General features: G+C 60.3%; 39 protein-coding genes and 5 pseudogenes (1 of these 44 running past the window's edge). 19 read left to right on the forward strand and 25 right to left on the reverse strand.

The features are described from left to right. The coding region (locus VK92_RS43500; protein WP_442854669.1) for a hypothetical protein at nt 1–444 on the reverse strand (444 nt) is incomplete at its 3' end. A gap of 97 nt (nt 445–541) precedes the next feature. Between VK92_RS43500 and VK92_RS40015 the strand changes: the two are divergent. Together VK92_RS40015 and VK92_RS41765 are read left to right on the forward strand one after the other, a co-directional pair. Next, nucleotides 542–5,884 (forward strand): annotated as a pseudogene (locus tag VK92_RS40015) (YadA-like family protein); the annotation flags it as partial. A 124-nt stretch (nt 5,885–6,008) separates the two neighbouring features. Then, nucleotides 6,009–6,422: pseudogene (locus tag VK92_RS41765) on the forward strand (OmpA family protein); the annotation flags it as partial. Nucleotides 6,423–6,863: 441 nt separating this feature from the next. Here VK92_RS41765 and VK92_RS41770 read toward each other — a convergent pair. Further along, nucleotides 6,864–7,283: pseudogene (locus tag VK92_RS41770) on the reverse strand (c-type cytochrome); the annotation flags it as partial. 337 nt (nt 7,284–7,620) lie between these two features. Between VK92_RS41770 and VK92_RS15090 the strand changes: the two are divergent. The 4 genes from VK92_RS15090 (at nt 7,621) to aspA (ending at nt 12,961) form a co-directional block, all read left to right on the forward strand. After that, on the forward strand, nt 7,621–8,535 hold the full coding sequence (locus VK92_RS15090) for a LysR substrate-binding domain-containing protein (protein ID WP_048027974.1): 915 nt from the start codon (nt 7,621–7,623) through the stop codon (nt 8,533–8,535). A gap of 178 nt (nt 8,536–8,713) precedes the next feature. Continuing rightward, a complete protein-coding gene (locus tag VK92_RS15095) occupies nt 8,714–9,988 on the forward strand; it encodes a dicarboxylate/amino acid:cation symporter (protein ID WP_048028206.1) in 1,275 nt (424 codons plus the stop codon). Between the two features lie 14 nt (nt 9,989–10,002). Next, entirely contained in the window at nt 10,003–11,445 is a 1,443-nt protein-coding gene (locus tag VK92_RS15100) for an aspartate/glutamate racemase family protein (RefSeq protein WP_048028208.1), read from the forward strand. Between the two features lie 97 nt (nt 11,446–11,542). Further along, entirely contained in the window at nt 11,543–12,961 is a 1,419-nt protein-coding gene (aspA, locus tag VK92_RS15105; protein WP_048027976.1) for an aspartate ammonia-lyase, read from the forward strand. Nucleotides 12,962–13,025: 64 nt separating this feature from the next. On the opposite strand, the gene VK92_RS15110 is transcribed toward aspA, so the two are convergent. The 4 genes from VK92_RS15110 to VK92_RS15125 form a co-directional block, all read right to left on the reverse strand. Beyond that, on the reverse strand, nt 13,026–13,970 hold the full coding sequence (locus VK92_RS15110) for a serine hydrolase (protein ID WP_048027977.1): 945 nt from the start codon (nt 13,968–13,970) through the stop codon (nt 13,026–13,028). Nucleotides 13,971–14,181: 211 nt separating this feature from the next. Next, entirely contained in the window at nt 14,182–14,559 is a 378-nt protein-coding gene (locus VK92_RS15115; protein WP_048027979.1) for a VOC family protein, read from the reverse strand. A gap of 91 nt (nt 14,560–14,650) precedes the next feature. Next, nucleotides 14,651–15,394, reverse strand: coding sequence for an SDR family NAD(P)-dependent oxidoreductase (locus VK92_RS15120; protein WP_048027981.1), 744 nt, complete (start codon nt 15,392–15,394; stop codon nt 14,651–14,653). An 11-nt stretch (nt 15,395–15,405) separates the two neighbouring features. Next, nucleotides 15,406–15,813 (reverse strand): DoxX family protein, encoded by a 408-nt coding sequence (locus VK92_RS15125; RefSeq protein ID WP_048027982.1) that lies wholly within the window; start codon nt 15,811–15,813, stop codon nt 15,406–15,408. Nucleotides 15,814–15,917: 104 nt separating this feature from the next. Here VK92_RS15125 and VK92_RS40020 point away from each other — a divergent pair, with 104 nt between their 5' ends. Together VK92_RS40020 and VK92_RS43505 are read left to right on the forward strand one after the other, a co-directional pair. Next, the gene (locus VK92_RS40020; protein WP_423064346.1) at nt 15,918–16,301 is read left to right on the forward strand and encodes a winged helix-turn-helix transcriptional regulator; all 384 of its coding nucleotides are present in this window, start codon (nt 15,918–15,920) and stop codon (nt 16,299–16,301) included. 1,163 nt (nt 16,302–17,464) lie between these two features. Continuing rightward, entirely contained in the window at nt 17,465–17,725 is a 261-nt protein-coding gene (locus VK92_RS43505) for a hypothetical protein (RefSeq protein ID WP_131723241.1), read from the forward strand. An 18-nt stretch (nt 17,726–17,743) separates the two neighbouring features. On the opposite strand, the gene tssJ is transcribed toward VK92_RS43505, so the two are convergent. The 15 genes from tssJ to tssB form a co-directional block, all read right to left on the reverse strand. Beyond that, nucleotides 17,744–18,274 (reverse strand): type VI secretion system lipoprotein TssJ, encoded by a 531-nt coding sequence (gene tssJ, locus VK92_RS15130; RefSeq protein WP_048027987.1) that lies wholly within the window; start codon nt 18,272–18,274, stop codon nt 17,744–17,746. A gap of 53 nt (nt 18,275–18,327) precedes the next feature. Beyond that, the gene (locus VK92_RS15135; protein WP_048028209.1) at nt 18,328–18,942 is read right to left on the reverse strand and encodes a LemA family protein; all 615 of its coding nucleotides are present in this window, start codon (nt 18,940–18,942) and stop codon (nt 18,328–18,330) included. Between the two features lie 75 nt (nt 18,943–19,017). Further along, nucleotides 19,018–20,061 (reverse strand): TPM domain-containing protein, encoded by a 1,044-nt coding sequence (locus VK92_RS38995; protein ID WP_053077856.1) that lies wholly within the window; start codon nt 20,059–20,061, stop codon nt 19,018–19,020. A 304-nt stretch (nt 20,062–20,365) separates the two neighbouring features. After that, a complete protein-coding gene (gene tssG, locus VK92_RS15145; protein WP_423064347.1) occupies nt 20,366–21,463 on the reverse strand; it encodes a type VI secretion system baseplate subunit TssG in 1,098 nt (365 codons plus the stop codon). Next, the gene (gene tssF, locus VK92_RS15150) at nt 21,460–23,274 is read right to left on the reverse strand and encodes a type VI secretion system baseplate subunit TssF (RefSeq protein WP_048027990.1); all 1,815 of its coding nucleotides are present in this window, start codon (nt 23,272–23,274) and stop codon (nt 21,460–21,462) included. Before tssF ends, tssG begins: the two co-directional genes overlap by 4 nt. Nucleotides 23,275–23,286: 12 nt before the next feature. After that, a complete protein-coding gene (tssA, locus tag VK92_RS15155; protein ID WP_048027991.1) occupies nt 23,287–24,870 on the reverse strand; it encodes a type VI secretion system protein TssA in 1,584 nt (527 codons plus the stop codon). Further along, nucleotides 24,867–28,415: an ImcF-related family protein gene (locus tag VK92_RS15160; protein ID WP_048027993.1), complete on the reverse strand. Its 3,549-nt coding sequence runs from the start codon at nt 28,413–28,415 to the stop codon at nt 24,867–24,869. The genes tssA and VK92_RS15160 overlap by 4 nt, the downstream gene beginning before the upstream one ends. Then, nucleotides 28,412–29,650, reverse strand: a complete 1,239-nt coding sequence (locus tag VK92_RS15165; RefSeq protein ID WP_048027995.1) for a hypothetical protein — start codon at nt 29,648–29,650, stop codon at nt 28,412–28,414. Before VK92_RS15165 ends, VK92_RS15160 begins: the two co-directional genes overlap by 4 nt. Before the next feature lie 3 nt (nt 29,651–29,653). Next, nucleotides 29,654–29,911, reverse strand: a complete 258-nt coding sequence (locus tag VK92_RS15170; RefSeq protein ID WP_048027997.1) for a PAAR domain-containing protein — start codon at nt 29,909–29,911, stop codon at nt 29,654–29,656. Nucleotides 29,912–30,055: 144 nt separating this feature from the next. Then, complete coding sequence (locus VK92_RS41780; RefSeq protein WP_131723242.1) at nt 30,056–30,835, reverse strand: hypothetical protein; 780 nt, start codon at nt 30,833–30,835, stop codon at nt 30,056–30,058. Between the two features lie 53 nt (nt 30,836–30,888). Beyond that, nucleotides 30,889–31,812, reverse strand: coding sequence for a hypothetical protein (locus VK92_RS41785; RefSeq protein ID WP_131723243.1), 924 nt, complete (start codon nt 31,810–31,812; stop codon nt 30,889–30,891). 8 nt (nt 31,813–31,820) lie between these two features. Next, nucleotides 31,821–34,616 carry a hypothetical protein gene (locus VK92_RS15175; protein ID WP_231616444.1) on the reverse strand — a complete coding sequence of 932 codons (2,796 nt, stop codon included), beginning with the start codon at nt 34,614–34,616 and terminating at the stop codon, nt 31,821–31,823. 9 nt (nt 34,617–34,625) lie between these two features. Further along, nucleotides 34,626–36,965, reverse strand: coding sequence for a type VI secretion system Vgr family protein (locus VK92_RS15180; RefSeq protein ID WP_048027998.1), 2,340 nt, complete (start codon nt 36,963–36,965; stop codon nt 34,626–34,628). A gap of 82 nt (nt 36,966–37,047) precedes the next feature. Next, nucleotides 37,048–38,580, reverse strand: a complete 1,533-nt coding sequence (gene tssC / locus VK92_RS15185) for a type VI secretion system contractile sheath large subunit (protein WP_048028000.1) — start codon at nt 38,578–38,580, stop codon at nt 37,048–37,050. 73 nt (nt 38,581–38,653) lie between these two features. Further along, the gene (gene tssB, locus VK92_RS15190) at nt 38,654–39,166 is read right to left on the reverse strand and encodes a type VI secretion system contractile sheath small subunit (RefSeq protein ID WP_048028002.1); all 513 of its coding nucleotides are present in this window, start codon (nt 39,164–39,166) and stop codon (nt 38,654–38,656) included. A gap of 530 nt (nt 39,167–39,696) precedes the next feature. On the opposite strand from tssB, the gene tssK reads away from it, so the two are divergent. The 9 genes and pseudogenes from tssK to VK92_RS15230 all read left to right on the forward strand — a co-directional run bounded on the left by tssK (nt 39,697) and on the right by VK92_RS15230 (nt 50,305). Beyond that, a complete protein-coding gene (gene tssK / locus VK92_RS15195) occupies nt 39,697–41,049 on the forward strand; it encodes a type VI secretion system baseplate subunit TssK (protein WP_048028003.1) in 1,353 nt (450 codons plus the stop codon). Next, the gene (locus tag VK92_RS15200) at nt 41,046–41,771 is read left to right on the forward strand and encodes a DotU family type IV/VI secretion system protein (protein WP_048028005.1); all 726 of its coding nucleotides are present in this window, start codon (nt 41,046–41,048) and stop codon (nt 41,769–41,771) included. Before tssK ends, VK92_RS15200 begins: the two co-directional genes overlap by 4 nt. After that, nucleotides 41,768–43,489, forward strand: coding sequence for an OmpA family protein (locus VK92_RS15205; RefSeq protein ID WP_048028007.1), 1,722 nt, complete (start codon nt 41,768–41,770; stop codon nt 43,487–43,489). The genes VK92_RS15200 and VK92_RS15205 overlap by 4 nt, the downstream gene beginning before the upstream one ends. A gap of 95 nt (nt 43,490–43,584) precedes the next feature. Beyond that, nucleotides 43,585–44,070, forward strand: coding sequence for an Hcp family type VI secretion system effector (locus VK92_RS15210; RefSeq protein WP_014726096.1), 486 nt, complete (start codon nt 43,585–43,587; stop codon nt 44,068–44,070). 138 nt (nt 44,071–44,208) lie between these two features. Continuing rightward, nucleotides 44,209–46,929 carry a type VI secretion system ATPase TssH gene (tssH, locus tag VK92_RS15215; RefSeq protein WP_048028010.1) on the forward strand — a complete coding sequence of 907 codons (2,721 nt, stop codon included), beginning with the start codon at nt 44,209–44,211 and terminating at the stop codon, nt 46,927–46,929. Nucleotides 46,930–46,941: 12 nt separating this feature from the next. Further along, nucleotides 46,942–47,364, forward strand: a complete 423-nt coding sequence (gene tssE, locus VK92_RS15220) for a type VI secretion system baseplate subunit TssE (protein ID WP_048028012.1) — start codon at nt 46,942–46,944, stop codon at nt 47,362–47,364. An 810-nt stretch (nt 47,365–48,174) separates the two neighbouring features. Next, nucleotides 48,175–48,780 (forward strand): hypothetical protein, encoded by a 606-nt coding sequence (locus VK92_RS15225; RefSeq protein WP_131723244.1) that lies wholly within the window; start codon nt 48,175–48,177, stop codon nt 48,778–48,780. Between the two features lie 74 nt (nt 48,781–48,854). Beyond that, nucleotides 48,855–48,983: pseudogene (locus VK92_RS40025) on the forward strand (transposase domain-containing protein); the annotation flags it as partial. 137 nt (nt 48,984–49,120) lie between these two features. Beyond that, the gene (locus tag VK92_RS15230) at nt 49,121–50,305 is read left to right on the forward strand and encodes an ankyrin repeat domain-containing protein (RefSeq protein WP_122982899.1); all 1,185 of its coding nucleotides are present in this window, start codon (nt 49,121–49,123) and stop codon (nt 50,303–50,305) included. A 611-nt stretch (nt 50,306–50,916) separates the two neighbouring features. On the opposite strand, the gene VK92_RS41790 is transcribed toward VK92_RS15230, so the two are convergent. From VK92_RS41790 to VK92_RS42470, 3 genes are all read right to left on the reverse strand, one after another. Further along, nucleotides 50,917–51,171, reverse strand: a complete 255-nt coding sequence (locus tag VK92_RS41790) for a hypothetical protein (protein ID WP_231616445.1) — start codon at nt 51,169–51,171, stop codon at nt 50,917–50,919. Nucleotides 51,172–51,253: 82 nt separating this feature from the next. Then, entirely contained in the window at nt 51,254–51,616 is a 363-nt protein-coding gene (locus tag VK92_RS15235; protein ID WP_048028018.1) for a hypothetical protein, read from the reverse strand. Between the two features lie 12 nt (nt 51,617–51,628). Continuing rightward, nucleotides 51,629–52,729 carry a hypothetical protein gene (locus VK92_RS42470; protein ID WP_053077858.1) on the reverse strand — a complete coding sequence of 367 codons (1,101 nt, stop codon included), beginning with the start codon at nt 52,727–52,729 and terminating at the stop codon, nt 51,629–51,631. 144 nt (nt 52,730–52,873) lie between these two features. On the opposite strand from VK92_RS42470, the pseudogene VK92_RS15245 reads away from it, so the two are divergent. Continuing rightward, nucleotides 52,874–53,417: pseudogene (locus VK92_RS15245) on the forward strand (integrase core domain-containing protein); the annotation flags it as partial. Between the two features lie 237 nt (nt 53,418–53,654). Here VK92_RS15245 and VK92_RS15250 read toward each other — a convergent pair. After that, a complete protein-coding gene (locus tag VK92_RS15250) occupies nt 53,655–57,254 on the reverse strand; it encodes an indolepyruvate ferredoxin oxidoreductase family protein (RefSeq protein ID WP_048028019.1) in 3,600 nt (1,199 codons plus the stop codon). A 103-nt stretch (nt 57,255–57,357) separates the two neighbouring features. On the opposite strand from VK92_RS15250, the gene VK92_RS15255 reads away from it, so the two are divergent. Further along, a protein-coding gene (locus VK92_RS15255) for a LysR family transcriptional regulator (protein WP_048028021.1) crosses the window boundary here: on the forward strand, nt 57,358–57,671 show its 5' end (the start). It continues 592 nt past the right edge of the window; the window shows 314 of its 906 coding nt (coding positions 1–314); its start codon is at nt 57,358–57,360; its stop codon lies beyond the right edge, outside the window.

The raw sequence follows: 57,671 nt of genomic DNA on the forward strand, positions 1-57,671 counted from the left end.
CAGCTCGATCACGTCGTTGTCCACGTCGACCTCGACGGGCCTGTCGTCGGCGAATAGCTCGATCTCGTCGCTGTCCACGTCGACCTCGACTGGCCTCTCGTCGGCTAACAGCTCGATCACGTCGCTGTCGACTTCCACGTCGACCGGCCTGTCGTCGGCTAACAGCTCGATTACCTCGCTGTCCACCTCGACCTCGACGGGGCTGTCGTCGGCTAACAGCTCGATCACTTCGCTGTCCACCTCGACCTCAACGGGCTTATCGTCGGCGAACAGCTCGATCACGTCGTTGTCGACTTCGACCTCGACCGGCCTGTCGTCGGCCAACAGCTCGATCACGTCGCTGTCCACGTCGACGTCGACCGGCATCAGCTCACTGTCGACCGGCCTGAGTTCGACCAACAGCTCGGTGACATCGCTGTCGACGTCGACCTCGACCGCGATCAACGCTGCGAAGACGCACTATTACAGCGTCAACGACAACGGTCCGCAGCAAGGCAATTACAACAACGACGGCGCCACGGGCATCAATGCACTCGCCGCTGGCACGAATGCAAGTGCATCGGGTGCGAGCAGCGTTGCGGTCGGCGATGGCTCGCACGCGTCGTCGGACGGCGCGGTCGCGATCGGCCAGAACGCATCGGCAACGGGTGGCAAGGCCGTGTCGATCGGCGTCGCGAACACGGCGAGCGGCGACGGTGCGGTCGCAATCGGCGATCCGAGCGTCGCGACGGGCACGGGCGCGGTCGCGATGGGCGCGAACAACACGGCGACCGGTAACGGCGCAGTGGCGCTGGGCAACGCGAATACGGCAATCGGCGACGGCTCGCTCGCGTTGGGCAACGCGTCGACGGCAGGCGCCGCCGGTTCGCTGGCCTTCGGTGCGAACGCGATTGCGAAGGGTGCCAACGATGTCGCACTCGGTTCGGGCTCGGTCACCGCGGCGCCGAATCCGACCAGTAGCGTCACAATCGGCACGACGACGTTTGGCAACTTTGCCGGAACTACGCCAGCGAGTGTGGCGAGTGTCGGTGCGCCAGGCGCGGAGCGTCAGGTTACCAATGTCGCAGCTGGCCAAGTCACGTCGTCCAGTACGGACGCGATCAACGGCAGTCAGCTTTATTCGGTCGCGAGCACGACCAATTCAAGCATTACGTCGCTGTCGACCTCGACGTCGACGGGTATCAGTTCGCTTTCTACAGGGCTGTCGAGCACGAATAGCACGGTGACGTCACTGTCCTCGACACTTTCGTCGTCCACTAGCGCGATCAATTCGCTGTCGACGGGCTTGTCGTCGACCGACAGTTCGGTCACGTCGCTGTCGACCTCGACCTCGACGGGGCTGTCGTCGGCGAATAGCTCGATCGACTCGTTGTCCACCTCGACCTCGACCGGTCTGTCGTCGGCCAACAGCTCGATCACCTCGCTGTCCACCTCGACCTCGACCGGTCTGTCGTCGGCTAACAGTTCGATCACGTCGCTGTCGACCTCGACTTCGACCGGCATCAACTCGCTGTCCACGGGCCTCAGCTCGACCGATAGCTCGGTGACTTCGCTGTCGACTTCCACGTCGACCGGCATCTCGTCGGCCACGAGCTCGATTGCTTCACTCTCGACGTCGACCTCGACGGGCATCAGCTCGCTGTCAACTGGCCTCAGCACGACCGACAGCTCCGTCGCGTCCCTGTCGACTTCCGCGTCGACCGGCATCAGCACCGCGCAAAGCGGTGTCAACTCGCTGTCGACCGGCCTGAGCTCAACCAACAGTTCCGTCGCTTCGCTGTCGACTTCCACGTCGACCGGCATCTCGTCGGCCACGAGCTCGATTGCTTCACTCTCGACGTCGACCTCGACGGGTATCAGCTCGCTGTCAACTGGCCTCAGCACGACCGACAGCTCCGTCGCGTCCCTGTCGACTTCCGCGTCGACCGGCATCAGCACCGCGCAAAGTGGTGTCAACTCGCTGTCGACCGGCCTGAGCTCAACCAACAGTTCCGTCGCTTCGCTGTCGACTTCTACGTCGACCGGCATCTCGTCGACCACAAGCTCGATTGCTTTCCTCTCGACGTCGACCTCGACGAGCATCAGCTCGCTGTCGACTGGCTTGAGCTCGACCGACAGCTCGGTTGCTTCGCTGTCGACTTCCACGTCGACTGGCATCAGTACTGCGCAAAGTGGCGTCAACTCGCTGTCGACCGGCCTCAGCTCGACCAATAGCTCCGTCGCTTCGCTGTCCACGTCGACTTCGACCGGTATCAGCACCGCACAAAGCGGTGTCAATTCGCTATCCACTGGCCTCAGCTCGACCAACAGCACCGTCGTATCGCTGTCCACGTCGACGTCGACCAGCATCGGCTCTCTGTCCACCGGCCTGAGTACGGTGACGACCAACACCAACAATCTCGGCAACAGCACTGCCGCGGCACTCGGCGGTGGTTCGACGTACAACCCCGCGACCGGCACGGTGTCGGCGCCGTCGTACACGACGTACAACGCGAACGGCACGACGACCACCGCCAACAACGTCGGCTCCGCGATCGACAACATCAACGGCCAGGGCATCAAGTACTTCCACGCGAATTCGACTGCGCCTGACAGCAAGGCTTTCGGCACAAACTCGGTCGCGATCGGCCCGAACGCTATCGCTAACAATGCCGGCGATATCGCACTCGGGTCCGGCTCCGTGACGGCAGCCGCAAATCCGACCAGCAGCGCAACCATCGGCTCGACGACGTACGGCAACTTCGCCGGCGCCACGGCATCGAGCGTTGTGAGCGTTGGCAGCGCAGGGGTGGAGCGTCAGATCACCAACGTGGCAGCCGGCCGGATCACGTCGTCCAGCACGGACGCAATCAACGGCAGCCAGCTCTACGCGGTCGCGAGCACGACCGATTCGAGCATCACGTCGCTGTCCACGTCGACTTCGACGGGCATCGGCTCGCTGTCCACCGGCCTGTCGAGCACGAACAGTACCGTCGCATCGCTGTCTTCGACACTGTCGTCGTCTGACAGCACGATTGCATCGCTGTCGACCGGGCTCTCGACGACGGCTAGCAGCGTGACCTCGCTGTCGACGTCCACGTCGACGGGCATTTCGTCGGCCAACAGCTCGATTGCTTCGCTCTCCACGTCGACATCGACCGGTATCAGCTCGCTGTCGACCTCCACGTCGACGGGTATCTCGTCGGCCAACAGCTCGGTCGCGTCGCTCTCGACGTCGACCTCGACCGGGATCAGCTCGCTGTCCACCGGCCTGAGCTCGACCGATAGCTCGGTTGCGTCGCTGTCGACCTCCACGTCGACGGGCATCTCGTCAGCCGCCAGCTCGATCGCGTCCCTGTCCACGTCCACCTCGACCGGTATCAGCTCACTGTCGACCGGCCTGAGCTCGACCGACAGCTCCGTCGCCTCGCTGTCGACCTCCACGTCGACCGGTATCTCGACGGCCACCAGCTCGATTGCCTCGCTGTCGACCTCCACATCGACGGGTATCTCGACGGCCACCAGCTCGATCGCGTCGCTCTCGACATCGACCTCGACCGGCATCAGCTCCCTGTCGACCGGCATCTCGACGGCCACCAGCTCGATTGCCTCGCTGTCCACGTCCACCTCGACGGGCATCAGCTCGCTGTCGACGGGCCTGAGTTCGACCGACAGCTCCGTCGCGTCCCTGTCGACCTCCACGTCGACCGGTATCTCGACGGCCACCAGCTCGATTGCCTCGCTGTCAACGTCCACCTCGACGGGCATCAGCTCTCTGTCCACTGGCCTGAGCACGACCAACAGCTCGGTTGCATCGCTCTCGACGTCGACTTCGACGAGCATCAACTCGCTGTCGACGGGCCTGAGTTCGACCGACAGCTCCGTCGCGTCCCTGTCGACCTCCACGTCGACCGGTATCTCGACGGCCACCAGCTCGATTGCCTCGCTGTCAACGTCGACCTCGACCGGTATCAGTTCGCTGTCGACTGGCCTCAGCTCGACCAACAGCTCGGTTACATCGCTCTCGACGTCGACTTCGACCGGTATCAGTTCGCTGTCCACCGGCCTCAGCTCGACCGATAGCTCCGTCGCTTCGCTGTCGACCTCCACATCGACGGGTATCTCGACGGCCACCAGCTCGATCGCGTCGCTCTCGACATCGACCTCGACCGGCATCAGCTCCCTGTCGACCGGCATCTCGACGGCCACCAGCTCGATTGCCTCGCTGTCCACCTCGACTTCGACCGGTATCAGCTCCCTGTCGACCGGCATCAGCTCGGCCAACAGCACGGTCACCTCGCTCTCGACCTCGACCTCGACCGGCATCAGCTCGCTGTCCACCGGCCTGAGCTCGACCAACAGCACGATCACCTCGCTCTCGACCTCAACCTCGACCGGCATCAGCTCGCTGTCCACCGGCCTGAGCTCGACCGACAGCACCGTCGCTTCGCTGTCGACCTCCACATCGACCGGCCTGTCGACGGCGACCAGCTCGATCACGTCGCTGTCCACGTCGACGTCGACCGCGATCCAGGCCGCGAAGACGCACTACTACAGCGCCAACGACAACGGCACGCAGCAGGCCAACTACAACAACGACGGCGCGACCGGCGTCAACGCGCTCGCCGCCGGCACCAACGCCTCCGCCTCGGGCGCGAGCAGCGTCGCGGTCGGCGACCGTGCGAACGCGTCGTCCAACGGCGCGGTCGCCATCGGCCAGAACGCTTCGGCAACCGGCAGCAAGGCCGTCTCCATCGGCGTCGCCAACGCCGCCAGCGGCGACGGCGCCCTGGCCATCGGCAACGCCAACACCGCCACCGGCAACGGCTCCCTCGCCCTCGGCAATACGTCGACGGCCGCCGCCACCGGCTCGCTCGCCTTCGGCTCGAACGCGGTCGCGAACAACATCAACGACGTCGCGCTCGGCACCGGTTCGGTCACGGCCGCCGCCAACCCGACGTCCAGCGCGACGATCGGCGGCGTCACCTACTTCTTCGCGGGCAGCACGCCGACGAGCGTCGTGAGCGTCGGCGCGCCGGGCGCGGAACGCCAGATCACCAACGTCGCCGCGGGCCGCATCTCGGCCACCAGCACCGACGCGATCAACGGCAGCCAGCTCAACGCGACGAACCAAGCCGTCAACAGCCTGTCGACGTCGACCGCGTCGAACATCTCGTCGCTGTCCACCGGTATCAGCTCGCTGTCCACCGGCCTGTCGTCGACCAACAGCAACCTCGCATCGCTGTCGACGTCGACGTCCACCGGCCTCACGTCGCTATCGACGGGCCTCAGCTCGACGAACAGCACGGTGGCGTCGCTGTCGACCGGCGTGACGAACATCAACACACAGTTGAACCAGTTGTCGACGACGCTGAACAACAACACGACGCGCACGGCGAACAACAACGGCGTCGCGGCAGACATGAACGGCACCGGCAACGACCGCCCTATCGTCACGGCGGGCTCGAACTCGGTGGCGATCGGCGCCGCGTCGAACGACAGCAACCGCTCGAACGTGGTCTCGGTCGGCAACGACACCCAGCAGCGGCAGATCATCAACGTCGCGCCGGGTACGCAAGGCACCGATGCAGTCAACGTGAACCAGCTGTCGACGGCGCTGTCGGGCCAGCAGGCGCAGATAAACAGCCTCGATTCGCAACTGCAGCAGACCGACCAGATGGCGAAGCAGGGTATCGCGGCCGTCGGCGCGATGGCGTCGATCCCGCAGCTCGACCGCGACGCCAACTTCGGGATGGGTGTCGGCACGTCGACGTTCCTCGGCCAGAAGGCAATGGCGGTCAACATGCAGGCGCGGATCACCGAGAACCTGAAGGCATCGATCAACGGCGGCTTCAGCGGGAGTCAGAAGGTAATCGGCGCCGGCATGCTGTACCAGTGGAAGTAACGCGTCGCGCTGCCCGTCCGCCTGGCTCGCCAGCCGGACGGCACGCGGCGGCCCTGACGGCACGACTAGCCAGCCGAGCAACCTTCGACCGGTCTCGGTCAACCCAAGCTTTGAGGACGTCACCTTGAACAAACTCGCTCTTGCGCTCGCACTTTCCGAAATGGCCCTCGCCGCGTGCTCGACAGCATCCGGCCTGACCTACAGCGCCTCCGAGTTGCAGTCGCGCGACGGCGTGCGTACGTTCGAGGTGGACTGCCACGGCCTGCTGTCCGGCCCGCAGACCTGCATGAAGGCCGCCAGCAAGATCTGCCGCGACCGGCCGGTGCGCGCCGTCGATTCGGCCCGCGCGCTGCGCGAAAAATCCGATCCAGCGACGCTCGTCTTCCAGTGCGGCATCGCGCCGGCTGAACCGGCGTCGGCGGCCGAGCCGGCGGCGGCGGCCGTCGAACACGTGAACCTGTAGGGCGACGCGCTGTTCGCCACCGACCACGCGACGCTCGCACCGACCGCGTGCGAGTCGCGCGACCAGTTGCTGAGCACCGTCTCGAGGACATGACAGAAAGTTGCCGGAGTGATGCCCTGTTCCTTTCGCGACATCCTCGGCCTCGCAGACACCATCAAAGGTTCCGGCCAAGAGCGGACGATAGCTCGTGCCGCATTCCTTGCGAACCATCCCGCCACCACGAATCTGAGCGTTGAAGTATATGGTGCGGACTCATCTGATCGATGGAGCGGGTTGATGGAATCGTTCGGCTGGAGTATCGAAGCTTAGTGTCTTTTCAAGATCGTTCATCGCCCCGCTCTCTCCCGAACCGTTTGCGCAGCCTGATCCGACAAACGATCGCAGATCACGTCATAGCGCGAACGTCCGGCACCGCCCGATTTTCGTTGGCGCAATGGTTTCGCGAGCTCGCCGCGCCCCTGTTGCCAATCACTGACTCGTTGCCTGCATGAGCTTCACAACATCCGCCACCTGAACCTATGGTGCGCCGTTATTCCAGCCTGCCCGCATGAACGTCAGCACATCGGCGATCTGGCGGTCGCTCAGTAGGTTCGCAAACTCCCGCGTCGGATACGACGCGGGCAAACCATCAATGACGAGATCAGCCGTGCCATTCAACGTTACGTTTATCAACGACGCGGAACTTGCCTCCAACATATACGGGATGCCCGCGAGCGGTGCGAGCAGCGGTGCAAATGCCTTTCCGTCGGCGCCATGGCAGTGCATGCGGTAGGCATGCGTACACCTTGGCACAGGAAGCGCTCCTAGGTCGCGCAAGCAGCGCCAGCGTTGCCTTGGAATCGTGCCGAAACGACGGCGCGCTATTGCCGCCGGCGCAGGTAATGACTTCTGGTAACGCTCGACGGCACCAAGGTCGCTGGCCGTCGGCCGCTGCGTGACCACGCGTGTCGGCACTTGCGTACCCAGCCAGATCCGCAACCGTACGCCACGTACACCCGATGAAGCTCGGCGAGCCACGTCTTGCAGCTCAGAAATTTCGCAACCAAGCGAAAGTCGGTGTTTTGTTTTCCGGCGAAACGGTGGCTAGCCACGGTACGAAGAAAGACACCTGTGCCGTTTGACGCCCCGCCCCCTTGACCCGTAAGCTCTTCTTCCGAGCCGCACCCCACAACAGTGGAAGAAGGCGACATTTCATAAGCATTCGCTCGATGCGATTGTTTGCCTCCTGCCAGATGACGGCAGATCAGTTCAGCAGCGGACCTCCAAGGCAAATATGGAAATCAAATGGATTGAGGACTTCCTCGCCCTCGCTCAATACCAAAGCTTTTCCCGGGCAGCAGAATTCCGCAACGTCACTCAATCGGGCTTCAGTCGCCGAATCCAGTCTCTCGAGCAGTGGATCGGCGCCGAGCTAATTGATCGCAGCAGCTTCCCACCTGTTCTGACGCCAGCCGGGCGACTATTTCGTGAGACGGCGGAAGATCTGCTCAACCGATTGTTCGACACACGCGCAATCATCCGCACGGAGCAACGAATCGCCGGCAAAAGCCTGCAGATAGCGGCCGGTCATACGATCGCACTGAGCTTCCTGCCGGGCTGGCTCAAAGCGCTTGCATCGCATTTCGGCGAAGTGCGAGCGCGCGTCATTCCAACGAACGTCCATGACTCGATCCTGATGCTCGTCAATGGAAACTGCGAGCTCATGTTTGCCTATCATCATCCCGAACTCCCGTTGCATCTCGACCCTGTTAGGTATGAACACGTGACTGTTGGTATCGACACTCTGATGCCGACTTGCAAGCCCAATCGGCGATCGGCACCCACTTTCCGCCTGCCGGGAACAAAGCAGAACCCATTGCCGCTCATTTCGTATACCGAAACCAGCTACTTCGGACGTTGTCTTGCGCTGCTGCTCACTCGGGCACCCGATACGCCGGCGTTGCAACTGCACTACGAGTCCGACATGGCCGAAGTGTTGAAAAAACTCGTGCTAGAAGGCGACGGCGTGGCGTGGTTGCCCAAGAGCGCTATCACCGCCGAACTGGCCACGGGCGACCTTGTGCCGGCCGGCCCGCCAGCGTGGAATCTCGAAGTCGAGCTGCGCGTCTACCGCGACGCATCCAATCGCAGCGAGTTTCTCGATAGTCTTTGGCAACACCTTCGCGCTGCATCATCTCAGCTCAGCTAGGGTTTTCCCATGTTATGCGGAACTCGCATACGATCATGATGCACTAGCATCACGGTTTTATTGACGCTCCCTACCATTCGTTCCAACGGCAAATGTGACGCCCGGCCAGCGTCACTTGGGCCTATTCTCCGTGCTCGGCAGCCTTCGGCAGCCCGGCGCCACCCAAGGACGAATGGATATGAAAAATCGCCTTACTCTCAGCATCGCTGTTGGCATGATCCTCGGTGTCATTGCCGGCTACGCGTGTCACAAAAGCATCGCCGACCCAGGTACGCTTAAGGCGGTCGCCGGCTATTTCTCGATCGTAACGGACATTTTTCTGCGGCTGATCAAGATGATCATTGCGCCGCTGGTCTTCGCCACACTCGTCTCCGGATTGGCCGGGATGGACAGCGGCGAAGACGTCGGCCGTATTGGCCTTCGCTCGGTCGCCTGGTTCATCTGCGCATCGCTGATTTCGTTGGGCCTGGGGCTCGTCATGGCCAATGCGCTGGAGCCAGGAGCCGGCCTGCATCTCACGGACACCGCCGGTGAGGTGAACACGGGGTTGAATACGGCCGCACTGAACGCGCGGGACGTGATCACGCACGCATTCCCGACCAGCCTGCTCGATGCGATGGCGCGCAACGACATCCTGCAGATTCTCGTATTTTCGGTGTTCCTCGGCATCGCGCTGAGTGCGCTGAAGAAAGATCCGCGAGTCGGCATCGTTATCCAGGCGATTGACGGTATGGTGCCGGTGATGTTGCGCCTCACGAACTACGTGATGCGCGCGGCGCCGCTCGGTGTGTTCGGCGCAATCGCTTCCGCGGTCACGCTTCGCGGCCTGGATGTGATTTATACGTATGGCAAGCTGATCGGCTCATTCTATCTCGGGTTGTTCATCCTTTGGGCGATCCTGATGGGTGTCGGATATGCGTTTCTCGGGCGACGCGTCGTCAGTCTGCTGAAAGCCGTGCGCGAACCCGCATTGATCGCCTTCTCCACCGCTAGCAGCGAGGCGGCCTACCCGCGCCTGACCGAGCAGTTGGAGAAGTTCGGCGTCGACAAGAAGGTAGTCGGGTTCACGCTTCCATTGGGTTATGCGTTCAACCTCGATGGTTCGATGATGTATCAGGCGTTCGCAGCGATTTTCATCGCGCAGGCCTTCGGCGTGCACATGCCGTTATCGCAACAGATCTTCATGTTGTTGATTCTCATGCTTAGCAGCAAGGGCATGGCAAGCGTGCCGCGCGGATCGGTAGTTGTCGTCGCTGCCGTGGCCCCGATGTTCCATCTGCCGGCTGCGGGCGTCGCAATGGTGCTCGCGATCGATCAAATTCTCGATATGGGACGCACGATGACGAACGTCATCGGCAACAGCGTCGCGACTGCCGTAATCGCGAAGTGGGAAGGAAAGCGTTCGGCAAAGTCGAGCAACGACGTATTCGACCAACCGGAGCTGAACGCGTGAACCAGCCTGAAACCATGAAAATTCGGCAGAAATTCGGCGTCGTCGGCGGCCTTGGGCCGCTCGGGAGCGCCGACGTCTTCTTCAAGCTGGTGAAGGCGACCTCCGTGTCGTCCGACGACGAGCATGTCGACCTGATCTTCGAGCAGCACGCGTTCAGCGGCTCAGGATCAAGCAGTGCGGCGACAACCGAGCGCAAGCTTTATGTTTTCGACATGATCCGTGCATTCGAGAAGCGCGGCGTGACGACAGTAGTGCTTCCATGTTTTCTCAGCCACACGTTTATCGATGAGCTGAAGGCGAACACGCGGCTGCCGATCGTCAACATCGTCGAAGCAGTTCGCAGTTACGTGCAGCGAAAGTTCCCCGGCGCTACCCGTATTGGCGTGATGGCTTCGGACTATGTGCGTGACAAGAAATTGTTCGAGACGTACTTCCCGTCACCGCAGTTTGAAATCGTGTATCCGCAGATGCACGGCGATATCGATCTCGTGACCGACGCGATCTATGGGCCGGACGGAATTAAGCGCGGCAACTTTCGTGGGCGGCCGGTCGAACTGCTGCGCGCGGCGTGCGAGGATCTGGTGGATCAAGGGGCGCAGGTCATTGTCCCGGCGCTAACAGAGATCGCGCTTGTCGCAGGCGAACTCGGCCCGCAGCGCGTGCCGCTGATCGATTCCAATCTGGTGTATGCGCAGTACGCCGTTTCGGCGCCAGGCGGTTCACGCGCACCGACGTTCAAGGTCGGTGTCGTGGGTGGCGTCGGGCCGGCTGCGACAGTCGACTTTTTGAACAAGGTCGTTCGAAACACACCGGCGTCGCGCGATCAGGACCACATCAAGCTACTTGTCGAACAGAATCCGCAAATTCCAGACCGGACGGAAAACCTCGTCGGCACCGGTACGGACCCGACGATTTCGTTGTATGCGACATGCAAGAAGCTTGAGGACGGAGACGCGGACATCATTGCGATTCCATGCAACACCGCCCATGCGTTTGTCGAGCGGATTCAACCCTATCTCGGTATCCCGATCGTCAACATGCTGACGGTCACTGTCGCTTACCTACGCGAGACCTACCCTGCACTGCGAGAGGTCGGTGTGCTGGCAACGTCCGGCACGATCGAAAGCGGCGTCTATAAGAAGGCGCTTGAGGCGCACGGACTCACGCAGGTAGCGCCAGGGCCCGCGCTGCAGGCGCGCGTGATGGAAGCGATCTACGGCAAGAACGGCGTCAAGGCAGGTTTCTCGACGGGGCGATGCGAAGAAGACATCAACGCCGCTGTCGACGGATTGATTGCCAACGGTGTCGAAGTGATTGTCCTCGGATGTACTGAGCTGCCGATTCTGCTGCCAAGCGGGGAGTACGTCTCACGAAACGGCGCTCGAGCAACACTCATCGACCCGACGGAAGTACTGGCGCGCAGATGTATCGCATATGCAACCGCCGCCGGTGATTGAGCAGTACAGGACCTTTCAACCATTCAGACAGCCGGCGCGCAGCTAGTCGCATATGGCGCCGGGTCATCGCATCGTCTAATATTCCGTGAGCACCAGTATGATAAATCTCGCCACACGTATCGAGCACGATCTTCTCGGCGATCGCGCAGTGCCCAACGACGCCTATTACGGCGTCCACACACTACGGGCCCTCGAAAACTTCCCAATTTCTGGCGTCCCGATTTCGACCTATCCGGCGCTGGTCAACGCTCTGGCATGCGTGAAAGAGGCGGCCGCGTTGGCGAACCACGATTTGGGCCTGCTTTCGGAGCACAAGATGCGGGCCATCGTGCACGCATGTCAAAAGATTCGCGGTGGCGGTGCACACGAGCAGTTCGTGGTGGATGTCATCCAAGGAGGGGCTGGCACGTCCACGAACATGAACGCGAATGAGGTAATTGCCAACCTGGCCCTGGAGTATCTCGGCCATGAACGAGGCGATTACGCGATGTTGCACCCTAACGAAGATGTCAACATGGGACAGAGCACAAATGACGTTTACCCGACGGCGCTGAAGATTGCCGCCTACATGGGGATTGTGCAGCTTGTCCATTCGATGGGTGTCCTCCGTGCGTCGTTCGAACGCAAGGCGGTAGAGTTCCGCAACGACCTGAAGATGGGACGGACGCAGTTGCAAGATGCTGTTCCGATGACCCTCGGTCAAGAGTTCAGCACGTTTGCAGTAATGCTCGGAGAGGACGAGGATCGCCTCCGGGAAGCATCCAAACTGATTTGTGAAATCAATCTCGGGGCAACGGCAATCGGTACCGGTATCAACACGTCACCGGAGTACGCGCCGCTCGTGTGCCGTCATCTTGCTTCCATCACGGGAATACCAGTAATCACGTCACCGAACCTTGTCGAGGCAACTCAGGACGTCGGATCGTTCGTCCAGTTGTCGGGCGTGTTGAAACGCGTGGCCGTCAAACTTTCCAAGACGTGCAATGACCTTCGGCTTCTGTCGAGCGGGCCGCGCGCGGGCCTAGGTGAGATCAATCTGCCGGCGGTTCAGGCCGGGTCGAGCATCATGCCCGGCAAGGTCAATCCAGTCATCCCCGAAGTTGTCAACCAGATCGCCTTTGAAGTTATCGGCAATGACGTGACGATCACGTTTGCCGCCGAAGCAGGTCAGTTGCAATTGAATGCATTTGAGCCAGTAATTGCTTACAGTCTTTTCAAAAGCGTCGCTCATCTGCGCGCAGGTTGTCTCACACTGGCGTCGAAATGTGTCGACGGGATCACTGCGAATCGAGAAAGACTTCAGTCGCTCGTCGAACATTCGATCGGGATCGTGACAGCGCTCAATCCGTATATCGGCTATACCAACGCCACCGACGTTGCACAGCAAGCGCTGGAATCTGGCAAAGGCGTCGCCGAGATCGTGATCGAAAGAGGCTTACTGACACGTGCGCAACTCGACGAAATTCTCCAGCCGACGATGCTGACGCTGCCGAGGAAGCCCCTCGCTTTCAACTGACGATACGTCAAGTCCGAGGCGCCTGAGCGCGCCTCGGAGCCAAAAACGTTCTCTTTTGCGTCACTCAGCTCGGCTCAAGCGCGCGCGTGACGAAACGGTGTCCGGACTCGCGGGATGCCGGGTAGTCTTTGTACGACGAAAAAGCATAGTTCAGTAGCGTACCTGCGCTCGATATTCGAGTGGCGGCTGTAGGCGCGCCAAGGACTATTGCAAAGACACGTCGTTCCATCGCAGGCGCCACCTGCGGTCGTCTCGCGGTCGCGACGATACAATATCCTGCGGCCTTGGTGTGCCCTGTCTTCAGGCCATCCACGGACGGATCCATTCCCAGCAGCCAGTTCTTGTTCCGTTTTGCAAATTTCCCGTACGCGAAATGCTGTTCAGAAGAGTATTCGTAGTATTCCGGGAAGTCTCTAGTGAGGCGCAGCGCCAGCGTGGACAGATCCCGGGCGGTCGAATAGTTCCCGGGGGTCGTGATGCCCGACGGTGTCGAGAAATGGGTGTGCTGCATCCCGAGTTGCCGGGCCGTGTCGTTCATCAACTGCTCAAAGCCGGAAAGCGAACCGCCGACGCGTTCGGCGAGAACCATGGCAGCGTCATTCGCTGACGCGACAATCAGACCCTGGACCAGATCCTTGATGGGAACGAGTTGTCCGGGAGCCAGATACATTTTTGCTTCATCACCGCCAACCTCTCCAACGTCTGAAGTGCTGACTCTCACCTTCTCATCCCAACGCAAGGTTCCGTTTCGGAGCGCGCGAAGAACGATGTACGCGGTCATGAGCTTGGTGAGCGATGCAGGTTGACGTTCTGCATCCGCATTGTGTTCTGCCAATATCTGTTCGGACTCGCCGTCGATGAGCATCCATGACACCGCTTGGACGTTTGGCGGTTCGTGTGCCGCGGCACTGCCAGCCACGCCTGCCAGACAGGATGTAGCGCCGGCCAGCAAGAGGGGGAGTTGAAGAAGTGAGTGCAATCGTCGCATTGACGAACTTAAAACCTGCATGGAGATATGAGTTGTTGCTGGAGGAGCGGCTCGGGGCCAGCGCGTCGGCCAATGAAGCCGGCGTCTGGTTGAGCAGAGCCAACGGGACGAGTTCGTGAGATGACTCGCAGTCGTCGATCGTAAACGATCGGACCGGATGCGTGATTCCTCGTCGGCATAGCATGATGCCTGGGCGGCATACCCGACAGGTCGGAATTCCTGCTCGCCAGGTTCAAGTCTTCGACAGTTCGTGAAACACCGCTTCGATGTTATGCCCGTTTGGGTCGAGAACAAAGGCGCCGTAATAACCGGCGTGATACTGCCTGTAGCCTGGACCACCGTTGTCCACGCCACCTGCAGCAAGGGCTTCACGATGAAACGCGTCGACTTCCTCGCGACTTGCCGCGGCAAATGCGAGATGTAGTTTGCCAATTGCGGAATCGCCCTCGACGATCCAAAGCGCTGGCAGCACGTCACCGTACCCTGCCCTTCGTGTCGGGGCTGAATCAATCTCGAACAACCTCTTGATGCCGAGCGGTTGCAGCGCTCGGTCATAAAATCCGACGGTCTGGGCGTAATCCGATACGCAGAACGAAATATGGTCGAACATCAAAGTTGAATCCCTTTTTCGACTTCGAGTAAGGCAGGCATAGAGAGGCGCCGACACAAAGCTGATGGATGCCGCCTCTCCTTGATCGTCTTTAACGTGCGCTGTCGATGATTGAACCGCCGTCGGGGGTGAGACTGTAGCCCGTCAGGAACTGCGCATCTTTGCTGGCCAGGAACAACACGACCGGAGCAATGTCCTCTTCCGGCGATCCGTAGCGTCCAAGCGGGTTGGTCGCAGGAGGCACATTGGCCTCTTTGCCCCAGGTTTCGGCAACCGGCAGAACATTGTTCACGGTGATCTTGTCGGCACCCCATTCACGTGCAGCCGTCCGCGTCAAGGCGCGCACAGCTTCTTTCGCCATGTTGTAGGGGCCGTAACCGACCAACCCTATGACACCCGCCATGGACCCGAAGTTGATCACGCGTCCTTCACCACTGGCTTTGAGATACGGATAGGCTGCTTGCATAGTTCTGAGGTACGCAATGGGCCCGAGTTCGAAGTTTCGCTGCAGTTGCTCCACTGACAAATCGATGATCGACGAGAACGGTGCAGATGGATCAAACGCGTTGTTGACGAGTATGTCGATTCCACCGAAGGCGGCGGCGACCTTATCGATTGCAACCTTGATCTGGTCTGCATCACCGATATCGCAAGGCACGCCAAGCGCTGTACCACCTGCAGCGTTGATGTCGGCGACCACCGCATCAACGTTCGCGGGGGTAAGCGACAGCACTGCTACCTTGGCGCCCTCCGCCGCGAAAAGCTTTGCGGTGGCGCGTCCGATACCGCGCCCTGCGCCGGTGACGATTGCAACTTTTCCATTGAGTCGAGACATGACCCTCTCCTTCAGTTGACAGCTGTTTGATGGGCAGCCGCAACGAGCCCGTACGGTGACGAAATCTCGCGAGCGGCGTTTTGAGTAGCGAATGAAATGACCAGAAGCACGAGTCCAATCGCTGCCGGCAATGCATCTTTGGGCTTGCGAACGCCAAGATGCGCGAGCGCCGACAGCAGCAGGTGATAGAAGATGCCGACATAGGCTAGGTCGCTCAGTGGCACGTTGATGCGCGACAGAATAGCCACCACGGCGAGTATCTTCGCGGCAGTCAAAATCGAAACGAGATACGCGGGATAGCCGAGCTCGACGAGGGTCTTACGCACCCAATCTCTCTTGACGATGTACAGCGTGGCGGATGCCAAATAGAGCAGCGACAGCAATCCGGTGCTGATCCAGTACGCATAATTCTCAGCCATTCTTTGGGGTTCCTAGTGTTGTTCGGGATCGACATGGCTCAAGAATGTCGTCTAAGATGAAAGCACGCAAGTAGGATGAATTTCTGTCACTAGGTATGGAAAATATGACTAATGAAACTGAAGGGGTGAACATGCACGACGAAATGCGACGTGCATTTGCGCTGCTTTCTGGCAAGTGGAAGCTGGAGATCATGTGGCTCCTCAACCAGCGGATTTATCGATTTGGAGAACTGCGAAAAGCGATTCCCGGTATTACGCAGCACATGTTGACCGCTCAGCTTCGCGAACTCGAGGCAGATGGTCTGATTTCTCGAACAGTATTCGCAGAAGTACCGCCGCGTGTCGAATATGAGATCACGGAGAAGGCACGTGGACTGGGGCCGACTATGCAGGCTCTAACCGCGTGGTGGAACGAGTACGGGCGGAGCGTGCCGATAAAGGCTACGACGCGTGGACGTAAGGCGTCGGTAGCAAAATCGAAGTCGTGACCTGCAGCGGAACTTTGTAGCCAGTCAGACTCGAAGCAACCGCAACCAGGAGGGCTACTTTCCACGATCGTGCGGACGCACTATCGCCCGTTAGAGCAGTGCGTAGGTAGTCGCAAGCCGAAGACCAAGCGCAGACACTGCGCTGCTGCTCACGCTGCCGTCCAGACGGTCTCAGCACCAAAACATAGCCGTCGCCCCGGCAATCACCCGCCTGGTCAGCCTGCCGCATAGCGGCCATCAGACCAATCATGCGCGAAAGGAGGAAGCGTATGCCCCCGAAAAATCATCTGACGGGCGCCGACCAATCGTCGCAATGCAACCGCGCCTCCCAGACAGACTCGCGTTAAGCCGCCGAGCCTGGCAATCTCCTCTCCTGGTCAGCCAGCCGCGTAGCGGTCATCAAACCAAATCCAGAAGCGGGATGCATATGCTTACGTAAGCATATGCTCTTGAGGATGGAGCATATGCTTCAATGCGGATATACTCATTTGAGAGTTGCTAGGGAGGATACGCTTACGTAAGAAGATGCTAGTGAGAATATGCTTACATAAGCAGAGCTGGAATAACCGGAGCCCCTAGCAGCAATTGCTGACGCTCCTTCCATCACCCTTTGATTGAATGATTCCGACAGACTTTCAGGTTACGGTTCTCTCTTCGCCACCGTACCGGACTGTCTCAACCTTACCCCCGTGGTCGTCCGGATTTCCCCAGCGCGCCACCGGTCACCCCCGTCCGCGCTGGCGGTCACCACCGAAGCTCTTCAAGCGGAAGAGGCGGCCCTATCGTCGGGCGGCTTGTGCTCGGCCGACGTGTGACATTTAAAGTATAACGTCATTTGTACGCCGCATCGACAATGAAATAAGCAAAAGAGGCACCCGAGAAACTACGCCGCCAAAATCCCTCTTTATTCAGTATTAGTTTTTGTCTTCAACCTATTCTGAATTTTTTTGTTGATCCTCGCATCAATCGCGTTCATCGTACAAGACGACCGAATAACGCACGGCTCCGGCAGTCCTCCGGTACATCGATGGCGCTTTTGACGTGCACGGCGGCGTGTTCCTATCCAGCGATAAGCTGGACGAGCATGCCATCATACGCAGTGACGAACGCGGGATTTTCCGCTGTGTAGCGTCGCAGAATCTTCCGTTGCCGTCGTGCATAGCTTGCCAATTGTCATCGTGTTCGTGCAACGCATAGCCGAGGTCGAAGCGCGCCGCCGCGCCCGGATGCACGTGCGCAGAGGCCGGCAAGCCCAACCGCCCCTGTCAGGTGCTGCCGTGCAGGTGCCCAGCAGCGGCGAGCCAGATGTCGCGGGCAACACGCTCGCCTCGCATCTGCGCGTCTGCGGCGCGTTCGAGCAACGCGCGGAACGGCGGCATGAGCAAAACCAGGAGGTCGCTTGGATCATGCACGTTCAAGAATGACTGCCGGATAGCCGTGTATCACCGCGACGCGTTTTCAGGGACGGCGCCGCCGGCAAGCAAGAGCTGGTCGACAAGCTCAAGTTTCAACGGCTTGTCCGCGTCGAGCTTCTTCTTCTCGATCACGTATTTCCAGCCGTCACCATTGCCCGGGTTGCGGTAGAACGCCACGATTGCGATGTATTTCGTGTCGGCTTGCATCGGCTGCGAAAGGCTCACTGCCGCACCCGGGTTCAACACGGACGCGATGTTCCCCTGCAGATCCTGGGCCAGCACGGTCCGGTCATTCCTCAGGAGATCGTCGTAGGACGCGCCATCAAACATCTTGCAGTCCTTGAGCTGATACACGCGGACTGCGACCGACGTCGGACGGCCCGCGTCATCGGGATTCAATGCCTCCCGAGCTGACAAGTCGACGTTGAGCACCTTGACCTGCTTGAAGAACACCGTGTGATACGCGCTCGATGAGGCGTCCGAGACGGCTTGCCAAGCGCCGCATGCCGATAGCAGCATCACGGAAGAAACGATTGAAATCGTGAAACGAATGGGCATCGACGTTCCTTAAATAAGCATGTCGTGAGTTTCTTCGAGTTGGGGTCGATAGGCTACTGTCCCGATGCCCCCGACGCGTGGGAAGAGAAGTCGATGACCGGCGCCTTCGAAATAGCCGCCTCGTTCGCCACACTGAAGTTCGGCCGCGGTTGATAGTCAAACGCCTTCGCCATCAGCACGCCGGGGAATTTCCGGATCTGGACGTTGTAGGCTTGAACGGTTCGGATATAGCGACCGCGCGCGACGGCGATACGGTTCTCGCTGCCCTCCAGCTGCACCTGCAAATTCTGGAACAACCTGTCCGCTTTGAGTTCCGGGTACCTTTCGGATACCACCATCAAACGGCTCAATGCGCCTGAAAGTTCGCCCTGCCGTTGATCGAATGCCGCGAGTGCGGCGGGATCCTTTGCCATTTCCGGCGTCATCTGGATGCTGCCGATCCGCGCCCGGGCTTCAGACACGTCGACGAGCACCTTCTCTTCGTGGGCGGCATATCCCTTGACTGCAGCAGCGAGATTGGGCACGAGGTCCGCCCGCCGCTGATATTCGTTGAGCACCTCGGACCACGCCGCATTGACGTCCTCATCCGACGTTTGAATGGCGTTGTAGCTGCAGCCACCCGTCATGGCGACGATCAAAAAAAACGCAAGAATTCCAAGCCACTTCATGTTGTCTTTCATGTCAAAAGCCCCGACGGGCAGTTGTGGAGATAAAGGTAAATCATTCACTGCGATTGGCAGGCGCTACCAGCTGTCCGACGCCCCGCCTCCGCCACTCGAGCCGCCTCCACCGATGAACAAATCAATAATCGAAGAGTCCGACGAGCTGCTGTTCGAGCTACTGTCCGAACTGCTACCTAATCCGGCGTCGACGATGCTGCCCAGAATGGAACCGGTCGATTGGTTCGACGGGTGGGAGGATGCTGACGATTGGCCGCTGTCAGTTCCCAACATCCAATTCCGGGCGGCCTGAAACCAGCCGATGCCCAACAGGCAAGGCACAATGCCGGCGAACGCAGACATGAACAGTACGAGGAGCGCGGCATCGCTGACACCGCTTGAATTAATTGCCCCTTTCACCAGCTGGATAGTGAGTGCTGCGGACGATCCCAGATAGCTGCTCGGCAGACACACGATCCATCGGTAACTCCGCCACTCGGAGATTGCGCCAAACACCAGGTTGGCCAGTACGAGCAGAACCCAGAACACGGGGGCGGCGGAACTGACGTGCTTCTCCGTGCTCGATCCGAGAACGGACGAAATGCTCGCTGCAGGCGCATCGCTCGCCGAAGCGGGGACGTTCGTCGCAGACGGTTCGCTCGCTGTGGGCCTATCCTGCGGTGGCGGACCGAGACGTTGTACGAGGTCATTGACCGCATCGCTCAGGCCGGCTTCGAATGCGTGTTGGCGAAACGCCGGTACGATGCGATCGCGGATGATCTGCCCGGCCACGACGTCCGGAATCGTTCCCTCGAGACCGTATCCGACCTCGATCCTGACACGGTGGTCCTTCACAGCGGCGACCAACAAAATTCCGTTGTCTACCTTCTTTTTTCCCAGCTTCCATTTCTCGAAGACGGCGGTGGAGAACTGTTCGATCGTTTGCGGTGCAGCGGAGGACACGACGAGCACCGCAAACTGGGTACCGGTCCGCTGTTCTAGGTCCTTTAAACGTCTTGTCAAGTCCGCCTTGCACGTCTCGGTGAACATCCCGACCGAATCGGTCACCCTGCCCTGCAATACTGGAATCGTGCCGCTGTTCCGGATCGCAGCGGCCGTTCCAGCCATGCCGGTATGCGTGCAATCAAGCGAGGACGTCGCGCTGGTATCGGAGGTAAGGGATGGCGGAAGTGATTCCGCAGCATGAGCGGGCATGCATGTCGCTACCGTCACGAGCAAGGTCAGTGCATGTGCGCACACCCGGCCTGAGGCCGTGGTGTGGCCATGACAAGCTCGAGTCGGTATGCGCCGCGCCCCAGTCCACTGCACCAACGAGGCAAGGCGGACCGCTTGCCACACAGCGCCGATGGGCGACAACAACGCTCGCATGACAATTGAGCAGGCAAAACGGACGGGCATCGGGAGTCCCCAATCAATCATGACGCGGCGTTAGGTTCGGGTTGGGTCCTGGTGTGGGAAACGCCTCGTAGACACCGAGCCGGATGGTAAGCAGGCGCTCCTCGTCGGCAGGCAAGACGGTGGTCCAACCCAAACGCGGAGCCGGACCGGCATTAGCCGGACCGATTGCCGGCCGCGGCGCATACTGCGATGAAACCTCCATCCGCAGGTGCACGTCGGCCTTGACACCGACATACAGCTGGATGAACGCCATCAGGTCGCGATGCAGCGCCCCGCCGGGCAACAAATCGTGCGCCTGTTGCCCGTTGGCGGGTTGCAGCGTCACGCGCGCCGCCCGGCTGCGATACGTCATTCGTTTGCCCAGCACGTAGCCTCCGCCGAGCCCCTTGCGCTTGCCATCCCCCTGTGCCGATGCGATACCGTCTGCCGATGTCAGCGGCTGCGGCTGGCCAGTCGACGTCACGACGGGCCAGAACTCGTCGACCCTCGCGCCGGCGCCCGGAACCGCCAGTGCAACCACGCCTGCGAGCCCCTCCGGCGTGCGGGTGCGCTGAATCAGAAGCCCCAGCAGCGCCAGCATCCTTGAATCGGGCAAGCCGGCGCGCTTCGGTTTGTCACCCCAGCCGAACCCCGCCAGACACAGCAGGCTGCGCGAATGATCGTCAATCCCGCCCGGCCGGAAGCTCTCGATATGGCGGTACTTTTTCCACGCACGAAACAGCAGCGTGACGTACCGGTGATTGAACTGGTCGAGGAACGCCTCAACCACCTCGTGCCCCTCTTCTCGCAGCACGATCTCGTCGATCATGTGGGAAGGCATCGCCGCGTCGACGCCATACAGCCCCATGAACGTCGTTCGCACGGTCGGCGGCGCATCAGGCCGTTCGTCGTCGAACTCGACCGACGCGACTTCGCCCGCAGGAAAGCCCATGCGCGGCCGCGGCCGGAATCGTACCGGTTCATACTCGAGCGTATCCCGCGTACCGAACCCCGGCAGGTCGGGGACACGCACCTCAAGCAGCCGGCACAGCTGCATGAAGTTCATTCGTGGTGCGCGCGCAAGCAACGACGCAACCAGAGGGTCGAGATTGGGCAACTCGCGCGGGCTCATAGCGGTGCTCTCTCGGCCTTGCTGCGCGGCCATTCGATCCGGGCCTGCGACGGCAGGCTGACGATTGCGAGCTTCGTGAACAGATTGATGTCGGCGTAGAGCGCGAAGAACCGGTGCAGCAACTCACCGAACAGCATCACGTCGCCCTCTCCCGCAAACGCGTGGCTGTCGAGCGTCACCTCGATCCGTACGCCCCGCTCGACTGAGCCACCCGACACCTCCTCAATCAGCTCCTGCGACACCCACAGGATGCCCGCGAGCCGCCGACGGTTCACCTCGTCGTCCGTCCAGTCGTAAAGCGCCAGCGCCCCACGCAGCACCTCCGCGTTCATCATCGACAGGAAGTTCGGCGCCAGATGCGACAGCACGCGCCACTGAAAGCGGTCGTCCGTCGGCGGGTACAGCGGCAGCGTCGGCGAGACGAGATTGCGCACGCCGGCAACATTCTGCGTGCTGCTCGCGAGCTCGTTGAGGCTCGCTTCCCGCAGCCCCTTGCGCGGCAGCAACCCGTTCGTGCCCGTTACGCGCAGCGACAGGCTTTCTTCCGGCAAGGTCTGCATCGTTTCCCACGCGTGGCCGCCGAGAATGACCCACGTTTCGTGCAGGCCGGAAACACCCGGCCGCACACGCGAGTGGAAATAGCGCTCCGGCGCTTCGTGGCGCAGCATGCCGCCGCGGTGCCGGAACGTCGCGAATGGCACGTATTCATACCGTTCGGCCGTCTCGTGGTCGAATGCCTCGATCGCGTCGACCGAATACGTTTCGACGTGCTCGCCCTGATGACCGGCCGGCACCACGCGATACTCGGTTTCGTGATGGTCGATTTCAATCGGCTCGGCATCCAGCTCGAACAGATTGATGACCGGAGTGCAGAACAGTCGCACGTTCTCTGCGTCAAACCGCTGGTCCGACGGGTAAGCGTGCTTCAGCACGATCTCCAGCTCGAAGCGGGTTGTGCTTTCGGGCAGCTTCGCGATGTCCAGTCCGCACAGGTCGACAAACAGGAATTTTTCGCGGAACGTGAAGTACTCAAGTAGCAACTGGTACCCGGAGAACGCGACATCGGCCTTCGGCCACAGCCGCTCTTCGGTCGAGAAACCAGCCGGCTCGACCGTAACGCCGGCAAGCGGCACGGCCTCGCCGTCGCGAACCTCTGGAATGCGCCAGTGGATGGTGTCGACCTGACGCGTGAGTGCAAGGTGTATCGCGAATGCCGTCGGCAAATCCGCGCTCAGATGCAGGCGCAGCCGCGACAGATCCGTCTCCTTGCGGCGCGCCGACCCGTCGAGCGCAAAGCCGAGCCGGATTACCGAGCGACCATCATGGCGCACGGTGGGTCCAGCATGCGTGATGGTGACCGGTTGCAGTGTGACAGGCTGCGTGGTCCGGTACAGGCACTGTACGGTCTTCGGTGTCCGGCCCTCGGTGCCCGCAGCCGGCGGGACCGCGATCGGCGCGGAGCGTACAGGCACGCCCGCCGGTACGATTTCGGTCTTCTGCAGCTTTTCTGCGAGCGGGACGAGCTCGACCACCGACAGCGACGGAATCATCCGCAGGTAGTGCGGCCATAGCAGGCTCACGAGCCCTTCCGTCAGCTCCGGCAACTCGTCGTCGAGCTTCTGCCGAAGCCGGCCGGTCAGGAACGCGAAGCCTTCGAAAAGCCGTTCGACGTAGGGATCGCGTTCGCCCACGCGGTCGAGGTTCAGCAGACGCGCACGGTCGGGATGCGCTTTCGCGAATTCCTTGCCAGACTCGCGCAGGTAGCGCATTTCCGCTTCGTAGTAGCGCAGGATCGGATCGTCGTTTTCCATTGATCTTCGTTGTTATTGGAGGGTCAGCGCACGTGCCGGGTCAAGCACAGTCAGTTCCGCCTGCAGTTCGCCGATGCGGCGTGCCAGCGCCGGCTTGTCCGCCTCCTTGCGGTTGCTCATCGCCTTCAGTGCCCGGACCAACTGCTGCTTGACCTCGAAGACGAGTGCCGGCTCCCAGCGCATCAGCGGCAGTGACCGGGACGATGCGTCGAGCTCGGCAAGCAGCGCCAGTGCCGTATCCGGGCGGCCGGCATGATCCGCGAGGCGGGCCATCACGAGGCGTTGCAGGTAGCGATGACGATCAGTCCTCATGCCTGGCAGCCCTTCGAGCCAAGCGAACGCGGCTTCAACACCTTCCCGCCCAGCCAGTTCCCGCGCCTGCGTCTCAATTTCCGGCCAGTCGCCGGCGGTATCGCCTTCGCTGTCAGCCGACACGGCCAACGGCGCGACAGACTCCCCCGCTTCCAGATCGCGCACCACCGCGTGCCGCGCGATCCACTCAAGCGTCATGTCGTCGGCAAATGGCGTGCCGTCGTTGAATGCCAGCCGCTCGATGCCTGGCAATCGTTCGAGGAACAGTGCGAAATCCGCGCGCATCAGCTCGCGCCATGCGTTGTACGGCGCACCGACGTGGTCGAGGGCGACGTGCTGGAAGTACTGCAGGTCGAACCACAGGTGGTTCACGCCCTCCATGAACGCACCCTCGACGCGTTCGAGCAGTTCGTGCCACTGCTTCTGCAGCACGAGCCGCTTCATCTGCTGACGCAATTCGCCGCGTGGTGGCACGAGGCGCGTGCGGGCCGCGGCATCCGCCGGCGGCACCTCGTGCAGCGTGTCCCAGCGGACACTACGCACGAGTCGCATCGACGGCAGATAGCCACTCTCCTGGTCGCGGAGCCAAGCCGCCATCGCGCGAGCCTGGTCCAGCAGATCGCGCGTAGAGGTGATGCCGCTGGACGTTGCCGATGCGGTCGTCGTCGCTGACGCGACCGTTTCAGCCTCCACAATGCACGCCGGTTCGCCCTTGCGCTCAAAACGGGAGATGAGCGGCTGCAGGTTCGGATGTGCGGCTTCCGGCCATGCGCCTGTGCCAGCCACCAGCACATCCAGCGCGGCGAGCGCCCGTTCGAGGTCGGCCGGAGCAAATGCACCGCGGCTTTCGAGCAACTCGATCACACGCGTGGTGGCCAGCATTTCGAGCGCGCCCTTCTTCGCCTCGGCGCGCGCTGGCAGTAGCGCTTCGCCAAACCGGTTGACGAGTGCAGCCGTCAGCTCAAGTCCGTCGGCAAATCCCGCGGGACCATCCTGCCGCAGCCGGGCGAACGCGTAGTAGCCGGCCAGTCGCAGATCCTTGCCCGTTTCCTTCAGCAGTTGCTCGCAGGAACGCACGACCAAGCCATCGTCGATGCCTGAGAGCTTTTGCGTTTCCTCCCGCAACTCGAAGAACACGTCCTCGTAGCCGGGGTCACGGCCAACACCGCCGTCGCCGCCGAGCGGCTGCAGCCAGGTATCCCAGGTGTCGAGCCGCGCGCGCACCAGTTGCTCGGCGTCATCGCGGGCAGGAAAAAGACTCTTGAACAGTCCACCCAACATCATTCGATCTCCGGCAACGCGCCACGTGGAAGCGGCATCGCAGCATGTTTCGCTGCTTCGAGCATCGACGCTGGCAGCGGCGGCGGATTGGCAGCCGAGAGCTTGGGGCCGGACTTCACCGAGCCCGTCAAGAAAATCCGCGTCGGCAGCGTGAAGTTGCGCAGTTGCAGCACGTCGAGCGGACCCGCGCCCGCCTCGCTGCGCAATTGCACCTTGAGCGGAATGCCTTGGCTCGTATCCGGCGTCCAGGTCAGCAGATAGCGCGCGTTATCCTGCTGCGATACCTTCGCACGCTCCAGCAGCCGGATCAGGCCGAATCGCCCCTGCGCGTCGAATGCTGTGCGCAAGCCACCCTGCTGGGTCTGCCATTCGATGTGCGACAGGTTCTCCAGCGACTGGCCGGGCCACTCAAACGGCACCCATTCCTGCTTCTGGTTGAAGTAGCGCAGCTCGCGCCCGGACAGCACGAACTTCATGTCTGTCACGCCTGGCGTCGGCACAGCCTGCAGTTCGTACCGCACGTGCGCATCCCCGGACGGGAACATCACCGTCGAGACCCGCGTGAGCTTGTTCAGGCTGTTCAGGAAACTCGGATCAATCGTCAGCGCCCCATGGTCGGCACCTTGCGCGGCCACCCATCGGTCGCCCTGCCGCTCAACGACGCCGGCGAGCTGAGTCGTGACGAACTGCGCGATCACACCGTTGTCCGGCCGCATGAAGCGCGCCATCTCGGGCAGCGATGCGTCGTTGTCGGAGTCCGAGAACGGATAGCGTCCGCCAAACGTCTTGTTCCAATCCGCCACGATCGCCGTGCGCCAGATTTCGTTCAGGCTCGACGCAGCCGGCTGCACGACGACCTGCCACGCCTGGTCAAACGGCGCCCGAAAAAGCTCACCGAATCCCGCCCATTGCTCGCCGAGGCTCGCGGCTACGCGGCTCGCATAGTCGCGACTATCCGAAATGTCGGAGGTCTTGCCTTGCAGGACCGACTGCGCGGCCAGACGTGCGATCGCGTCCGGATCAGCGCCAGAGACAATCTGCGAAGCCTTCAGACGCATCGCGGTGACCCGCTCGAGATAGCGCGCGAGACTCAGGTCCCCCGTCGCAGCCAGTTGAGCCGCTGCCTTGCCGTTGGCCGGCGCGCCGGACGCCAGATCGCTGCCGGTCAACCTCAGGATCGGGCCGAAGGCAGCGGCAAGCGGTGCAAGCTGTGGCTGGGCCTGCTTCGACGGATCCTTCTCTCCCGCGCCAACGAGCTGCTGCGCCTTGTTTATCAGGCTATCGGAGAGCGACTGCGTGTTCGCGCCGGTACCCGCCTGATAGACGATCGCGTTCATTAGTGCAACAAGCGGCGAGCGTTGCGGGTCGCCCAGCAACATCAGTTGGTCGGCCGTGGCTGTCAGCGTGGGTGCGGATTGCCAGCGCAGACTGTTGAGGAACAGCCCCCAGGCGCGCGCGTAATCATCGAAATAGCGCTGGCGCAGTTCGGCCTTCAGCGTCGACGGCGTCTGGTTGCTGGTCTTGGCATCCGACAGCACCCAGTCGCCCGAAACGTCTCGCTGCGCGCTGGCATCGTCGATTGCCTTCGAAATCCGTTCGTCCCACGCCGCGCGCGTGAACACGCCCGGAATTGTCGCCGTTGTGTTGAACAGACCGCGGCCTGTCGTGTCGCCGAGCAGTGTGGCGAGGGACACAGGCGGATACTTCGGTGTCGTTTCATCGATGATCTGCTGGTAGAGCGCATCCTTGGAGTTCTGGATGCCTCGCACGCCAATGACCGTCTGGCGGGCTGAGGCAATCAGGCCGCCGTCTGGCACGATAGCCAGCGCGGAGGCATTCGATGCGCTGTCGCGGCCAAGATGGTTTGCGAAGAATGCGATCGTGTGCTGACGCAGATCCGCCCAAGTACCCGACGACACGGTCGAATTAGCCGGGCGTGCGGGCGCTGACGTCGCGACAAGTTGCGGCGTCAGGAAGGCAGCCATGACCCGCTTGGGCTGTGCGAGCATCAGGTAGGCCTTGAGCGTGTCGTAGGCGGCCTGGATCTGCGCATTGCCGCCGCTGGCGATCTGAGCATCGGACAGGGACGCGAGCTGGTGCAGGCGTTCCTCGAGCTTCTGCCGAATCGGGGCGACGAGGATGCGGCTTGCGGCACCGGAATAGCTCGGCCAGAGCGCGTCAAGCAGTGCGCCATCTCGGTTCAGGCCGAACCGGGACGTCCAAGGTGCCCCGTCACGTTGATGGACTTCGAGCGTATCGATCTCCCGGTCGAGGCCATTGAGACCCTGCAGGGCCTGCGTGTGATCCTGCACCGTGGAGAGCTTCGCGACCGTGTCGGTTGCGCTCTGGATAGTGGTGCGGTTGATAAAGCCGGACAGCATCGTGCCGGCGATCCAGCAACCGACGAGTGCCGTGGCAAGCCAGGCGGCTGTGGTCGACAGCGAGAAGCCGACACGACGGCCGTGAATCTTGCGGCTGTGTTCGGCGACGGTCTGCCAGATTGACCGATGTTGCGGACCGAGCGCTGGCTCGTCGTCGGACTCGGTCGGCGCCGGCGGCGCCAGTTCTCGCTCCTTGAACAGTGGCGCAAACAGCAAGCCGTGGACAGCATGTCGCCAGACACGGGATTGAGCTGTTTGTATCACCAGTCCAGACAACGCTTTGCGTATCGTCGAAATATGCTGCGAAAGTTCGGCCGGATAGCGATCGAGCGGATCCTTCGCGAGGCGAGCAACTCCAGCGTCGGCGAGATTGTGCGACAGGGTCCTCAGGGAATCATCGATGTCGCCTGCATGTACGCGTGCATTCGCCCACGTGAAGCCGATGGCTTCGTCCCGCCCCGATGCCTGGCTGCCGAAATCCGTGACATTGAGCAAGTACGCCGGTGCCGCCCAGCGCAGAGCACGAGCGTGGCGCGCAAGTCGTTGCGAGAGGTTGTCAACGTCGAAGGGCGCAGTGGCCGAGCTGCGATTACGCGTTACCGCCACGATTGCGTCAATGGGACGCCGACGACGCAGGCGGCGGATTTGGTCGAGCCATGCAATGTCGAGCGTGCTGTTCGTTTGCTTCGCATAGAGCAGAACTGCACCGTCGGTAATCGCATAACCGGTGTCAACGAGACCTGGCGCGAGGCGCTTGACCAGCGGTTCGTCTCCAGCAACCAGGACCCAACGTTCGCGGTAGCGCCAGCGCCAGCCGTGGCGTTCGGAAAGATTGCCTCGCAGAGTCGTAGCGTGATCGAGTGGGCCTGCCGACTCATCCGGATTGGATGCAGTGCGCTTGCTAGCGTCGTAACTGGCGAACCAACGGGAGGCTCTCAGCGAGGCAATCCAAAGCAGTACTCCCTCGAAGTACTTGACCAGCAGAATTACCATCAGAAAGGCCGAAAGCAGGGAAAGCTCGATGATGATCCGAGTATCGATAGACCATCCGTGAAGCGCCCCCTTCCCCCATACCGCGATACCGAGCGCGAGGAAGACGATGGCGGCCGCGATGCCAATGAAGAAGCCGGCCGGTCGAGTCATATTGTCGTTCTTGTTATCGTTCATGTCTGTTTTCTGCACATAAGGGCGGTCAGTTCGTTACCTTCGCCACATAGCACTATTTGCGGGTCGCCCGTAGCCCGAGCACTTTCTGCGGCAAACGCAGCAGCCAACCAGGGCCCCGCACCCGAACAGTCGCCCACCAACGTCTCGAGCGCGAGCCATCTCATCTCGTCCGGAAATGACACCGCTCGTCGAATCGCGCTCACTCTGTCACTGGTCAGACCATGAGCCCATCCCACGCGCAGACGATCGACTGAGGATTGTCCCCACCGAGCAGCAAGCCCAAGCGTCCGGGTTGCCACATCAAACGTGCCTGTGGCAGGTCTATGCAATCGCAACTCGACAGGCATGGTGAGTGACGTAAGGCGTGGGCTTCCAATGAGCAAAGCGACGCCTACCTCTGCAACGCCATCCGACAGAACAGTACTGATTGCATCGCGAAGCTCAACGGCAACTAGGAGGTGGACCGAATTGACGTCTCGATTGTCCAGCCACGCGTCCGTCCGGAAGAGCGGAATCTCGTATTCACTCGACACGACGTCCACCTTCAAAGAAGGCACTCGTTCAGCCAGCAATTCCCGTAGCTGAGCCTCGACAGTCTCCATTTTCAGCCTGGACCGATGCTGAAGCTCGACCCGTAGATTCGTTCGCGGTGGAAGACTGCTGAGCTGCTGCAGGAGACGCTCGATCAAGCGCTCGAGCAGCCACTGACACACGGCTTGATGGCGGGCATATTCAGCGAGTTCGTTACCCGGATAGAAGTGCATCTCGGGGATGCCGAGCCAACGTGCATTGACTTCGCTATCCGCGACTGCACCGCTCGGCCGTAGTTTCCCCGGTTCAGCTCCTGTCAGTATTCCTTCGAGCGAGTTTTCCGAATCGTTCGCAGCGAAACACCAGGCATGGCCCAAAATCGCCAGCGGTCGGCTCGCCATCGCATGACACGCCTGCTCAGCCTCATCGCTGACGCGGTTAGTCGCAATCGCCTGATTGCGACGCGCGTAGCCATACCCAAGCCAGATGCACAGCAGAAATGCCCACGCCATAAATGGGTAGCCCGCGGCACAGAACCAGAACCACAGCGTGTTCGTTGGCACGCCCGCCGGCCGAAGCATGATCGTCAGCCCCGCTCCCGCTCCCATTACGAGTACCAGCAGGATCGTCCAGAGGATCATTGAGGCCCGAGGCGGAGGCGGCACCTCCACCCGCGGCGGCACGCGATTGAAATCGACAGGCATCGCTTACCGAATCTGTGCTCCGCTGGAGGAGGCAATGAGGACCGCCCCACAACGCGTGTGATCACCGTCACGAGAAAGCGGCGTGGCGCCATCCTTCACCCTGTCGCTGCCTTCGACGATTTCGTTGTCGCCGTGGAGCGGGCACGACACTTTGTCACCGACGCGGGCGGCCCGACGACCCATTACCTTGATGCGATCCGAGCCGGTAAGGATCTTGCCCCCATGGCTCGTTGCGTCACCTTCATATGCGAGATTTTTCATCGTTGTCCATATTTAAAGGCTTGTATGCATTAACCCCAACGAAGGATCTCGAATGGAACTTCGTTGCTTCCCGAATGAGAAACGATATAGCATACGACCCGGTACCCAACACTTTATTAATCAATCACATTGATAGACAGATTTTTATCTACGCCTTCCACGCCAATATCTCTTAACGTCCCAAGCAGCTCTGTATCGAAACCTTGACTCGCGTCCTTGAACATAGCCCTCGACCCCAGTCATCGCCCCATTTTCCGTAACACGCTTGTTTTCCATCAGCACCCCATTTTCATCAAAACTATAGGCGTACACTTGATATAGCTTGCCATAGGTGCCGTCACCTCGATTGCTTACATCCCATGCGACAATGGAAAATAGATTGGCACGACCATCTAGCGGCATGAAGAATATCGACTTGATTATCGGCACCCCTCCTTCAACCGAGTACCTCGCAAATTCTGTCTTTTCACACCCGCCTTTAACTGGTCGATAGAAATCAAGAACCAACGAGTAATCCTCAGTTCCGCCCTCAACAGAAACTCTCGAATCTTTAATCAGGGAAGACGCATCAAATACGTTGACCCCTACATTTTCCATCGGACAATTTGGCACGCGTTCAGCCCCATACGCGCCGAGCGTGAACGCGAGGATCACCTCAACAACCAATAAGCGATAGAAAATGAGCAATTCTTCTCGCCGTGATGACTCGATAATCTTTCGCATACTTATTGAGCAATCGGGAAATCTTTTTATGCTAAGATTCGCCACCATGCAAATCAACAACCGCAAGAGATTGATATAAAAACATTCGCCCCATGGAATCCCGGGATGAGCTTCTTCATAAAATCCGGAAGTCGTTGACTGGCGCCTTGGACCATGTCGAAAATTTGAAGCCAACACCCTCTGGGTATGCAACAACGCCACGTAGCATCGTACGCCTCAAGCAAATTTCTCCCATAAAATTAAGATTCGGCGATTCAATTATCTGCGGAGCATGCATTCACATCCTCACAACGAATCCATCGTTCAATAATATTTCCGTTCTTCTGACGATATCTTGACACCACAAATCCCCTCGACAAGCCAGATTTATTCACCAATACTGAATCACCTTGCACAAGGTAGGCTCCAGTAACTGATGATTTCTCGGGCATTGCATATAGATATGCCCTCTTTGAAATCACTGCATGTCCAACCCAGGTGCTCGACTCAACTGGTGCGACGTGGATAGATGTGCCGTTCCGGTCGCTAGTCAGGATCTTCTTCAGCTTAGCGGCGTCCTCGGTGTCTCCGTCCCTCTGTAATTGGACAAGTAGTTTCGAATAAGCACTTCTGTTACCTGCACTTGGTGGATCACACGCAAGCAGATTGTCAAATGTGGTACCCTCTACCAGATATGCTAGGATTGGTGGCTGTGAAGTTTGGTATCCATTTTTGTGTTTCGATGAATAAGCGGCGTAGATTTCGGCTGCATTAGGTGGATTATCAAAGATCGGCTCAATGTTGACGGACCACTGGTGAGGCGGTTGCCACTCTCCACCACATATTGCATCTTTCGCCACATGCACAACGCAACCGTCCCGCATGCGTACGAAGGCACATAAATACTCGGAACGCACAGACACACCACTGGAATCAGCGAGCTCTCCCTCGGCAGAAAAATTCACGACCGAGTACTGTTTGTCTGGAGACAGACTATTCGTTCCAGGCTCGTAAAATCTCAATCCCTCATCGAAAGGCGCAAACATCGCGCCATCTTTCCGCTTAAAGCGAAGCGATTGGTAGGCGTCGTGCCCGCGATTGGCATACTCTAAAACACTTGATTCACCCGGCACATTTACCTGAGCCCGAACGCAGACAGACAGTACTGCCAAGAACAAAAATAGGGATCTACGAATCATTTGAATTCCTATAGCATCCCGCGAAGCTGGTTGTAACGTTCCACTGCTGAGTTCATATGGCGTGATGGGCCATAGATCTGAATAAGTTCGGCTTCATAATGCGATCTGTTGTCACCCCATTGCGTCGGATCTGCTCCCAGTCCCTTGTGCCGTGCCCGAAGTGTATTAATCGATGCTCCAAGATCTACAGAGACATTACCGGGTGCGTTGACGTCTTGATCAAGAACAAGTGCACGACCTAACCGGGATGGGAAGAAGTCGCTTGCGGAATTACTATAACCACTCGGCTTCTTAGCGATGGCAATGTGCAAACGGCCAATGAAATCCACAACCTGCTTCTTCTGATACTCCTCATTGATCATCGCGTGCGCAATGGAAGCCAATGGTTTCGACTCCTTTGGGAATCCACTGTCTGTTTCTTGAAACTCTTTCTTGATGAAGTCATAGAGTTCCTGACCAGTGATTTTCCTGTTTCCAGTATCACTGGATGAATAGTAAATCCTCGGACCTTTTTCCTGTACAACGGACCATCCGCATCGGCCAAAAATTTCCTCGAACAAACTAGGATTTTCGTTCTGAAACTCCCAGATCTGTTGTGGGAGTTCTCCGTAGCCTTCTGGTGTCACGGTCTTCTGCATGGCACCGGCACTGAATGTCTGCCAATCCCAAGCCTGCACAGCGTCCATATTACCTTCGTTGGACGACATGGCGATCACGATTGCCTTTTCGTCCTCAGTGGCTTTGGACTTGGCAATGAGATCGTCCCATCCTGTGAACTTGTCCAACTTCTTTGTACCCGCAAAAACCGGGCCATAGTATGTCTGAGGCGGATAATGCCGCCGATGTCTTACCCAACGATAGCGGTTAAATACCTTACCAAGACAGCATCCGCAGACGCAAGTATCCGCCTTGAAAAAATTCCCGATTAAGCTAATGGGATTGATATGAAAAATATCCGACTCAGGGAAACCCGGGATGCAAGCCTTGACATCGGCCCACCACGCGAGGTCCTCAATCCGCTTCTGCTCTTCTCCGTTCGGTGACTTTGGTCCCGTCTGCTTTTCCAGCTCGGTAATCAGTTGCTTCCACTTTGATGGATTTGCCCACTCGCTCTCATGCTTAACAATCAGACGAGACGTAGCCTGCGTCAGCCACGGATATCCGCCGCGCTCAATCTGTGACAGCGTGCACAGTTCGTCTGCCGCTTGCTTCCCATCGCCTTTTGTGAAAAGGGCGTCGTATACCTTGAGCATCAACGGGCTAAGATTCGCACGCGAAGCGAGATCGGCAACATTGGCACTGCGCACATAGTCAACCCACTTCTGGGTCGTCGCAAAGATCGTATGCGCTGCGTCATGGGCATCTGCTAGGCACTCGAAATCGACCCACTTCTGCGCGAATTCCCGCGTCACCCGGCCGCTCGGGTGGTTGAAGTCGCACACCCAACCGTCGATCGGCTGACCTTGCGCATTCACACCGTCAACGTGCCACCAGTTCACCGGGTAACCGGGATTGGGATTCGGACGCGGCTCGGGAATTCGCCGCTTGGGGTCACGTGCCAGTTCGGCAAGCGAATACACCTGAACTGTGTCCGTCTTTCTCGACTGCGGGGCGGCGCCCGGGACGAACTTCTTCTTATCCTCGGTGGGTTGATAGAGCACCGTACCCGGCGCGATTCGCAGAATCGTCGGCTCGGCGGGTAAGCCCAGTGCCGTCCAGTCCTCCTTGTGCGGACCGTGCTCGTTGACCCATGCCCGCCCCTGTTCGAGAAACGACTGGATGCTGTCGTCGCAGAACACCTCGATGTGCGCCATCCGGGTTCCGGACGTACATTGGTTCAGCGAGTCATAGCGACCGAGATGACCGACCAGGTCGCCAGCCTTGATCCTGATACTGCTCCCAGTTCCCTGCGGATCGCTCGGACGGCACGTCCGATCTGTCGTGATAATCACATGGTCGAACATCGAGTCCTCGGTGACCTCCTCGACAACTGACCCACCGTTTTCCTGGCCGATAGAGAGCCAGCCACCAACTGCAAGGGCCGGCTCTACGTAGCCGCCGGCTTCGGGAGGGTACAACGATGCCCCATTCAGGTCCGTCACTTGCCCCCACCCGTTCTCCTTTTTACCGACGCTGACTCTCGCCCCCTGCGGGACAATGCCAATGATTTCGCCGTGTGGATGACTTTTGCGAATCCGCAGCCCCTGCTGCGATGGCTCAGCGGCCTGCCCGTTACGCCCTGGCGAGGGCTTATCCTGCGCGTACTGCGTTACCTGCCATTGCCGCGGCCAATACGACGGCTTGTCCCGCTTTGGGAAGTTTGCGTAGTCATCCCAGGACATCAGATGCATGTACAAGCTATAGAACGTCAGCTTCGTACTCAGCGGGAACTCCATCGTGTGCCGCACCAGCGCGAAGCCCGTGCTATATGGGGCCTGAATCGGTGTTCCACCACCCTCCACAGCGATCTCGCTAAGCGGGTATGTCTTGTTGGCGCGAAACGCTATTAGCTCGCCGTCAGCGATGCAGCGCAGTCCAGCCTCAAGATCCAGCGACTGCCCAGCGCCCGCTTCAGTGACGTGGACCCCTCCGTGCCACATCCCTTTACTGCTAACGAGGTACGTGCCCGAAGACTCGCGTTCGGCCAGCAGCCGGTATATTTCGTGCTCGTCGGTGAACTGGGCGGAGGCCTCCGTCTGGCTCCGTCCCTTTCGAAGGAACGGAAAGGCGAACGGCAACGGCTTCAGCTTGGGCGGAGCCGGTGTGGGCGATTGCCGCTTCTTCGGTGCAGGCTGGTTTGGCATAGTTAAGCTTTATTCAGAAAATCCGAAGTTCATTGCGTCTTTCACGTCGTTGAGTGGCGCCTTGGACCACGTCGGGAATTTGAAGCTGCCACCATCGGCGTCATCGATTGTCAGGTTTCCCTTGACCTCGATTTCTCCGGCCGGACTGCCGAGAATGATCTTGCCGCCCGAGAGCTTGATGTAGGCGCCGGCCCCATCGCCAAGCGTGACGCCTTTACGGCCCGTGATGATTACTTCTCCATCTGATGAACTGGCTGTCAGGTCCTGCATCGACATCAGTTCCATCGTGTCGGATTGCGCCTGGAGTTGAACTTTCCCCTTCGCGGCAAAGATCCGAATCCCGAGCCTCGCCGCGAAGAACGAAATCGCCTCGCCGGCCGCGACTGCGATACGCTTCATGGCACCGATGTCGAGCCCGTCACCAGCTGTGATAAACATTTGCTTGCGGGCAGCAAGCTGCATCTGCTGACCACTGGCGAGTCCGACGCCATCGGGGGCTGTCGCAACGATGACGGGTTTCTGAAGTTGCTTGAGCCTTTGCTGGATCAGCACACGCTGTTGATCGATGTCAGCCTGCAACGCCTTCGCAGCGTTCGCTGAGTCATTCAACGTATGCAGGATCTGCTCGGCTTGCTCGAGCGTCATGTCGGCATCCTGCATCGCGAGTTGTTGACCCGCAGCACCTGGCTGCCCTTCGGCGCTAACCAGCACACCCTTTGCACCCCGAACAGCAACCGGCCCGTCGGTGCGTAATTCCGCACCGTGCCCCCGCTCCTTGCGATCACCGTCGACCATGTGCCCAAGGTTGAGCTCACTGTCCTGAAACGGCGTCATCAGATGGATGTGCTCGACACCCTCCTTGTCCTCCATCCGCTGCGTGTTGCCCGCAGCGGTCACAATGAGGTTCCGGGTGTGATTCAGGTTGTTGACGAGGTCCGGATGCAGACTGTCGTGCATCGCCCCGATAATCAGCGGCCGGTTCGGGTCACCCCCGGTGTGGACGATCGCCACCTCCGCGCCATCAATCAGCGGGAAGTGGTGACCGTAGTTGTCGCCGCTGTACGGTTTGGCGAACCGCACCGGCCGGCTGGTGCCGCCCGGACTCCATTCATCGAGGTCGAACGGGAGCTTGACCACGTACCAGCCCTGCTCCGTCAGGTACGCATATTTGTAATTGCCGGGTGACGTAATACGGGCTGGCAAGACACCGTCGATAACGGGGCTCGAAATCGAGTCCATCGGTGTACGCCACACCCGGTCGGACGGAATCCCCTCGAAGGACACCCAATACGACTGGTCGCGCCCGCCTTGTGACTCCACCGACGTAACGAATATCCCGTGCTTCGCGTCAGCCGGATTCGGCTCAATTCGCAGCACCTCGCCCGCTTCCAACCAGAACGGGTTGCCGGTGCCCTTGAAGGTGATTTGGCTGGCCAGGTACGCCTGATGCCGCAATTGCGCAAGGCGCTTACCTTCTTCCGGCGTCTCGTAGTGTTCGCCCCATTGGTAGTCGACGGCGTTGGTCGTCTTGTCGTCACGCGCGACGTTTTCCTCGACCAGCAGCGACACTCCAGCCTGCCTATGGTTGTAATCGTGCAGGCGCACGGCTTCGGGCACGCGCTGGGTCCGCTTCTCGAGCGTCTTGATCGCATCCGTGCCAGAGCTCTCGAGCCCCGAGTCGCGCCGATACGATACGGTGCGCTGCTTGCGCGAGTAGGCGTCCAGGTCGTCGCCGAACACCAGCATCGCGTGATCCTTCTTCTGCTCCCACCGGAACCAGATCCCTTCCTCCGCGCAGATGCGCTGGATAAAGGCAAATGTGGTCTCGTGATACTGCGTGACGTATTCGCGGCGCTTGTACTGGCCGCGCAACTGGAACGCAAAGTCGACCCCGGCGCGATAGCCGTAATGACGCAGCGTGTCGGTGACGATCTCCTCAACCGACTGTTTCTGGAACAGCCGGCTTGTCACACCGCGGTTCAGGTCGGCGAGCTTCGGCTCGAGCCGGACCCGATAGTGCGTCTGGTCAGCTGAGGTACTGAATTCGTCAAACTGCGTGATGATGCCGTGAATCGTATACGCCGGCGGCATCTTGCTGAATTGCTCCGCGTTCTCACCGAACATCCTGCGCAGATAGTCCATGTTGGGATCGACCGGAGCGATGATGAATTTCGTGGGGCGGCCGACCACCTGGTCCATCGGGATACCGGACATCGGACTCGTGAACTCGATGTCGTAGCAGTACAACTCGCTCACCGCGTCCCGCCCCGTGAATCGGAGGACGGACGTCGGCGCGGGGTGCGGCGCCAACTTCAATTCATAAGCCTGCGACGGCAATATCATCGACATGGGTTTTCTCTCAGTGCGCGAACACAACGGCACCGCCAGGGCACACATCAGCTCCCCGGCGGGTCATGCATGAAACGTCAGATCAGCCCTTGGCCTTCGGCATCTGCGACACCAGCGACAGGCCGATGTCCATGCCTTCGACCTGGAAGTGCGGGATGATGAACAGCTTGATGCGGAAGAAGCCCGGGTTGTCTTCGATGTCCTCGACCGTCACCTTCGCTTCGCGCAGCGGATGCGACGCTTGCAGCTCATCGCCCGGATCCTTCATCTCGGTCACGAGACCCTTGATCCAGTTGTTCAGCTCGAGCTCGAGCAGACGCCGATCCTTGGTCGTGCCGATGTTCTCGCGCTGAATCAGCTTCAGGTAATGCGCGATGCGCGACAGCAGGAAGATGTACGGCAGACGCGCGTTGATGCGGCTGTTCGCGGTAGCTTCCTTGGTCTCGTACAGCGCCGGCTTCTGCGTCGAGCTGGCCGAGAAGAAGCACGCGAAGTCGTGGTTCTTGTAGAACGACAACGGGATGAAGCCCAGATTCGCGAACTCGAACTCGCGCGTTTCCGGAATCAGCACCTCGGTCGGGATCTTCGGCTGCACGCCGGTGCCGAGGTCATACAGGTGGACCGGCAGGTCCTCGACCTTGCCGCCGGCCTGCGGACCGCGGATCTGCACGCACCAACCGTTGCTGACGAAGCTGCGCACCATGTTGGCCGCGAAAGCGAACGATGCGTTGACCCACAGATACTTGTCGTGGTCCGGGCCCTTCACCGCTTCTTCGTAGTTGAAGGCGCGCACCGGCGTCGTGTCCTTGCCGTACGGCAAGCGGCCGAGCACGCGCGGCATCGTCAGGCCGACATAGCGCGCATCGTCCGTGTCGCGGAAACTCTTCCACTTGATGTACTCGGCGCGATCGAAGTAGTTGCCGATGTCCTGGATCGCCGCCACTTCTTCCATCGACTTCTTGCCGAAGAATGCCGCGCCGACCGCGCCGATGAACGGCATGTGCGCGGCGGCCGCCACCTTCGAGATGTTGCGCAGCAGCGCCACGTCCTGAGGTGCATGCGTGAATTCGAAGTCGCTGACCATCGCACTGATCGGCTGGCCGCCCGGCGTGTCGTATTCTTCGATGTAAGTCAGGCGATACAGGCCGCTCTGGATCAGTTCCGGCGTATCTTCGAAGTCACGCTGCAGCGCATCTTTCGAGACATCCAGCACTTCGATGCGCGCGTTCTTGCGGAAGTCCGTGCGCGAGACGAGCATCTTCAGGCCGCGCCAGCGCCCTTCGAGTGCCTGGAACGCCGGCGTGTGCATCACGGCATCGAGCTGGCGGCTGATCTGCCGGTCGAGCTGGCCGATATAGAAGTCGAGCAGCGACTTGTCCAAACGGTCAACCGGCTTGCTTTCCTTCGCGATGAGGTTGAGCAGCGCATCCATGCCGCGCGCGACGCGTTCGTCGGCCGACGCTTCCGACAGCGTGTCGTTATCACGAAACGCTTCGAGCGGTCGCGCCTCGGCGACCGGCTTCAGGTTGATCTTGTTGCACAGCGCGGCGTAAACGCTGTCATTCTCGAGCACGACCGTTTCCGTGGTGCCCTGATGCGATTCATTCTGTTTCATCGTTCTCTCAGTCCCGTTTCGTATGGCTGCGTGGTTGCGAGAGGCGGTGACGGCCTTCTTGGGCCGGCCGCGCTCAGGCATGGCCTTCCTGCTGCGTCGCCGCCGTGACGATCTGCGCCAGTTCGCCACGCAGCTTGTCGGTGAGGCGCTTGTCCTTCAGGATCTTCTCGAACTCGCGGCGGAACGTGCCGTTGTCGAGCAGATTCGACTTCAGGTCGCGCAGCAGATTGCGCATCGCCAGCATCGCCTGCAGCTCCGGAATCTGGCGGGCAACCTGCTCAGGCTCGAAATCCTTCATCGACCGGAACGCGAGATTGACCGGTAACTCCGAGCCATCGCTGGCCAGGGTGTTTTCCGCGGCGATCTTGAGGTCCGGCGCGTAGTCAGCCAGGACAGCATCGAAATTATTCTTGTCGATATTGACCTTCTTGCGCTCGGCCAGCGGCGCCTGCTCGCGGCCCGCGCTGAAGTCGCCCGCGACGAGCAGCTTCAACGGCAGTTCGACTTTCTTCTGGGCTCCGCCCGTATGTAAGTCCAACGTAATTGATACGCGGCTCTTCGGAATTTCCCTTTGGAAGCTGTCCATTAGCAATCCTTATTTGATAACAGTCAATCACTGAGTTGGCGTACAACGTATTCGGCACGATACTACATCGCGCGGCCCCGTTCGTGCATCGAATTCGCATCGCACTTATACACGGCAAACCAAGCACCCGTCAAAGCACCCCGCGGCTTTAAAGGTCAAAAACCATAAAACCTAAAATTTACTTTTCAATTTCCATCACCACCATCCTTCCAGAGAAAGGAGCAGTAGGCTGACATAGCATCGATCACTTCGACGAAGGATACCGACAAAACCCTTTCCCATCATAGGACTCCACGATTTTTCAGCAAATCACCCACCATTTAAGAAATATAAAAATGAAAACCCGTGAAATTAAATAACAAAATCCAATCCAGCATTGAATTTGACATTTTTATCAACGCCATAGCGACCCAGTAGTAAACGAAACTACTCGACTATTCCAACGCACGATTGCGACTTTTAGAGAAGTTCGTGTATAGATTACGCCGCTGCACCAGATAACGAACAAACACACAACGCACCACACGACCATGCGAATCGAGAAGCCGCTTTGGCACGAGGGTCTCATCCTGACGCAACAGCATTTTCAGCAACAAGACAGATGGGCTGAATTTGCGTTGCGCCGTTATGCATCTGCGGCAATCGCGGAGCCGTGGGGAACGCTTGCCGTCGAGGTCGACGAAGAAGCGCTCGCGACCGGACGCTTGAAACTCACCCGCCTGAAACTGTGCTTTCCGGACGGTACCCCGATCGATACGACCATCGCCGATGCGCTGCCGTCTGCGCGCGATCTGACGCAAGGCGTGCCGGCGGATGTTCAAAGCGTCGTCGTACTCGCCGCGCTCGCGCTGCCGGATGCGAACGGCAGCAACTGCCGCTTCGATGAGACCACCCTCGCCCGCCCGCGGCGCTCATACCGCGAATTCGTGAAGGTCACGGACCTGAACGGAACCGGCGAGACCGAAATCGCCGCCGAACGGCACGCGGTCCGGCTCTTGTTCGACTTCGAGTCTCATGCCGACGACACCGTCTGCGCAGTCGCTAGGCTTACGCGTGGTTCGAGTGGCCAGTTTCAAGTCGACTCGCGGTTTGTCCCGCCATGCCTCACGCTCGGCAGTCATCCCCTGCACCTCGAGCGAATCAATCGCCTGGCCGACATCCTGCACGCCAGGAGCCTGGCGCTCGGCGCACGTCGTAGCGAGCGGATCAAGCAGGTCGCAGAATACGGCGTGGCTGACGTACAGCTCTTTTGGCTGCTTCACTGCATTCACGCGGCATGGCCACAATTGCGGCTGTACGCCTCGCACCCGAGTCGGTCCCCCGAGCATCTGTATTCGACGCTGGCACAACTGGCCAGCGCATTGATGACCTTCTCGACTGGCGCGCAGCTGACTGACATCCCCGTGTACGACCATGCGCGAGCTGACGAGGTATTCGCGAAGCTCGAGTCGACGATTCGCGATCTGCTTGACGCCATCATTCCGTCTCGGGTCGTCTCGATTGGTCTCACTCGCAAAGGGCCTACCACTTGGACTGGCCAGTTCCTCGACGAACGAATCGTCGCAGACACCGCGGACTGGTATCTGTCGGTCAATGCGCCGATGCCAGCGTTCGAGCTCGTCGAACACTTCCCGCGGCTCTGCAAGATCGGAGCGCCGGACGACGTCGAGCACATCATCAATTCCGCGCTGCTCGGTATCCCGCTCAAGGCCGTGCAACGGGTACCGGCGGCGATTCCGGTTCGCCTGGACAATCAGTATTTCGCGCTGGACTCGTCCAGCACCGCGCACGCGAAGATGCTTGCCGCGCGCGCCTGTCAGATCTATCTGCCGGCGGCGGTACCCGACGCGTCGCTTGAACTCTACGCGGTGCTGCGCTCATGAATGCTCTGACTGTCAACCGTCACGAACCAGCCCTGCTCGACGCGGGTGCCAGCCGTTCGGCGAGCGAAGGCATGCGTGACCTGCTGCGCGACACGGCGCTCCTCGTGACGACACTCGCGCCCGGCGGCCAGACGCAGGATCCCGCTGCCTTGCGCGCGCGCTGTAACGAACTCGTCGAGCAATTCTCGAGCGCGCTGGAGCGCCGCGGTTACGCGGACGACGTGCGGCGCAAAGCAGTGATTGCGCAATGCGGGCTACTGGACGAATCGGCGCTGCGCTATCTACCGACCGATATTCGTGCCGCCTGGGAACGAAAACCACTCCAGGTCGAACGATTCAATCTCCACGAGGCTGGAGAGCGAGTATTCGAGCAACTCGACGCGCACTTGCGAGAGCCTTCGCCGCCGGTCGATCTGCTCGAATGCTATTCGGCAATCCTCGGCCTGGGGTTCGTTGGCCGGTACGCTCGTGACGGCGAAGCTCAGCGTACAGCGTTGATTGCCTCGCTGAATGCCAAGCTGGAAAAGCTGCGTACGAGCACGGATCGCCCATTCGTTGCAGATCGAGCCGGACGTCGGCTTTCGGACTGGTTCTATCGCCTTTCTCCGTGGGCAATTGCCGGACTCGCTTGCATCGCCGCGGCGATCGTATGGGGGGTCTGGGCGACCGCACTCGACATGCAGCTCGCGCATCTTGTTGCGGCAAAGGCTGTTCGCCCGTGAAATCCGACCTGCCTGTTCTCTCTGCGGCACCGGCGCAGATGCCTGATCGCGGTCACGAAGGACTCGGCTATCCGCGCCGCACGATGATTGCGTACGCGGCTGTGCTGGCACTCGCCGTTATTTGGTTGGTGTTACCGCTCGGTCCCAGCGTTGCCTGGACGCTCACGGTCATCATCGGGATAGTTGCGCTCGCGCTGATGTGGTGGAGCACACATAAGCTTTCCCGCGCCCGTAAGCAGAGTGCACAGGTTCTTGCCGCACTGGGTGCCGCGACGGCAGACATTCCGGTGAGATTGCGCACGCGTATGCCGCTGGTACTCGTGACCGGTGACGGTCTTTCGACACTATTCGACCGGATTGGAGAAATCCGGCATGCACACGTCGGCGACGGAGGCATCTGGCTGCGAGTCGATCGCCCACAAGATCTGCCTCGACTGGCCGTGGCGGTCAGACAGTGGCGCGACGGTCGCGCCCCGGACGGCGTCGTGCTTTCGGTTGTGCCTGCACTGCACGCAGGAGCCGACATGCTGACGCAAAAGCTGCGCGTCGTGCGACAGGCTGTTGCTGATGCATCCCGCATGCTCGGCACACGGCTACCAGGTTATGTCGCGATTTACCAGCGGCTCACTACCGGAACGGTCGGCCTGTCAACGCCCGAGTGGTACGGCGTGTCGTCAGCCAGCCATCTGGTCGGCTCGGAGCGGTTCGAATCCGCGATTCGTGCAGCCGAAGACGAGGTCCGGTATGCGCCCGCCGACGGCAATGCTGCAACGCGAGCCGCCGCGCTTGCGTCCGTCATCGGATGGACTCAGCGAATTGTCCTCAGCCCGCTTATGGATCGACTCCAGCCGGCGATGCCGTGGACACTGTTCGGCGCCGGGTGGATCGATTGCGGGCCGGCGAGTAGCGCAACAAATCCCTGGCAGCACGATGTCGCCATGCAAACTCACGTGATGCGTGTGGACGCTCCCGCCTCACCGTCGCCGTGGCCACTCCCGCAGCCGCTCATTGAAGCGATACCTCGCCGGCATTGGATGTCGCCCCGCATCACGGCGCTCGCCCATACATTGGCTCTGCTTGCCTGCGCCGCCGGTGTCGCATTCTGGGGGGCAGCCAAGAACAACGAAGCGCTGCTGGCCCGCATCGGTGCTGATCTCGGCCGTTACACGATGATCCCCACCGACCATGACGCCGCAAAGCGCGGTGCCCTGCAGACACTCGTCGCCGACCGTGATCAGCTCGACCGGTACGCGCGTACCGGCATCCCGATGCGCCTGTCGTTTGGCATGTATCGTGGCGCACAACTGATCCCGGCACTGAATGACGCAATCGCTTCCTATGTGCCGCCTCCCCCACCGCCTGCGGTCGTCACGTTGGACAGCATGTCGCTTTTCGACAGCGGCAAAGCGCAGTTAAAGCCCGGCTCTAACCGTGCGATGGTGGGCGCGCTCGAGATGATCAAGTCGCACCCCGACAAACGAATTCTCGTCGCGGGCTACACCGACAACACGGGTGCCCCGGACAGCAACCTCCAGTTGTCGACAGCACGTGCGGAAGCTGTACGCGACTGGTTGGTCGACGCATCCGGCATCCCCGCAACCCAGTTCGCGATCCAGGGCTACGGTGTAACGCGCCCGATCGCAAGCAACGATACGCCCGACGGCCGCGCACGGAACCGGCGCGTGGAGATCACCCTGATTCCGGATACCGGAAAGTGAAAACTCAGCTTTAGCCCCCGAAGCATTCCGTTTCGGGATCCCCAAGCTCGGGGGCTGGTTCCGGGCGCATTTAGTAGTACGAAAAGGAGTAGGAAATGGCAATTCCGGCATATGCGTGGTTCAAGGACGACGGCGGCGCTGACATCAAGGGTTCGGTCACGGTTCAGGACCGCGAGGGTAGCGTCGAAGTCGTCGCGTTCGACCACGGCGTGCACATCCCGACCGACGGCAACACGGGCAAGCTGACGGGCACGCGCGTCCACGCGCCGATCACGTTCACGAAGGAAACCGACGCGTCGACGCCGTACCTGTACAAGGCCGTGACGAGCGGCCAGACGCTCAAGTCGGTTGAGATCAAGTGGTACAAGATCGACGACGCGGGCAAGGAAAAAGAGTACTTCAACACCAAGCTCGACAACGTCAAGATCGTCGCAGTCCGCCCGAAGATGCTCGACATCAAGATCCCCGACTACGAGAAGCACAACCACCTCGAAGAAGTCGAGCTGCGCTACGAAACGATCACCTGGTCGTACAAGGACGGCAACATCGTCCACAAGGACACGTGGAACGAGCGTTCCTAACCAATTCGTCCTCTCGGAACCGCATCCCCTCCTGCGGTTCCTTTTGCCAGCCTGACCGATTCAGGCTGGCCTTTTTATACCTGGGAGCGGGCGACGGAGTATTCCGACGCCCATCCCTTTCCCCGATTGAACTTCCCGATGACCTCGCGAGATACCACTCACTTGCTCCGCCGGCTCAACCCGCATTGCGCAAAAACGCTCGAGGCAGCAGCAAGCCTATGTCACGGTCGGATGACGGACGAGATTACTGTCGAGCATTGGCTGTTAAAGCTGATCGAAGCAGGTGACGGTGATATCCCGGCGATTCTGCGGCACTATGGAATCGACATCGACACGGTCTGGGACGCATTGATTGCCGTGATTGACCATCTGCCTCGCAACCTGCGAGGCAAGCCCGCGCTGTCGCTGCAACTGGCGACGGTACTTCAAGATGCGTGGTTGCAGGTATCGTCCGAAAGTGACGAAGCTTCCATTCGGTCGGGCAATCTGTTGCAGGCCATCGTCAACACGCCTCACGTGCTGCGTGCGCAAAACGCCTGGCCGCTGTTGTCGGTCAGCAGTGCACAGATTGAGCGGCTCCTTCCACGTCTCGCGCATCGGTCCTGCGAAAGCGGAGTCGACCTCGAAGCGGACGTCGAGACGGCTGCCGATACACGTGTTCCGTCTAGCGACAATGAGCAGGTACCGAGCGTACGAGCTGCCGCAGCGACGCCCGTGCCTCAGCGATCCACCGAGGGCGGCGCCCTCGCCCGCTTTGCGATCGACCTGACCGACAAAGCCCGCCGCGGCGACATCGATCCCGTGTTTGGCCGGGATCGCGAAATCCAGCAGATGGTCGACGTACTGGCGCGCCGACGTAAAAACAATCCGATTCTCGTCGGCGAGCCGGGTGTCGGCAAAACGGCGCTCGTCGAGGGCCTCGCGCTGCGCGTCGCCGAAGAAGACGTTCCGAATGTGATCCGCGACGTGCGTATCCTGACGCTCGATCTCGGCTTGCTGCAAGCCGGCGCCGGTGTGAAAGGTGAATTCGAGCAACGCCTGAAAAACGTAATCGACGAGGTACAGGCTTCGCCCGTGCCAATCCTGCTCTTCATCGACGAAGCGCACACACTGATTGGTGCTGGTAACGCCGCCGGCGGCGCCGACGCAGCCAACCTGCTCAAGCCTGCGCTCGCGCGTGGCGAGTTGCGCACGATCGCGGCGACGACGTGGTCCGAATACAAGGAGTTCTTCGAGCGCGACGCTGCGCTCGAGCGGCGGTTCCAGGTCATCAAGGTCGACGAGCCCGACGATGAGGCCGCATGCTTGATGCTGCGTGGCTTGAAGAGCCGCTACGCGCAGTATCACAAGGTGCACATCCGTGACGAAGCGCTCGTTGCCGCGGTTAAGCTGTCGCGTCGCTACATTCCTGCCCGACAGTTACCGGACAAGGCAGTCGACCTCATCGATACAGCGGCCGCGCGCGTACGCATGGGTCTCGAATCGCCGCCGGCCGAACTGCAGCGTGCCAGGGCGGCCGTTTCTGCGCTCGAACTGGAAGAAGCGACCCTCGACGCGGATGCGAAGGCCGGTATCGATGGAATCGACGCCCGCCGTGAAGCACTGGCGAGCGCTTTGACCGAGGCACACAACACCCTGACAGAGCTGCAGATCCGGTATACCACTGAACGTGAACTGGTCCATATGGTCCATAGACAGCGCGCAGCTGGCGCTGACGCACAAGTAACACAGGATCAATCGTCACTCGACGAAGCAAAGCATCTGCTGGCCAATGTGCAAGGCAAAGCACCGTTGGTCTTCGTGGACGTCGATGCGGCCGCGATCGCCCGCGTCGTTGCGGAATGGACTGGCGTGCCGGTCGGCAGTCTGGTGGAAGACGAGCTGCAGAGCTTGCTGACGCTCGAACAGCATCTGGCGAAACGCGTCGTCGCGCAGGACGATGCGCTGTGCGCCCTCGCAGAGAGCTTGCGGACCGCCAAGGCAGGCCTGAAAAATGAACACGCCCCGCTCGGCGTCTTCCTGCTCGCAGGCCCGTCGGGCGTCGGCAAGACCGAAACCGCACTGGCACTGGCGGACCTGCTGTTCGGAGGGGAAGCCGCCCTCACGACAATCAACATGTCGGAATATCAGGAAGCACACACCGTGTCGCAGCTGAAGGGCTCCCCGCCTGGCTATGTCGGCTACGGCCGCGGTGGCATTCTGACTGAAGCGGTGCGCCAGCGCCCGTACAGCGTGGTGCTGCTCGACGAGGTCGAAAAGGCCCACCGCGACGTGCTCGACATGTTCTACCAGGTGTTCGATCGCGGCATGATGCGCGACGGCGAGGGGCGCGAGATCGACTTCCGCAACTGCGTGATTCTCATGACGTCCAACCTCGGCAGCGCCCAGATCGACGAGGTGACTGTCGACAATCCGGACATCGCCCAGGCGGCACTTCTCGAAGCAATTCATCCGCAGTTGGTCGCACACTTTCAGCCGGCCCTGCTCGCCCGCTTTCAATCGCTCGTCTATCGTCCGCTCGATGCCACCGCACTCGCTTCGATCGTGCGGCTCAAGCTGGCGAAGGTCGCTGACCGACTGCACAGACAGCATGGTGTCGAGCTGACCTGCGACGACTCCCTGATCGACGCAATGGCCCAGCTTTGCCTGGCCCGCGAATCCGGTGCCCGCAACGTTGATGCGTTCCTCAACCAACGCATTTTGCCAACGGTGTCTCGCGAACTGCTTGCTCGCATGGCGGCGGGCACCGTACCCGCGGAGATCGTGCTGTCGAGCTCGGTAGAGGGCAATTTGACGATTGACTTCGTCGACCGCAATACATTCACAAATGACTCAGCGTTCGCGGCATCTGCGGCATAAGGGGAGACAGCCATGCCAGGTCCGTCTCTGTACGACATGCTGCTCGGCCAAATCGGCGGTGAGCCGCTCGACTCCTACGACGACCGAACGCTCGAGTGTCTGAGTGTGCAGCAGAACGTGCAACGCATCTTGAACACGCGCGCCGGGGCACTCAAGCATCTGCCCGACTATGGCCTGCCGGACCTAACGAACATCTACAAGGCATTGCCAGCGTCCGGTCATGTTCTGAAGCAACAAATGGAAGGGACGCTTCTGAAGTACGAACCCCGCATTCGAGCGATAGACGTAGAAATCCTCGAGAACCACGACCCAGGGATCCTGGTGAGCTTCGAAATGACGTGCCATCTGAAAAAGGCTGGGCTCGTACGCTTCGGTACGTACTTCGAGCCACCAGGTCGGATGCGCCTGAGACCTCGACCTTCACACCGTGACTGAGGCGCGCGATGTTCAGTGACTTCTCGCGAGACGACCCGCATCAAGGGCTGCCGGACAAGGCAAAGCCTGAGCGGCGAATGCCCTCCTCAATCTGGTGTCGCAAACTCCTAACCCCCGGAATCAATGAAGGAAAAGATGACTGATAGTAAATCCGCGGTTCCGCGAGCGTTCGCGACAAGCGCAGCTCTGATACTTCTGCTCTGCGGAGGCATCGTGCACGCTGAATATCGCGAGCAATGGCTGAGCACCGGAAAGTCGCAGCATACAACGCGACATCAAGCGCCGACCGCGTCAAAGTCGCAACCCAGCAGTTCTCCGCTCGCATCTACTAAACTGACCACCTCTGGAACGCAAGACGCCGCTCGAGCGCGACATAAGGAGCTTGAGGCGGAAAGCGATCCCCTCGCGGAGTTTGTGGCGTCCCGTGGCCTGACTGGTGCTGAGCCGTCTCATCGAAAGACCACCAGACGCTCACCATCCTGAACATGCGCTTCCGCACTTCTTCGACCCTCGAAGACTGCTTACGCATGTTGTTCAACAAAGGTTAGGTTCTGGGTATTCCGTGCGTGATGGGTCTGCTGCCATGAGCCATCACAACCCCTGTAGGTTACTTTATCAAGTCACTTGCCACGCCGTACAACGATGATGGTCGCTCTAGCGAGATCACCGACTTTCCTGAACGTCTTGCTGGAGCTATCGAAATCGCCCTGTCATCGATATAAAGACGCCGTAACGACAAGTCAATCAACGGTCTGCCAAGACGAGTTGACTCCGCTACGCTAATGGTTCTTCACATCATCGGATTATTTCATGTCAACAAACGATTCGAAAAAAACCTCGATACTCGACATCATCGCAATCGTAATTTCGACTGTCTCTTTAGCCGCATCCATATGGGCCGCGATCGCGGCTAACATGAACACGTGGCGCACCAATCGCCCGTATATGACGGTGGTTCCACAGTGGGACGAATCGAACAAGCTCCCCGGCATCTACCTCAATAATGCGGGACTTGGGCCCGCCATCTTGACTAACATGACTGTGAGCATTCAAGGCCGGACTTATTCTGGCCTTGGTCCCGATATCTGGCCCAAATTCGAGCACGACATGGGATTCCCGGATACATGTTTCAAGACCGCCTGGCCTCGCCCGCATGACGTCCTCAAGGCCGGCGAAGAAACACCCCTGTTCGTCATTGCCGAGAAGGATTCTCCTCGCTGCCACGTGAAGCTAGCAGTTCTTCTCAACGACGACCTTCGTGTCCATATTGAGTATCAGTCCGCGTACGAAAAAGCTTATACATACGACGGTAGCGCTCATATGTATTCGCCGCGACTGGCAGTACTGGCGGCAGCCGACAAACAACTTGATGAAACAATCGACAAATTACTTAAGTCATTCCATGGCTCGCAATAACTCCATCTGAATGTGCGTGTCGGTCGCGTGGTCGAGCGATCCAGCTGCCAGCACCGCCCGTTGCATCTCCTCATCCCGAGGCTTACCTCGTCTACGTGCTCGACCACATCGCCGACCATCCGGCCAACCGCGTCGACGAACTGCTCTCGTGGACCGTGGCGCCGTCGCTGCCGCCTACTGCTCGCGTCGAGCCTATCCAATAGCATCGCGCCCCCTCATCGTCAACGACCAGTACTACGATGCTGTTCACTGATTACGTAAGTGCAGCGCAACTCGCAGAGAGTGCTCGCCTAGAAAATCCCGCATCGGCTCCTTGCCCGAACATGCTCGATAATAAAACGTGTCGAAGATCATGAAGAAATCGCTTGGATTTTGTTCGCTAGGTGTCGCAGGCCTGGCATTAGCAATCGCACTGGTACTCTGGATCACAGACATCAGGCTATTCAGTCCAGACGCACAGGTCGGCAGGTACCTTGCCATTTGCACTCTGGCATTCGGCAATCTGATTGTACTCGTATTGAACGGTATCCATTGGTGGCGTTACGGTGCTCCGCCGTGGTTTCGGTGTGTGGTGGTGACTCAAGGCCTGTTAGCACTGCTTAGTGTGACTCCTATTGTAAGACTGGTCTCGGATCGATTAATCCAGTCCTACATAGACGCGAAGGTCGACCGGGTTGACAAGGCCATTCAGGCGGACGATATTGGGCAGTTCAAGGAAGCGCGCGAAGCATGCGGCACCGCCTGCACGGGAAACGGTTCCTTGGATTGGGAATTACATGCAGCCGCCAGGTATGACGCATTGCGAGTAGCAACCGAACTCGTTCGCATGTCCGCGAAGGTGGACGATAGAATGAAGGACGCAGACCTTAAAACATGTGAAGGTCTGATACTTCAGGAAGATTCCGCGCTGACGTTGGCAGTCGCACACGACAACGCTGCAATGATCAAGGTTCTGCTGCCGGCGAGCGACGCCAGCAATCGCAGGCAGGCGCTCTGGACAGCGGCGCGGCTAGACCGGCTTGATATCGTCCAGTTACTAGTTCAGGCAGGGGCTCCTCTGGATTTGGACGTGTATGGAAACATCCGGGATGGCGACAATTCGGCACTGGTGGCTGCGGCTCAGGGAGCGGCCGTGCATGTAGGGCAATGGCTAATCGAAACCCGTCACATGTCCGTAAAAGCGGGGGCAGTTATGTTCCCGGATTACCCAGACCCCTGGTCTCCTTTGCTAGCCTTGTATTATTTTGTTCACGAAGTCGCAGCCCCGCCGCGAACCCGTCAGTTTCTCGACATGCTGGTGAAGCATGGCGCCGACCGTCAGGTCGTCAAGTTTCAAAGTGACGAGTTCCTGACAGATGCAGTAGACCACGAACTCAAAAATGAAGCACGCTTTTTCATGGAGGCGGGTGCAAAACTTGACCCTGAGGACACGGACCGTCGAAGGAAACTGGACAAGGTGCTTGCCGGACCGGAGAAAGCCCGCGATATTGATCCGGTTTTTTTCACTAATTGCATAAAAAATTGAATTCAATCGCCAAGTCAAATTACATCCGTGTGTGACGATGACCCGGGTCGGCTCATCATTTCCACAATCGACCGCCGCAACTCGGGCGCCTGAGCACCACAGCTACCACTTCGTCCAGCCGGTCTAATACCGCGTCCTCCAGGTGTCTGGTGGACGCAGTGCTGGCCAACTCCCGTAATGCGTCCAAGACGGCCACGATTGAGGGCTTACGCCGCATCTAGCAAATTCGGGGCGCCGGAGAATCGGCTCACACCGCGTGCAACGCCCAAACAAGACAACCCTCGGAAGAGTACGTTCACACTGAAGCAATTCGGGGCGTCAGCCACCAGGCATCGCGCTCTTGGCTGTCGTTTCATGCACCGCGGATAGCGACTTGAGTGCAGGCTGAGCCGTGCTGACTGCGCATCTCGTCATTTCGCTCAGACACGAGATCGCGATGTCCGCATTGGAACAGTCTAGGATACGCGCCGCGCCAACATTTTCGCTCCAGGTCGGCCAGCCGCGCAGCGGCCATCAAACCACGCGTTGACGGAAGAGATGCGGCGTACCGGGACAATATGCGCACCACCAGCTTGTACAGGAGAGCCCTTGTTACAAGCAATGCGATACAGTCAGTCTCGACTCTCGCTGATGACTCGTTCGGGCAACCGTTCCGTGTTGTCGGACGGTTCCTCTGCCCCGCAGAATGTACATACTTCAATATGCCCGTCTCGGAACACATCGACCTCGACATGCATCCCGACGACGGTGATTGAAACCAGCACCGTGTCAGGCCGATTGCGGCTCAGTGTGTAATGAATCTTCGCCGCATCGAAACGGTCGAGCAGGTCAGATAGCGCGTTTTGTAGCCATCGCAATTCAGCCATTTTTTATCCCGGCCAGCATCCGTTTGGTGCCGGATTTTGATACTACTTGCGGCCGAATTTGGCACAACGAGCTGTCGTCTGCTTACTCTTCTTCAACCCGGAATGTCTCGAATTCAACGAACAGCTCAGCCCCAAGTGTCGACTGCACCGCAGCAATAGGTTTCGGCAACCAGTCTTTCCCCCAAGGATATGTCTCATCCAGCTTGGCGCGCGCTGCCTTGTATTCGGCCGAGTCGAAGTCGGAAAATACGCGCATTGCGTAGATAATGTTCTGGATAAGGAAGTCATTGACCCAACACCTTGTCGCCCCATCAAAGCAGACCCGCACACGGTCCCTCTTGTGGTCAAACATGAGGTGCAATTCAAATGAGCTTGCGTCCATATCAGCTGATACGCCAAGCAAGTACCAGTCGTGAAATGATTCGTAGCGTTCTATTGTGTCCATGCTTCTTCCTTGTTACGGATTCCACGGGCTGAACGGCACAACGTCGGTGCCTCCGTCTCTCGCGGCCCCGTTCCAATTGTGCGCGTGCGGCTTTAGTCCATTGTGAAAGTGGTCGAAATCCAGATCTACAGCCGGATTGCCATCGGCGCCATAAAGCCGCATCTGCCCGCTTCCGGGGTTTGTGTACCACGTACCGGGTTCGCCGGTGTTTGGTGTTTTGGCAATATCAAGTACGTCGCCGCCCGGCAAGTCTTCCACATACTCGAACGGCTGCGCGTCACTGAGCAGCGTTGACGCATCACTGCCTTCATCGTCGACCGCAACGAAGCTGGTCGCAGTATCGCCCCCTCCATCCGCCGAGCCAACAGTGGCACCGAGCGCGGCCCCTGTGACCGCTTCGGCCACGCCGAGCCAGTCGAAAGCGCCGCCGCTGTCGTCATCCGCTGCGCTACCAGCATAGTCGCTCGCCACACCCCGCGCAGCGGCCAACTGCGCCGCCTGTGATGCTGGATCATAGGGGCCGGACAGCATCGGCTCACCACTCCCCAGCGCGGAACTCATCCCGTAGGACACGGCGCGCACCGCACCGCCGTTCCCTCCCAATGACGGCCAGCGCAGGGGCGTGGGCGTCGGGCGAAACGTCGCCGGGAGCATGCGCCAATCACGATTGACGACTGGCACCAGCTTCCCGTCTTTGACGGCCTGCTTGAGCGCGCGCTCGATACCAGCGTTGTCGGTCGGCAGATTCCAATGCGCAACATTGAAGTATTGGCTCAGAAACGAGCGAATCGCGTCAATGTCCTTCGCAATCAGCCGTCGAAAGTCATAACTCGGCTGAAAATACTGCAGAAAGGTACGTTGGTCATCCTCCCGTTGACGGCGAGCGGCCCCGTCATCGTCGTCGCGCTCGGCGAATCCCGACCAACTCGAAGTCGAGCGCTGCGACGAACGAGCTGACCAGTCGTAGCGGCTGCGTCTTCCGATAAGCGATCCACCACGGTCTCGTTCGCGCGCGCATTGCCGACGCCGTGCCTGTTCATCGTACTCGCCGCGCAGCATGAGCATGCACTGCCACGAACCGATATTCAGCGGGACATAGAGTATGTTGTACATCGGCTGGCCTGCCTCGTACTGTCATTTGATAGAGCCCTATCGTAGCCGCTAAGGTAATGCCGCAGCATTATCTGACAAAAAATTAAGATTGCACCTAGCGATTGCTGATTGCGGATGACCCGTAGTTTTAGAAAAAACGCCTCACGCCCACGCGCTATGTGCGGAGAAATTCGCGCTTACACGCAACCGAATTCAGTATGGAGCTACGACTTTGTGCACGACCAGTTGGTGGACGGGCGGGCGTTGAAGATGCTTTGCGTGATCGATGAATACACCCGCGAGTGCCCGGCGATCGAAGTCGGCGCCAGCTTGCGGTCGCAGGATGTGATCTTGACGCTGTCGCGACTGATGCGGCTGTACGGTAAGCCCGCGTTCGTTCGGTCTGACAACGGCGCTGAATTTACCGCTGCCAAGGTCATGCGCTGGCTACGAGACGCTGCAATCGGTCCGGCCTTCATCGCGCCCGGCAATCCGTGGCAAAACGGATTCGTCGAGAGCTTTAACGGCAAGCTGCGTGACGAATTGCTGAACCGGGAATGGTTCCGCAGCCGCCAAGGTGTTCATCGAACGCTGGCGGCAGTTCTACAACGAGCGCCGGCCCCATAGCGCGCATCGCTATCAACCTCCTGCCACGGTCCGTCGAGCCTGGCTGGATTACGATAATATCGACGCGAGACTCACTGCCTGATTGGTCACAAAATTTCGCCTCAGGTCATGGATCGTTCGCGGCAAGTCGGTAAGTCGATCGGCCTAGTAACGTCACTCGCCGTGACAAATACGCGCATCGGTCAGATGGACGTGACACGGCGATCTCGAGATTGAAACCGATTCGCGAGAACCGTCCCGGGCGTCGCGCACCTCCACCCGCCTTGCCAGCGGTGGCGAACCCGGCCTGAAGGAAGGCCCCGTCCGCCGCAAGTGAACGTCATGCAAGGGCCGCCGATCGCATCGGCGTCCGGTACGTCTGCAGCAACCGCACCCGCTTCTGCTCCGCTGCCACCATGTTGCGCGCCTTCACGTGGCCGAAGCCACGAATATCGTCGGGAAGATTGGCGAGTTGCAGCGCGACCGGCAGACGCTCCGCGTCGAGCGTCGCGCAAAACTCGTCGACGAGCGCGATGTAGTCCGCTATCAGCCGGCGCTCGTCGCGCCGTTCGGCCGTGCGGCCGAATACGTCGAACGGCGTGCCGCGCAGCCCCTTCAGTTTCGCCAGCACGCGCAAGGCCGGCAGCACCCACGCGCCGAAGCGCCGCTTCTGCAGGTGGCCGTGCTCATCGCGCTTCGCCAGCAACGGTGGCGCCAGATAGAAGTTCAGCGTGTAGTCCCGCCCGGGGACGCCGTCGAACTGCCGACGCAGCTTCTCCAGATACGCGGGATCGGCATACAGGCGCGCGACCTCGTATTCGTCCTTGTACGCCATGAGCTTCGCCAGGTTCGCGGCGACGGCGCGCGTCAGCGGCAATCCCGACGCGCCGCCGCCGATCCCGGCCTCCCTGGCCCGGATGCGGTCGACCACGTCGCGATAGCGCCGCGCATATGCGTCGTTCTGGTACGCGGCCAGCAACGCTTGCCGCGCGCCGATCAGCGTGTCGAGCGATTCGGGCATCTGCACCACGATTCGCTGCGGCACGGCAGCAGGCGCGATAATCGGCTGGACCGCGGCAACGCCGTGATGCGCGATATAGCGTCCCAGTTGGAATGCATGCTGATTCTTCTCGACCGCCACGCCGTTGAGCTCGATCGCGCGCAGCAGGCTCGTCAGCTCCAGCGGCAGCCAGCCCTTCTGCCACGCGAAGCCGAGCAGCAGCGGATTGCTGTAGATCGAGTCGCCCAGCAGCGCGAGCGCGAGCTTGTTGGCGTCGATGAACGCGCACCCGTCGCCGATGCTGTCGCGCAGCTCGGCCTCTGTCTGCGTGCCCGGGAAGGTCCATTTCGGATCCTTGACGAACGCCGCGGTCGGGGTCGCGCCGCTGTTGATCGCGGCGACCGTCACGCCATGGCGCGTACGCGACAGCACGTCGTTCGATGCCGACACGATCGCGTCGCAACCGATGACGAGCCGCGCGTCGCCCGTGGCGATGCGCGTCGCATGCAGCACGTCGGGCGCCACCGCGATCTGCACATGGCTGAGCACGGCGCCGCCCTTTTGCGCGAGACCGGCCATGTCGAGCACCGTGACGCCCTTGCGTTCGAGATGCGCGGCCATGCCGATCAGCCCGCCGATCGTCACGACGCCCGTGCCGCCGACGCCCGTCACGAGTATCCCGTACGCGCCCGCGAACGCCGGCAACGACGGCATCGGCAACGCACCGAAGTCGAACGCGTCCGAGTCGCCGCCACGTGCTACCGCCGGCTTGCGCAGATGCGCGCCCTCGGCCATCACGAAGCTGGGGCAGAAGCCCTTCACGCAGGAGAAGTCCTTGTTGCACGACGACTGATTGATCTTGCGTTTCGTGCCGAGCGGCGTATCGAGCGGTTCCACCGACAGGCAGTTCGACTGCACCGAACAGTCGCCGCAGCCTTCGCACACGGCGTCGTTGATGAACGCGCGGCGGGCGGGGTCCGGATACGCGCCGCGCTTGCGGCGGCGCCGCTTTTCGGTCGCGCAGGTCTGGTCGTAGATCAGCACCGTCGTGCCCGCGATGTCGCGCAGCATGCGCTGGACCGAATCCAGCCGGTCGCGGTGATGCACGTCGACGCCGGCAGGCAGTGCCACGCCCGCGTCGTATTTCTCCGGCTCGTCCGTCACGATCACGATGCGCTTCGCGCCTTCCGCGCTGACCTGGTGCGCGATCTGCGGCACGGTCAGCACGCCGTCGACCGGCTGGCCGCCCGTCATCGCGACCGCATCGTTGTAGAGGATCTTGTACGTGATGTTCGCTTTCGACGCGATCGCCGCGCGGATCGCGAGCAGGCCCGAATGGAAGTAGGTTCCGTCGCCGAGATTCACGAACACGTGCTTGTCGCCGGAGAAGTGCATCTGGCCGAGCCACGCGACACCCTCGCCGCCCATCTGGCTGAACGTCTCGGTCTTGCGATCCATCCACATCGACATGTAGTGGCAACCGATCCCGGCCAGCGCGCGCGAGCCTTCCGGCACGTTCGTCGACGTGTTGTGCGGACAGCCCGAGCAGAACCACGGCTTGCGCTCGACGGACACGCGCGGCTTCGCCGCGTCGCGCTCTTTCGCATCGATGATCGCGACGCGCGCGAGCATGCGCGTGCGCACGTCGTCGGGCAGGTCCGCACGCGCGACGCGCCGCGCGATCGCCTTCGCTATCAGTGCCGGCGACAGTTCGTAGTGCGCGGGCAGCAGCCAGTTGCCGCGCGGCACCGACCATTCTCCGCCTTCGTTGTCGCGTTCGTCGAATTTGCCGTAGATCTTCGGCCGCACGTCCTCGCGCCAGTTGTACAGTTCTTCCTTCAGTGCGTATTCGAGAATCTGGCGCTTTTCCTCGACCACGAGGATTTCCTCCAGGCCCGTTGCGAACGCGCGTGCGTCCTGCGCGTCGAGCGGCCACACGCAGCCGACCTTGAGCACGCGCAGGCCGATCTTCGCGCAGGTTTCGTCGTCGAGACCCAGGTCGCTCAGCGCCTGGCGCACGTCGAGATACGCCTTGCCCGCCGTGATGATGCCGATACGCGGCGTCGGCGAATCGATCACGATGCGGTTCAGCCGGTTCGCGCGGACATACGCGAGCGCCGCGTACCACTTCTCGTCGAGCAGCCGCGCTTCCTGTGCGAGCGGCGCATCCGGCCATCGGATGTTGAGGCCGCCGGCCGGCATCGTGTAGTCGGTCGGCGTGACGATTTCCACGCGGTCCGGATCGAGGTCGATCGATGCGGTGGATTCGATCACGTCGGTGACGCACTTCATCGCCACCCACAGGCCCGAGTAGCGGCTCATCGCCCAGCCGTGCAGCCCGTAGTCGAGATATTCCTGCACGTTGGCCGGATAGAGCACCGGAATGCCCGCCGCGATGAACGCGTGCTCCGACTGGTGCGCGACCGACGACGACTTCGCCGCGTGGTCGTCGCCCGCGAGCACGAGCACGCCGCCGTGCGCATCGCTGCCGGCGGAGTTCGCGTGCTTGAACACGTCGCCGGTACGGTCCACGCCGGGGCCTTTGCCGTACCACATGCCGAACACGCCGTCGCGCGTAGCGCCCGGCCACAGGTTGATCTGTTGCGTGCCCCAGACGGCCGTCGCGGCGAGATCCTCGTTGACCCCGGGCTGGAACACGATGTCGTTCGCCTGCAGGTGCCGTTTCGCCTTCCATAGCGACTGATCGAGCGCACCGAGCGGCGAGCCGCGATAGCCGGACACGAAGCCGGCGGTGTTCAACCCGGCCTTCAGGTCGCGCGCCTTCTGGAGCATCGGCAGACGCACCAGTGCCTGCGTGCCGCTGATGTAGACGCGGCCCTTTTCGAGCGTGTACTTGTCGTCGAGCGACACGGAAGCGGCGGACGGGGCGGCCGTTTCGGCCGGCGGATGCGACGCAACAGCGGGATCTGGCGCGTTCATGGCGGGTCTGTCTCCGGGGGAATCGTGATTTTTCAGCGCAGTATAGAAAGTCGATTTGCTATCGTAAAATCACAAATAGACAATCCTGGTATCCGAAAATCAGATGGCATTCGATCTCACGCTCCGGCAGTTGCGCTACTTCGCGGCGGCCGCCCAGACCGGCCAGTTCTCGATGGCGGCGGCAAACGAACACGTGTCGCAATCGGCGATCACCAACGCCGTCCTGGCACTCGAACACGGGCTCGGCACGCGGCTCTTCGAGCGCCTGCCGCAGGGCGTCGCGCTCACGCCCGACGGGCAGGACTTCTACAATCACGCGCGCCGCGTGCTCGACGCCGCGCGCGATGCCGTGCACAAACCGCCGTTCCGCTCGCACCACATGCGCGGCACCGTCCGCATCGCCGCGTCATACACGGT

The organism is Burkholderia sp. LK4 (assembly GCF_001043615.1).
Classification (GTDB): domain Bacteria; phylum Pseudomonadota; class Gammaproteobacteria; order Burkholderiales; family Burkholderiaceae; genus Burkholderia; species Burkholderia cepacia.

Coding starts and splice junctions, on each gene's coding strand:
- VK92_RS42470 (WP_053077858.1), bottom strand. CDS start 52,729: ATGTACAACATACTCTATGTCCCGCTGAATATCGGTTCGTGGCAGTGC.
- VK92_RS15090 (WP_048027974.1), top strand. CDS start 7,621: ATGGAAATCAAATGGATTGAGGACTTCCTCGCCCTCGCTCAATACCAA.
- tssG (WP_423064347.1), bottom strand. CDS start 21,463: ATGAGCCCGCGCGAGTTGCCCAATCTCGACCCTCTGGTTGCGTCGTTG.
- VK92_RS15250 (WP_048028019.1), bottom strand. CDS start 57,254: ATGAACGCGCCAGATCCCGCTGTTGCGTCGCATCCGCCGGCCGAAACG.
- VK92_RS15115 (WP_048027979.1), bottom strand. CDS start 14,559: ATGTTCGACCATATTTCGTTCTGCGTATCGGATTACGCCCAGACCGTC.
- VK92_RS15170 (WP_048027997.1), bottom strand. CDS start 29,911: ATGAAAAATCTCGCATATGAAGGTGACGCAACGAGCCATGGGGGCAAG.
- VK92_RS15235 (WP_048028018.1), bottom strand. CDS start 51,616: ATGGACACAATAGAACGCTACGAATCATTTCACGACTGGTACTTGCTT.
- VK92_RS15110 (WP_048027977.1), bottom strand. CDS start 13,970: ATGCAGGTTTTAAGTTCGTCAATGCGACGATTGCACTCACTTCTTCAA.
- VK92_RS41790 (WP_231616445.1), bottom strand. CDS start 51,171: ATGGCTGAATTGCGATGGCTACAAAACGCGCTATCTGACCTGCTCGAC.
- tssC (WP_048028000.1), bottom strand. CDS start 38,580: ATGAAACAGAATGAATCGCATCAGGGCACCACGGAAACGGTCGTGCTC.
- tssE (WP_048028012.1), top strand. CDS start 46,942: ATGCCAGGTCCGTCTCTGTACGACATGCTGCTCGGCCAAATCGGCGGT.
- VK92_RS15200 (WP_048028005.1), top strand. CDS start 41,046: ATGAATGCTCTGACTGTCAACCGTCACGAACCAGCCCTGCTCGACGCG.
- VK92_RS15210 (WP_014726096.1), top strand. CDS start 43,585: ATGGCAATTCCGGCATATGCGTGGTTCAAGGACGACGGCGGCGCTGAC.
- VK92_RS15135 (WP_048028209.1), bottom strand. CDS start 18,942: ATGAAGTGGCTTGGAATTCTTGCGTTTTTTTTGATCGTCGCCATGACG.
- VK92_RS15225 (WP_131723244.1), top strand. CDS start 48,175: ATGTCAACAAACGATTCGAAAAAAACCTCGATACTCGACATCATCGCA.
- VK92_RS15175 (WP_231616444.1), bottom strand. CDS start 34,616: ATGCCAAACCAGCCTGCACCGAAGAAGCGGCAATCGCCCACACCGGCT.
- tssK (WP_048028003.1), top strand. CDS start 39,697: ATGCGAATCGAGAAGCCGCTTTGGCACGAGGGTCTCATCCTGACGCAA.
- VK92_RS41785 (WP_131723243.1), bottom strand. CDS start 31,812: ATGATTCGTAGATCCCTATTTTTGTTCTTGGCAGTACTGTCTGTCTGC.
- VK92_RS15120 (WP_048027981.1), bottom strand. CDS start 15,394: ATGTCTCGACTCAATGGAAAAGTTGCAATCGTCACCGGCGCAGGGCGC.
- VK92_RS15160 (WP_048027993.1), bottom strand. CDS start 28,415: ATGAACGATAACAAGAACGACAATATGACTCGACCGGCCGGCTTCTTC.
- tssJ (WP_048027987.1), bottom strand. CDS start 18,274: ATGCCCATTCGTTTCACGATTTCAATCGTTTCTTCCGTGATGCTGCTA.
- tssB (WP_048028002.1), bottom strand. CDS start 39,166: ATGGACAGCTTCCAAAGGGAAATTCCGAAGAGCCGCGTATCAATTACG.
- VK92_RS15100 (WP_048028208.1), top strand. CDS start 10,003: ATGAAAATTCGGCAGAAATTCGGCGTCGTCGGCGGCCTTGGGCCGCTC.
- tssF (WP_048027990.1), bottom strand. CDS start 23,274: ATGGAAAACGACGATCCGATCCTGCGCTACTACGAAGCGGAAATGCGC.
- VK92_RS15095 (WP_048028206.1), top strand. CDS start 8,714: ATGAAAAATCGCCTTACTCTCAGCATCGCTGTTGGCATGATCCTCGGT.
- VK92_RS15180 (WP_048027998.1), bottom strand. CDS start 36,965: ATGTCGATGATATTGCCGTCGCAGGCTTATGAATTGAAGTTGGCGCCG.
- tssH (WP_048028010.1), top strand. CDS start 44,209: ATGACCTCGCGAGATACCACTCACTTGCTCCGCCGGCTCAACCCGCAT.
- VK92_RS15125 (WP_048027982.1), bottom strand. CDS start 15,813: ATGGCTGAGAATTATGCGTACTGGATCAGCACCGGATTGCTGTCGCTG.
- VK92_RS15165 (WP_048027995.1), bottom strand. CDS start 29,650: ATGCCTGTCGATTTCAATCGCGTGCCGCCGCGGGTGGAGGTGCCGCCT.
- tssA (WP_048027991.1), bottom strand. CDS start 24,870: ATGATGTTGGGTGGACTGTTCAAGAGTCTTTTTCCTGCCCGCGATGAC.
- VK92_RS38995 (WP_053077856.1), bottom strand. CDS start 20,061: ATGGCTGGAACGGCCGCTGCGATCCGGAACAGCGGCACGATTCCAGTA.
- VK92_RS40020 (WP_423064346.1), top strand. CDS start 15,918: ATGACTAATGAAACTGAAGGGGTGAACATGCACGACGAAATGCGACGT.
- aspA (WP_048027976.1), top strand. CDS start 11,543: ATGATAAATCTCGCCACACGTATCGAGCACGATCTTCTCGGCGATCGC.